Raw genomic sequence first — 56,185 nt, 5'->3', positions numbered from 1 at the left:
CCTGCCGAACAGGCGGGCGTGCAGCCGGGCGACGTGATCCTCAAGTTCAACGGCGAACCCATCAAGCGCTGGTCCGACCTGCCGCGCATCGTGGGTGAAACCAAGCCGGGCACGCGCGCCGACATGGAAGTGTGGCGCAAGGGCAAGAACCTGACGCTGTCGGTCAAGGTGGGCGAGATCCCGACCGAGAAGTCGGCCGCCGCCGCCAAGAAGGGCGCCGCGCCGGTGCCGGAAGTCACCAACGCGCTGGGCCTGGGCGTGATCGACGTGCCCGCCGACGTGCAGAAGAAGCTGCGCATCAAGGGCGGCGTTCAGGTCAAGGTGGCCGAGGGCGCTGCCGCCAAGGCCGGCCTGCAGGAAGGCGACATCGTGTTGGCCCTGAACGACACCGACGTGACCGGCGCCAAGCAGTTTGGCGAACTCGTGGCCAAGTTGGACAAGGGCCGCGCCGCCGGACTGCTGGTCCGCCGCGGCGACCAGACGCAGTGGGTGGCGGTGCCGGCATCCAAGTAGTACGGCGTCCTTGGATGGACGCCGCAGAAAAAAGGCTCAAGACCGGCTAAAATGGCTGGTTGCCGCAAGAGGGGGCGCAGGGCGCCCCCTCGTTTTGCCTGGGCCCGGCCCGTTGGCATCTTCCTCGTCAGCCGTGCGTATTCCGGCGGCGGTGTCTTCCGGCCCAGAGCCGAGTGTTCCGTCCCTTATAACTTCAAGCATGCAGCATATTCGCAACTTCTCCATCATTGCCCACATCGATCATGGCAAATCGACCCTGGCCGATCGCCTGATCCAGCGCTGCGGCGGATTGGCGGATCGCGAGATGTCGGCGCAGGTTCTCGATTCCATGGAAATCGAGCGCGAGCGCGGCATCACCATCAAGGCCCAGACCGCGGCCTTGCACTACAAGGCGCAGGACGGCAAGGTCTACAACCTGAACCTGATCGACACCCCGGGACACGTGGACTTCTCGTACGAAGTCAGCCGTTCCCTGTCGGCCTGCGAAGGCGCGCTGCTGGTGGTCGACGCCTCGCAGGGCGTCGAGGCCCAGACCGTGGCCAACTGCTACACCGCCATCGAGCTGGGCGTGGAAGTGCTGCCCGTGCTGAACAAGATGGACCTGCCGCAGGCCGATCCCGACAGCGCCCGCCAGGAAGTCGAGGACGTGATCGGCATCGACGCCTCGCAGGCGGTGCTGGCCAGCGCCAAGACCGGCATGGGCATCGACGAGATCCTGGAGATGGTCGTTGCCCGCGTACCGCCTCCCAAGGGCGATCCGGACGCGCCGCTGCAGGCGTTGATCATCGATTCGTGGTTCGACAACTACGTGGGCGTGGTGATGCTGGTGCGCATCATCAACGGCGTGCTCAAGCCCAAGGACAAGATTCTGCTGATGGCGTCCGGCGCCACCCACCTGTGCGAGCAGACCGGCGTGTTCACGCCGAAGTCGCAGCAGCGTCCGCACCTGTCGGCGGGCGAGGTGGGCTTCATCATCGCCGGCATCAAGGAGCTGGAAGACGCCAAGGTGGGCGACACCGTCACCCTGGCCAACAAGCCCGCGGCCGCGCCGCTGCCCGGCTTCAAGGAAGTGAAGCCGCAGGTGTTCGCGGGCCTGTACCCCGTGGAAAGCTCCGAGTACGACCAGCTGCGCGACTCGCTCGAAAAGCTCAAGCTGAACGACGCCGCCCTGATGTTCGAGCCGGAAGTGTCGCAGGCCCTGGGCTTCGGCTTCCGTTGCGGCTTCCTGGGCCTCTTGCACATGGAAATCGTGCAGGAACGCCTGGAGCGCGAATTCGACATGGACATCATCACCACCGCGCCGTCGGTGGTGTACGAGGTCGAACAGCGCGACGGTTCCGTGATCACCGTGGAAAGCCCGTCGCGCATGCCGGAAATCGGCAAGATCGCCGACATCCGCGAGCCCATCGTGAAGGTCACGCTGTTCATGCCCCAGGACTACGTGGGTCCGGTCATGACGCTGTGCAACAACAAGCGCGGCGTGCAGGTCAACATGAGCTACCACGGCCGCCAGGTGCACCTGGTGTACGAGATCCCGCTGGCCGAGATCGTGCTGGACTTCTTCGACAAGCTGAAGTCGGTGTCGCGCGGCTACGCCTCGATGGACTACGAGTTCCTGGAGTACCGCTCGGCCGACGTGGTGCGCGTGGACCTGCTGATCAACAACGACCGCGTCGACGCGCTGGCCGTGATCGTTCACCGCAGCAACGCCCGCCACCGCGCGCGTGACGTGGTCACGCGCATGCGCGGGCTGATCCCGCGCCAGATGTTCGACGTGGTCATCCAGGCCGCCATCGGCGCCGAAATCATCGCGCGCGAAAACGTCAAGGCGCTGCGCAAGAACGTGCTGGCCAAGTGCTACGGCGGCGACATCTCGCGCAAGAAGAAGCTGCTGGAAAAGCAGAAGGCCGGCAAGAAGCGCATGAAGCAGGTGGGTAGCGTGGAAATTCCGCAGGAGGCGTTCCTGGCCATCCTGCAAGTGGAAGACAAATAGAACCCAAAGAAGGCGGTTAGCTGATGAGTTGGAACTTTGCCCTGATTCTTTTTGTTTTGCTGGTGGTGACCGGCATTATCTGGGTGCTTGATCTGGCAGTGCTGCGCAAGGGCCGCGAACGCCGGGCCCAGGCGGCAATGGCGCAATACGATACGGCCCTGGTCGGCGACGCCCAGGAAGCCGAGCGGCTGCGCCGCGAGGCGGGCGATGCCGCCCGCCGCGTGCCGTGGTGGATCGAATACGCCGTCAGCTTCTTCCCCGTCATCCTGTTCGTGTTCATGCTGCGCTCGTTCGTGGTGGAGCCCTTCCGCATTCCGTCGGGCTCCATGCTGCCGACGCTGCAATCGGGCGACCTGATCCTCGTGAACAAGTTCAGCTACGGATTGCGCCTGCCGGTCATCGACAAGAAGGTTGTTGACGTGGGCAAGCCGCAGCGCGGCGACGTGTTCGTGTTTCGCTACCCGGTGGATCCGGACGTCGATTACATCAAGCGCGTGGTCGGCCTGCCGGGTGATGAAGTTGCCTACCTGGACAAAAAACTCTACGTGAACGGCGAATTGGTGCCGCATGTGCGGGACGGTGACTATTTTGAACCCGACCGTGTCTCCTATATTGCGCAATATAAGGAGAAGTTGGGCGAAGTTGAGCACAAAATCCTGCTGGATGAAGGAACGCCGCAGGAATATCGGCCGATGCCGCCGTTTCCCTTCCGCGAGAACTGCCAATACAGCCGAAATGGGGTACGCTGCAAAGTACCTGAAGGGCAGTATTTCGCCATGGGCGATAATCGGGATAACAGCGCCGACAGCCGATACTGGGGCTTCGTACCGGAAGCCAATATCGTCGGGCGCGCATTCTTCATCTGGATGAATTTCAGCGATCTCAGCCGCATCGGCCGGTTCAACTGATTATGTCGCTAGCCACGCTAGAAAACCGCCTGGATCACCACTTCAGTGATCCGGCATTGCTCGAACAGGCGCTGACGCATCGCAGCCACGGCGCGCGCCACAACGAACGCCTGGAATTCCTCGGGGATTCCGTGCTGAACTTCGTCGTTGCGGCGATGCTGTTCGAGCGCTATTCCAAAATCGACGAAGGCGACCTGTCGCGCTTGCGGGCCAACCTGGTCAAGCAGGCGTCGCTGGCGGATATCGCCCAGCGGCTGGAACTGTCGCAGTACCTGCGCCTGGGCGAAGGCGAATTGAAGAGCGGCGGTTTCCGTCGTCCTTCGATCCTGGCGGACACGGTCGAGGCCCTGTTCGGCGCCGTGTTCCTGGATGCCGGCTTCGATGCCGCCCGCCGCGTGATCGTGCGCCAGTACCAGCCGGTACTGGCCTCCGTCGATCCCAAGACCCTGGGCAAGGACGCCAAGACCCTGCTGCAGGAATTCCTGCAAGGCCGCAAGATGGCCCTGCCGGTGTACACGGTGGTGGCCACGCACGGCGCGGCCCACAGCCAGCAGTTCGAAGTCGAATGCGCCATCCCGGCGCTGGAGATCAAGGTGATGGCGCCCGGCGCCAGCCGCCGCGCCGCCGAGCAGTCGGCGGCCAAGCTGGCGCTGGAGGCCGCATTGGCCGTCAGCCCGGCGACCAAGGCAGCCCGCAAGTCGGGCAAGGCGCGCAAAACCGCGCAATTGTCGCTGCCGGTGGCAGTGGCTCAAGAGACTAAATGAGCGATACCCCTTTTCGTACCGGCTTCGTCGCCATCGTGGGCCGCCCCAACGTGGGCAAGTCCACCCTGACGAACGCCCTGATCGGTTCCAAGATTTCCATCGTGTCGCGCAAGGCGCAGACCACGCGCCACCGCATTCACGGCGTGCTGACGCGCGAGCACGAACAGTTCGTGTTCGTCGACACCCCCGGCTTCCAGACCCGCCACGGCGGCGCCATGAACCGCATGATGAACCGCGTGGTCACGCAGGCCCTGGCCGACGTGGACGTGGTGGTGCACGTGGTGGAAGCCGGCAAGTGGTCCGAGGGCGATGCCAAGCTGCTGCCGCTGCTGCCCGCTCCGGAACGCACCATCCTGGTCGTGTCCAAGATCGACGCGCTGAAGAATCGCGACGACCTGTTCGCCTTCGTTTCCAAGATCATGGCGCTGCATCCGTTCGGCGCCGTGGTGCCCGTCAGCGCCACCAAGAACCAGCAGCTGGACCAGCTGCTGGAGGAAATCGCGTCGCGCCTGCCGGAAGGCGAGCCGATGTTCGAGGAAGACACGCTGACCGATCGCCCCATGCGCTTCATCGCCGCCGAACTGGTGCGCGAGAAGATCTTCCGCCTGGTCGGCGACGAACTGCCCTACGGCTGTACCGTCGTCATCGAGCAATGGGAAGAGACCAGCAAGGGCGCCAGCATCAACGCCTGCGTGGTGGTCGAACGCGACAGCCACAAGCCCATCCTGTTGGGCACGGGCGGCATGCACATGAAGCGCATCGCCACGGAGGCGCGGCAGGACATCGCCAAGCTGCTGGACAAGCCGGTGCACCTGGAGGTCTACATCAAGGTGCGCAAGGGCTGGTCCGACCGCGAGGGTGCGCTCCGCGATCTGGGCTATGAGTAGACGGGCGCCTCGCGTCCAGGATCGTCCGGGATACATGCTGCACGCCACCGCCTGGCGTGAGACATCCCTCATCGTTCAGACCTTCTCGCGCGATCATGGCTGTGTGGCCATGGTCGCCAAGGGCGCCAAGCGCCCGTATTCCGTCCTGCGTCCCGTGCTGTCCGCGTTCCAGCCGCTGCTGCTGTCGTGGACCGGCAACGGCGAGGTCAAAACCCTGACCCGCGCCGAGATCGTCGGCATCCGTCCGCTGACCGGCACCGCGCTGATGTCGGCCTGGTACATGAACGAGCTGCTGCTGCGGCTGCTGCCGCGGGAAGATGCCCATCCGCTGCTGTTCGACGCCTACGATTTCGCCTTGCAGCAGCTGTCCGGCGGCAGCCGCGCGGCGGGCGCGTTGCGCCGCTTCGAATGGACGCTGCTGCGCGAAACCGGCTATGGCGTGGACGAGGATCCCCCCGATTTCGACGACCCGGCGATCGAGCCGGCCCTGCGCCGCGACCTGCGCGAACGGCTGGCGGAAATCCTGGCCGGCCGTCCCTTGTCGACCCGGCGCGTGTTGATGGACCTGCAGCGCATCTGAGCGCGGCGCGATCCGGCCATGACCTTCACGCTCAAGCAGGTCGAGACCTTCCGCACGGTCTATGAAACGGAAAGCGTGACCGCCGCCGCCAGGCGGCTGGACGTCTCCCCCGCGACCGTCAGCGCCACCTTGGCCGCGCTGGAAGCCAGCATCGAGCTGCGCCTGTTCGAGCGCGTGCGCCAGCGCATGCAACGCACCCCCGAGGCCACGCTGCTGTACGAGGAAATCCGGCGCCTGAACGTGGGGCTGGAAAGCCTGGGGCGCAAGATCCGCGCGATCCGCGGCGCGGCGCAGCCGCGGCTGCGCATCGGCTGCATCCATGCCTATAGCGGCGCCGTCATCAGCGACACGATTGCGCGCTTCCGCGAGCGTTATCCGGACACGGGCTTGTACCTGCAGATCCGGGATTCCAATACCTTGCGCGACATGGTGGTGTCGGGCGAACTCGACCTGGCCGCGGTTGCGGACGAGTCGGAACTGGAAGGATTGCGCGGCCACAGGCTGGCCAGCCTGCGCGCGGTGGCGGTGTTTCCAAAGGGACACCCGCTGGCGCGCCTGGAGCAGGTGCAGTTCTCGCATCTGGCCGACGCGGACGTGATCGCGCTGAACGCCGAGGACGGTTCGCGCAAGCGGCTGGATGCGCTGCTGGCGCAGGCGGGACAGAGCCTGAAGGTGGCCATCGAGACGCCTTATTCCAGCACCGTGTGCCAGCTGGCGCTGGCCGGGCACGGGGTGGGCATCGCCAACCCGGCCACGGCGGTCGGCATGGCGGCGGCGGGCCTGTGCTATCGCCCGCTGGCCGCGCCGGTGCATTTCGAATGCCACATGATCCTGCATGGCAGCCGCCCCTTGTCCGAGGCGGGCAAGTTCTGGGCGACTTGCCTGCGCGGCGCGCTGGCGCCGCTGGTGGATAGCTTCGGCGTCTAATGCGGGCCCGGCCGTTCAGCGCCGCACCTCAGTCGCGAACGCTCCAGCCCTCGGCCGTTCAGCCCCGGCGTCCGTCCGAGGTCACGATCAGCACCACCGACGATTCCGCGTCCAGCAGGCCCGAGCGCCGCAGCCGGGAGACGGCGGCCAGCGCCGCCGCCGCCGACAGCTCGGTGGCCAGCCCGATGCGTTCGAGCCGCTGCTGCGCCTGCGCGGCCGAGGCATCCGATACCTCCACCGGCGAGCCGCCCGAGCGCGACAAGGCTTCCAGCGATTGCAGCGTGCTGGTGCCGCCCGCGATCGAATACTGGTCCGTCACGCCGTCCCAGATCTTGCGCGCATCGCCGGTGGCGCGCGCGCGCGACAGGCGGGCGTAGGGTTCCACCGCGTGAAGACGCGGCATGCGCTCGATGCGGCCGCTGCGCAGCAGGTGCTGCCAGCCCAGGAAGATGCCCCACAGCAGATCGCCGCGCGCGGTGGGCACGACGATGTCGCTGGGCGTGCCGCAGGCGTCCAGGATTTCCTGGGCGATGGGCTTGTAGCCTTCCACGCCATAGGCATGGGTGCCGGTGGGCGGATTCAGATAGTTGGTGCCGGCGAAGGCGCCGTGGTTGCGGCACAGGTCCTCGACGTGGGGCCAGCGGCTCAGGCTGTCCTCGAAGGCGGTCAGCCGGGCGCCGAAGCGCTGCATGGCTTCGCGCTGCAGGGGCGGGCAGTTGCGGGTGATGGCGATGTCGGCCTGCAGCCGCGCGGCGGCGCAATAGGCGGCCAGCGAGACGCCGGCATTGCCGCTGGACGCGGCCGCCACGCGCGTGGCGCCGGCCAGGCGGGCGCGCGACACCAGCTGGGCGGCCATGCGGTCCTTGTGGCTGCCGGTGGGGTTGGCGCTTTCGCACTTCAGCCACAGCTGGCCCACGCCCTCGGCTTGCGCCAAGGCGGGAGCGGCCAGGCAAGGCGTGGCGCCTTCGCCCAGGGTGACCGGGTCCAGCACCGGCAAGGGCATGGGCGCGTCCGCCGCGGACGGCTCGTAAAGACACTCCAGGCTGGCGGGGTGGCCGGCCTCCAGGCAACTGGGGCAGCCTTCGGGGTAGTCGGCGGGCGGCCACAGGCTCGCGCAGCGGATGCAGCGCAGGCCGGACAAGCTAGGGTTCATCTGCATGGGTCAGTACTTTGAAGCAAGAGAGTCCAGGGGGAGGGCGGGGGCGATCTGCAGCAGGCAATCGCCGTCGTCGCTGCGGGCCAGGGCGCGCAGGCAGACGACGGTGCCGGCCTGTGGGCTGATCAGGGGGCGTGGAGACAGGTCGGGGCGGGCGGGTTCGATCAGCTGGCCGACGCGCTGGCGCGCGCCGACCGCCTGGCCCAGTTCGACGGCAGGCACGAACACGCCGGCTTCGCTGGCGCGCAGGGTGGCGGCAGGTGCGTCCAGGTCATAGAGCCGGACCTCGCGATTCTGCGCGGCAGGGCGATCGGGCAGCAGCCCCAGTTCGCCCAGGCAGCCCAGCAGGCCGTCGCGGCAGCGCTCGACCAGCGCCTGGCTGGTCTCCGCGCCGCCGCCGATTTCGGCGCTCAGGCGCAGCACGTCGTGGCGGCTGGCGGCAGCGGGCATGGAACCCGCTTCGCTGCCGCGGAAGTAGACGCAGTCTGGCAGCCCGAAGGCGCGCGCCAGGGCCGGCAGGCGCTCGTCGTAGGCGTCGTCTCCATAACGTGTGATCACCGATGAGGGCAGGTAGCGCAGCGATGCGCCGCCGCTGTGCACGTCCACCAGCGCTTGTATGCGCGGCAGCAGCCGGGCTTCGAGCGCGGCCGCCACGCTTTCCGTGTAGCCGCGCGCGGGGGCGCCAAGAAAGGCGCGGTTGAGATTGCCGCCATCGGAAGGCGACAGGCGCGTGCCGGCCAGCGAGGCCTCGGCGTTCACCGCGGGCAGCAGGTAGACCGTGCCGCGCCGCAGGATGCCGGGCAGATGGCGCCACAGGTCCAGGATGGCGGCCTGGCCTTCCCATTCGTCGCCGTGCACGCCCGCCATCAAAGCGACGGCGGGGCCTGGCCCCGCCTCGATCTTCAGCATCGGAATGGTGACCCGCCGGTACGCCGACGCATTGGTCGCGGCGGCGCAGGAGAAATCCTCGCGACTTACCGTCGCCATGCGCGGACTCCTGCAGGGCGGGTGTTGCGGCTCAATCCAGCGTCGTGCCGGCGGCCTTGATGATGCCTTCCCATTTGGGCAGCTCCTTGCGTATCTGGTTCTGTACGTCCTGCGGCGTTCCACCCAGCGGTTCCTGGGAGCGGCTGCGCAGTTCCTTGCTGATATTGTCCGAGCGCAGCGCCGCGTTCATCGCCGCGTTCAGCCGGGCGATGACTTCGGGCGGCGTGCCGGCGGGCGCGACCAGCGCGCTCCAGGCCGACTGCTCGTAGTCGGGATAGCCTTGCTCCGCCACCGTGGGCACGTCCGGATTGGAGGCGGCGCGCGTCTTGGTGGTGACCGCCAGCGCGCGCAGGCGGCCGTCCTTCAGATTGCCGATCAGCGGCGGCAGGTTCTCCATCATGGAGTCGACGTGGCCGCCCAGCAGGTCGGCCAACTGGGCGGCGGTGGCCTTGTACGGGATCTGGCGCACGGCGGCGCCGGTCTGGGCGATGAAGAGCTTGACGCCAACCTCGCTGGTGGTGCCGGGGTCGGCCGAGGTCATGGTCAGGCGGTCCGGCTGGGCGCGGCTGGCCTCGATGAAACTCTTCAGGTCGCGATAGGGCGAGGCCGCGTTCACCACGATGACGTTGGGCGTTTCGGCCACCAGGCCGATGGGCGTGATGTCGCGGTCCAGGTCATAGAGCTGCTGCTTGAACAGGTAGCGGTGCAGGACCAGGGTGCCGACGTGGGCATAGCCGATGGTGTAGCCGTCGGCCGCTGCGCGCGCCAGGGCCTGGGTGCCGATGCGGCCGCCCGCGCCGACGCGGTTTTCCACCACTACCGGCTGGCCCAGCTGGCGGCTCATTTCCTGGCCGACGAGACGGGCGGTGATGTCGGCGTTGCCGCCGGCCGCGGCGGGCACGATCAGGGTGATGGCGCGTTCGGGGTAGCCCGCCAGCGCGGAGCGCGAGGCCAGGCAAAGCAACAGGGCGGCGGCAAGACAGGCAGTGCGTTTCATGACGATTCCCGAGGCGTTGAGATCTGCGCCATTGTGCGGTGGCGGTCCCGGGAAGACGTTTGTTTCAATGAGATGGATGTTCAAAAAAATCTAAGGCTCATCCGCATTGATCCGATCCGCCTTGCGGCCCAGCCCATAGCCCACCGCGGCGGCGGCCAGGGCGCATGCCGCGCCCAGCACCGCGATCAGCGCCACGCCGTGGCCCAGCATGTCCACGCCGGCCTTGACCCAGCCGCTGGCCGCGTCGCCGGCCCGGTAGACCACGGTGTCGATGACGTTCTTGGTCTTGTACTTGTCCTCGGGCGACACTGCCGTGAACAGCATTTCGCGCCCCGGCCGGATCAACGCGTATTCGCCGACGCGGCGTACGATCATGGCCCCGGCCAGCACGCCGAAGACGGGGAAGGCCGCCAGGGCCAGGAAGGCGGCCGTCATCGTCAGCGGCACGGCGGTCAGCAGGAAGCCCAGCCCCAGGCGCGCCGCGACGCGGCCGGTGATGAAGATCTGCGACAAGAGCGAAAGCGCCTGCACCGCGAAATCCAGCGCGCTGAAGACGCGGATGCGCTGCGCGGTGTCGGGAAAGGCGTGCGCCACCAGCCGCGCCTGCTCCATGTAGAGAAAGGTGTTGAGCGTGGCCAGCAGGATCACCAGCAAGGAAATCCCCATCAGGTAAGGGGACTGGAAGATGCGCGACAGGCCGGCCAGGATCGAGCCTTCGATGGGACGCCGCATATCGTCCGGCGCCACGTCGTCCCGGTGCGCGGCGCGCCAGCGCAGCAGCCAGCGCTTGAGCGGCAGCGTGGCGGCCAGCAGCAGCGCGGACAGCAGCAGCAGGCCCGAGGGCCCCAGGACGCCGGCCAGCAATCCGCCCAGCAAGGGGCCGGACAGCCCGCCGGCGCTGGCGCCTGCCGCGATCAACGCGAACAGGCGCTTGGCCGAATCCATGCGGAACACGTCAGCCATCAGGCTCCAGGCGATGGAGACGACGAACAGGTTGAACACCGACAGCCAGACGTAGAAGGCGCGCGCCGCCCAGACGCTGCCGGGGCGCAGGTAGAGCAGGGCGGCAAAGCCCGCCATGCTGAGGGCGAAGGCGGCGTAGACCCAGGTCACCAGCATCGCGCGGGGCACGCGCGCGGACAGCCAGCCGAACAGCGGCACGACCGCCAGCATGGCGATGAAGGTCGCGGTGAAAAGCCACTGCAGTTGGTCGACGCCGGCCTGTATGCCAATCGTCTCGCGGATGGGGCGCAGCATGAAGTAGCCGCAGAACAGGAAGAAGAAAAAGGCGAAGCCGCAGGCCGCCGGCGCCAGTTCTTCCGGGCGTATGCCCAGCGCCTGCGCGGTCCGGTCCTGCATGCTGCCGCCGGCGGCCGTCATGGCGTCAGTCCAGCAGGGCGGCGATGCGTTCCCGCATGGCATCGTTCGGCATGCGGCCGAAGCCCGCCAGCACGTTGTCCGCCATGTTGGCCGGCTTGGAAGTGGCGGGGATGACCGCGGTGACGGCGGGATGGGCGACGATGAACTTCAGGAAGAGCTGCGCCCAGGATCCGCAATTGATCTCGGCGGCGAATCCGGGCAGCGGCTTGCCCTTGACCTGGCGGAACAGCGCCCCGTCCTGGAAGGGGCGGTTGATCAGCACCGCCACGCCGTTGGCCTGGCAGGCGGGCAACAGCCGCTTTTCCGCGTTGCGGTCGCCGACGGACAGGTTGACCTGCACGAAATCGGGTTTTTCGCTTTCGACCAGCCGGGTCAGTTCGTCATGGGCGTGGTCGGCGTAGTGGGTGATGCCGTAATAGCGGATCACGCCTTGCCGTTGCAGATCGCGCAGCAGCGCCAGCTGGTTGGCGGTGTCGATCAGATTGTGGATCTGGAGCAGGTCGAGCTTGTCGCGGCCCAGCGCCTGCTGCGATTGGCGCACTTGGCGCATGGCCGCTTCATGGCCCTGCGCGCCGATCTTGGTCGCCAGGAAGGTCCTGGGGCGCGGGTTGCCTGCGCGGGCCAGCAGCGCGCCGGTGACCGCTTCGGCCTGCCCATAGCTTGGCGCCGTGTCGATCAGCGTGCCGCCTCTTTGCAGCAGCGTGTTCAGCACTTGCGCCAGCGGCGCCATGGCGGCCTGGTCGGAAGGGGGCACGTTGAAGGTGTCGGCGGTGCCCAGCCCGATGACCGGCAGCGCCTCGCCGGACACGGGTATGGTCCGCGCCAGCATGGGGGCCTCCATGCTGAGGGAGCGAGCCGTCCAGGCGGGACTGGCCAGGGCGGTGGCGGCGGCGGCCTGGAGGAAGCGGCGGCGATCGGGCATGGTGTGGCTCCTTCAGGAAGGGAGGCCCCGGCCGGGCAAAGAAAAAGGGCCTACACGTGAATGTAGGCCCTTTTCAGCGGCTTAGGACCGCTCTGCGATTACTCGCGGTTGCCGCCGAAGATGCCCAGCAGCATCAGCAGGTTCGAGAAGACGTTGTAGACGTCCAGGTAGATGGCCAGCGTGGCGGACACGTAATTGGTTTCGCCGCCGTTGACCACGCGCTGCAGGTCGACCAGCATGAAGGCCGAGAAGATGACGATGGCCAGGACCGAGATGGTCAGCATCAGCGCCGGCAGCTGCAGGAAGATGTTGGCCAGGGCCGCCACCAGGATCACGACCGCGCCGATGAACAGGAATTTCTGCAATCCGGACAGGTCGCGCTTGATGGTGGTGGCCAGCGTGGCCATCGTGCCGAACACGATCGCGGTGCCGCCGAAGGCCGTCATGACCAGCTGCGAGCCGTTGCTCATGCCCATGACGAAGCCCAGCAGGCGCGACAGCATCACGCCCATGAAGAACGTGAAGGCCAGCAGCAGGACCACGCCAAGCGAGCTGTTCTTGTTCTTTTCGATCGCGAACATCAGGCCGAACGCGCCCACCAGGAACACGATGGCGGACAGGCCGGGGCTTGCGCCCATGACGCGGTTGATGCCGGTGTACATGCCGACGGCAGCGCCCAGCACGGTGGGGATCAGCGACAGCGCCAGGAGCCAGTACGTATTGCGCAGGACCTGGTTGCGCGCGACCTCTCCCGGCGCGCCGGCCATCGCGCCGGAACGGTTAAAAGGGGACGGACGATATTCGTTCATGGAGAACTCCTGTGTGCGGCAGAGTAATAGTTGCCTGAGAGACTTAGATGCGAAGGATACCTTACAGTTCCCTTAAGAATCCAGTTCTGCCAAGAATTAGACCAGAGGCGGGACAGAGGTTCCAGAGGGGTCAACCCGGCCTTACATCCCGCAGCACCCGGGCCACGATGCGAGGCAATTCGGCGTCCATGCGGGCCTGGATCTGGTCTATGGCTTCAGCCAGGGCCTCGCGCATGAGCTGCTCGACCTCGGCCTGCAGGCGCGCGCTCAGCACGGTGGCATCCGGGGGCGCGGCCGGGGCGGTCTGGGCCTCGGTCTCCGTCGGGGACGTATCGGCCGGTCCGGCTACCTCGGTCAGCAGCGGAAAGGCCTCGTCGTCATAGGCCGGTCCGGCCTCGCCGGCCAGTTCGGTCAGCAGGGGCGCGTCCAGGCTGTCGTCGGCGGACGGCGCATGGAGCGAGGGTTCGGCCCGCTGGGTCAGGGTGGGGATGCCGGCATCGGCGGGGCGAGAGGGCATGATGGCTCCCGGATTTCGAAGTGGGCGCGCCAGCGCGGGCGTGGCGGTCAGGCGCCCGGCGGCTGGCGGCTGAGGTCGTGGCTTTGCGGGGTGTGGCCCGCGGTCTGGTACGTCCGCCAGCGCTGGCGGGCGGCCTGCTTGTCCTCGGGGTCGTCGGAGACGATTTCGAGCAGGCGCTCGAAGGCGTCGAATCCGGGAGGGCAGTCGCTGTCCAGGTTCAGCAGCCAGGAGGGTTGGGGCTGGTCGCCCCGGCCCGCTGCGGCGGCGGCCTGCTGCGGATCCCCGGCAGTCAGGATCACCGGGGTATCGGCCGCCAGCGGGTCGTTGGCCAGCACGTGCGGCACGAACGACGTATCGTCGAAGGCCCAGAGCATGCGGTCGAACGCGGCCAGGCGGGCACCGTCCTTACAGTACACCACCAGGCGCTGGCCTGCCAGGTAGCGCTTGCGCACCACCTGGCAGGCGGTGCGCAAGCGGTCGGGCGCGCCGAAGGCGAAGTCGATGCGCGTCATACCGGGTTCCGTTGCCGCGGTTTCAAGCCTGGTCCAGCAGGTACTGCATCAGCAGGGGAACGGGGCGGCCAGTCGCGCCCTTGTCCTTGCCGCCGCGCCAGGCGGTGCCGGCGATGTCCAGGTGGGCCCAGCGGTACGAGGAGGTGAAGCGCGACAGGAAGCAGGCCGCGGTGACCGCACCCGCCGGAGGGCCGCCGATGTTGGCGAGGTCGGCGAAATTGGACTTGAGTTGTTCCTGGTAGGCGTCGTCCAGCGGCATGCGCCAGGCGGTGTCCAGGGACTGGCGGCCGGCCGCGGCCAGCGCGTCGGCCAGGGCGTCGTCCTTCGAGAACAGGCCGCTGTTGACATTGCCCAGGGCCACCACGCAGGCGCCGGTCAGGGTGGCGATGTCGATCACGGCGGACGGCTTGAAGCGTTCGGCATAGGTCAGCGCGTCGCACAGCACCAGGCGGCCTTCGGCGTCGGTGTTCAGGATTTCGATGGTCAGGCCGGCCATGCTGGTGACCACATCGCCCGGCTTGTTGGCCTTGCCGCTGGGCAGGTTTTCGCAGGCCGGGATCAGGCCTACCACGTCCAGCGGCAGCTCCAGTTCGGCCAGGGCGCGGAACGAGCCCAGCACGCTGGCGGCACCGCACATGTCGTACTTCATTTCGTCCATGGTGGCGGCGGGCTTGAGCGAGATACCACCGGCATCGAAGGTGATGCCCTTGCCGACCAGCACGATGGGACCTTGCGCGGCCTTGGCGCCCTTCTTGACGGTCTTGGCGCCGGCATGGCGCAGCACGATGAAGCGCAGCGCTTCCTCGGAGCCGCGCGCCACGGACAGGAACGAGCCCATGCCCAGCGCTTCGACCTGCTTGCGTTCCAGCACTTCGACCTTCAGCGACTTGAACTCGCGGGCCAGGCGCTTGGCCGTTTCGCCCAGGTAGGTCGGCGTGCAGATATTGCCGGGCAGGTTGCCCAGGGTGCGGGTCAGGTCCATGCCGTTGGCGATGGCGCCGCCTTCGCGCAGGCCCTTCTGAGCCTGGGCCGCGTCGGCGCGTTCGACGACCTGGACGATCTTCTTGAGCTTGGGACGAGCGTCGCGATCGGGTTTACCGAAGCTGGCGTCGTAGTGATAGGTGGCGTTGCCGGCCGCGATGGCGGCGCTGCGGGCGCGCGCGATGATGGCCACGTCGGCGATCGGGTTGGCAGCCAGCGTGGACACGCCTTCGGTCAGCTGGGCCGACACGCAGGCCGAGGCGAAGGCCTGTTCGGCCGAGGCGTGGGCGCGGGCCGAATACTCTTCCTGCTTGCCCAGGCCGACCAGCACCACGCGCTGCGCGGACACGCCGGGCAGGTTGCGCAGGATCAGCGTGGAACCGGCGCGGCCGCGGAACTCGGTCTTGACCACGGCGCGCACGGCGCCATTGGAGGCGCGGTCGATGAGGTCGGCGGCGGGGCTCAACACGCCTTCCGCGTACACCCCGACGGCCAGGGCGGCGGTTTTGACTTGGTGCAGGGAAGCGGTGGTCTGTGTGCTAAATTCCATGAGGGTTTCCCGTGTGCGTCTGTGTAGAATGCGGTCGATTATCCCGCATATTCTCCCATGTCTCTATTTAAACGCTCTGTCGTCAGCGAGATCACCAGTCACGCTGGCGTTGTCTTTTCCACGTTGCTCGTCGTATGGCTCAGCGTGCTGCTCGTGCGCCTGCTCGGCGAAGCCGCGGGCGGCAACATCGGGGCCGACGTTGTCATGGTGCTGGCCGCGCTGTCGACCATCACCGCCTTGCCGACCATACTCGCGGTATCGATCTTCATCGCGGTCTTGACCACCGTCACGCGCAATTACCGTGAATCCGAAATGGTCGTATGGTTCGCCAGCGGCCTGTCGCTGGCTGACTGGCTCAGGCCGGTGCTGCGCGTTGCCATTCCCGTGGCGCTGGCGGTGGCGGGGCTGACGCTGGTGGCGGCGCCCTGGGCGTACCGCCAGATCGGCGAATACCACGAACGCTTCGAGCAGCGCTCGGACCTGTCCAAGGTCACGGCCGGCCAGTTCGCGGAGTCCTCCGGCGGCAGCCGCGTGTTCTTCGCCGAAGACCCGCTGCAGCCCAGCGACGAACTGGGCAATGTGTTCGCCCGCGAAACCGGTCCCGAATGGTTGAGCGTGCTGACCGCCAGCAAGGCGCATAGCGAAACGTTGCCCAACGGCGACCGCTTCCTGGTGCTGGGCGAGGGCCACCGCTATGACCTCAAGCCCGGTGGACTCGAAATCCGGCTGGTGCATTTCGACAAGTATGGCCTGCGCCTGGAAAGCAAGTCGGGCAGCGATCCCGTGGCGGAAGCCCGCGCCAAGGCCGAACGCTCTGCCAAGGCGCGCACCACCTCGCAGCTGATCGCGGACAACACCGACAACAGCTGGTCGCAAGTGATGTGGCGGGTTTCGCTGCCGCTGGCCGCGCTGAACCTGGCGCTGTTGGCGATTCCGCTGGGCGCCGTCAATCCGCGTTTGGGCCGTTCGGGCGACCTGCTCATCGCCGCCCTGGTGGGCCTGCTCTACATGAACCTGATGAACCTGTCGCGCGCCTGGATCTCCAACGGCAAGCTCAGCTTCGGTGTGGGCGTCTGGGCGATCCACGGCCTGGTCGCGCTGCTGACGGCCTTCCTCCTGATGCGGCGCCTGCGCGTGAAGGCGCCCAAGAACAGCGCCTGACGCCAGCAGATTCTTCTACGCCGCGCGGCCCGCCTTGAGCGGGCCGCGGCGTTTCAGGGCAGGTAAGTCATCGTGCCGCGCTTGCCGGCCAGCAGGTCGGCGTTCTTCAGCACCGACTTGCGGATGAACTCCCACAAGGCCGTGACCCGCTTCAGTTTGCGCAGGTCTTCGTGGCAGTACATCCAGAACGAGCGCGTGATCTCCACCTCGTTCTCCAGCACGGGCGTCAACCGGGGATCCTGCGCGGCGATGAAGCAGGGCAGGATCGCCAGCGACTGGCCCTGCAACGCGGCGTGGTACTGCGCGACCACGCTGGTGCTGCGTAGTACCACCTTGCTGGCGGGCAGCAGGTCTTCCAGGTAGCGCAGGCGCTCGCTGAACAGCAGTTCGTCCACATAGCCGATGAAGGTGTGGCCGGCCAGGTCCGAGCGTTCCTTGATCGGCGGGTGGCTGGCCAAGTAGCCGGGCGTGCCGTACAGCCGCAGCGTGTAGTCGCACAGCTTGCTGCACACGTACGGGCCGCGCTGGGGACGCTCGATGGTGATGGCCAGGTCGGCTTCGCGCTTGGACAGGCTGACGAAGCGCGGCACCGGCAGAATGTCCAGCGTAATGTGCGGATAGCGGCGCTGGAAGTCCGCCGCCAATGGCGTCAGCACGTAGCTGCCGAAGCCCTCGGTGGCGCCGATGCGCAGGTGGCCCGACAGCGCCTGGCCGATGCCCGAGAGGTTTTCACGGGCCGAGTGCACGGTGCTTTCCATCTGCTCCGCGTGCACGAACAGGCGCTGGCCATCTTCCGTCAGCATGAAACCCGCGCCGCGCGACTTCTCGAACAGCAAGGTATCCAGCTCGGCTTCCAGCGCGCGGATGCGGCGCGACACCGTGGTGTGTTCGACCCCGAGCTTGCGCGCGGCGGCGCTGACCCGCTGGGTGCGGGCCACTTCCAGGAAATATCTCAGGCTGTCCCAATCAAGCACGATCCGGCTCTCCAGGCGCCGCCGCGCGAGGCTGGGCGGGCCAAATTCTAGTTGTGCATGAATGCACAAGGAATGTGCATTTCTAGTGTTGCTTGTTGATTTTCACACATCTACACTGGGTCGGCGGGCTTGGGGCCTGTAGCCAGGCTCTCCGGGGCCGAAGCCCCGGGACCGCAGGCCGCGAAGACGGCGCCATAACGCATAAAACTCAGGAGACAAATCCATGAAATTGCACGCACGCGGGCTGGCCGTAGGCTTGTGTCTGGGCGCCGCCCTGGTGGTCCAGGCCCAGGCGGCGGAGAAGCCGCCAGTGAAGATCGGCATTCTGACGGACATGTCGGGTACCTACGCCGGCATGGGTGGGCCAGGCTCGGTGGCGGCGGCGCAATTGGCAATCGACGATTGCCTGGCCGCGGAGTGCAAGGGCATGAAGATCGACCTGGTGTCCGCGGACAACCAGAACAAGGCGGACGTGGGCGCGGCCAAGGCGCGCGAATGGTTCGACCGCGATGGCGTGACCGCCATCGCCGACCTGACCAACTCCGCGGTTGCGCTGGCCGTGCAAGGCATCGCGCGTGAAAAGAACAAGGTCGTGATGTTCTCCGGTCCCGCCACCACGGCGCTGACCAACAAGGAATGCTCGCCGGTGGGCTTCCACTGGATGTTCGATACCTATTCGCAATCGGCGGGCGGCGCCAAGGCCACGGTGAAGGCGGGCGGCAAGTCCTGGTACTTCATCACCGTCGACTATGCCTTCGGGCACTCGCTGGAAGCCGACACCGCCAAGGCGGTGCAGGCCCTGGGCGGCACCGTGGCCGGCAGCGTGCGCCATCCCTTGAATGCGCCGGACTTCGCCTCCTATCTGCTGCAGGCGCAGGCCTCCAAGGCCCAGGTCGTGGCGCTGGCCAACGGCGGCCAGGACACCGTCAACGCGGTCAAGCAGGCGCGCGAATTCGGCATCGTGGCCGGCGGCCAGCGCCTGGTGTCGCTGCTGATCTTCCTGTCGGACCTGCGCGCGCTGGGGCTGGACAGCGCCCAGGGCCTGTCCTACGTGGACGGCTTCTACTGGGATTACGACGACGCTACTCGCCAGTGGTCGACGCGTTTCGAGAAGGCTTTCCGCGGCCTCAAGCCCACCATGACCCAGGCTGGCGTGTATTCCAGCGTGCGGCATTACCTGCGCGCGGTCGCGGCCTCCGGCAGCACCGACGGCAAGGTGGTGGCCGACAAGATGCGCGCGCTGCCCATCGAGGATCCGATCATGCGCAACGCCTCGATCCGTCCCGACGGCCGCGTGATCCACGACATGTACCTGTATGAAGTGAAGAAGCCGTCCGAGTCCAAGGGCGGCTGGGATTATTCCAAGCTGGTCGCCACCATTCCGGCCGCCGAGGCGTTCCAGCCCCTGGCCGATTCGACCTGCCCGCTGGTCAAGCAGTAAACCCGGGGGCGCCGGCAGGCCCTTGCCGTCGGCGCGTCCCGCAGATCCATGAACGCGGATTCCGTCCGCATCGACTATGCAGTGTGAGGAGCATCAAATGAGTGAAGTCCCCCGCGTTCCGCTATTGATCGGCGGCAAGCTCGTGCAGTCCAAAACCACCGAATGGCGGGACGTGATCAACCCCGCCAACCAGGAGGTCGTCGCCAAGGTGCCCTTCGCCACGCGCGAGGAACTGGACCTGGCCGTCTCCAATGCCAAGGAGGCTTTCAAGACCTGGCGCAACAGCGGGCAGGGCGCCCGCATGCGCGTCATGCTGAAGTTCCAGGAGCTGCTGCGCGCCAACACCGCCAAGCTGGCTGAAATGATCACCCGCGAGCACGGCAAGACCCTGCCGGACGCCGAGGGCGAAGTCGGCCGCGGCCTGGAAGTGGTGGAGCACGCCTGCTCGATCGCCAACCTGCAATTGGGCGAGTACGCCGAGAACGCCGCTTCCGGCATCGACGTCTACACGCTGATCCAGCCGCTGGGCGTGTGCGCGGGTATCACCGCGTTCAACTTCCCGGTCATGCTGCCTTGCTTCATGTTCCCGATCGCCGTGGCCTGCGGCAATACCTTCGTGCTCAAGCCTTCCGAGCAGGATCCGACCTCCTCGCTGTTCCTGGCGCAGCTGGCGCTGGAAGCCGGCCTGCCGCCTGGCGTGCTGAACGTGGTGCACGGCGGTCCGGACACGGCCAATGGCCTGTGCGAGCATCCCGACATCAAGGCGGTCTCGTTCATCGGTTCGACCCGCGTCGGCACCGAGATCTACAACCGCGCCTCCGCCGCCGGCAAGCGCTGCCAGTCGATGATGGGCGCCAAGAACCACTGCGTGATCCTGCCGGACGCCGATCCGGACGTCGCGCTGAATCAGCTGGTGGGTGCCGCCTTCGGCGCGGCCGGCCAGCGCTGCATGGCCTCGTCCGTGGCCGTGCTGGTGGGCGAAGCCCGCAACTGGCTGCCTGACTTCGTCGAGCGTTCCAAGAAGCTCAAGGTCAATTCCGGCATGGACCGCGAAGCGGATCTGGGTCCCCTGGTGTCGCCCAACGCCAAGAAGCGCGTTGAAAGCCTGATCCAGAAGGGCGTGGACGAAGGCGCCAAGCTGCTGCTGGACGGCCGCAGCCTCAAGGTCGCCGGCTTCGAGCAGGGCAACTTCGTGGGCCCGACGATTTTCGACGGCGTCACCGAAAACATGACGATCTACACCGAGGAAATCTTCGGCCCGGTGCTGTGCGTGGTGGGCGTGGAAACGCTGGAAGACGCGGTGGCGTTCATCAACCGCAACCCCAACGGCAACGGCGTGGCGCTGTTCACCCAGGACGGCGGCGCAGCGCGCTACTTCCAGAACAACATCGACGTCGGCCAGGTCGGCATCAACGTGCCGATTCCCGTGCCGGTGGCCTGGTTCAGCTTCACCGGTTCGCGCGGTTCCAAGCTGGGCGACCTGGGCCCCAACGGCAAGCAGGCGGTGCAGTTCTGGACGCAGACCAAGACGGTTACCGCGCGCTGGTCGGCTCATGCCAAGAGCGTGAACACCACGATCTCGATGCGCTGAACCGGGGACGCCTTGCGCGTAAGCTTATATAAATAAGTTATATGGCAAGGCGTCCTTATTACTTATAATTGGCCCGTCTATCAGGGGCCAATTCATGAACCTGCAGCAATTTCGTTTTGTGCGTGAAACCATCCGGCGCGACTTCAACCTCACCGAAGCCGCCCGGATGCTCTACACCTCCCAGCCGGGGGTTTCCAAGGCGATCATCGAGTTCGAAGACGAACTGGGCATCAAGATCTTCGAACGGCACGGCAAGCGCATCAAGGGGCTGACCAAGCCCGGCCTGGCGGTGTCGCAGGTGATCGACCGCATCATGCGCGAAGTGGACAACCTGAAGAAGGTCAGCGACGAGTTCGCGCGCCGGGACGAAGGCGGCCTCGTCATCGCCTGCACCCACACCCAGGCGCGTTATCTGCTGCCGCGAGTCATTCCCGCGTTCCGCAAGCAATTCCCCAAGGTGCACCTGTCGCTGGCCGAAGGCAGCCCCGCCCAGCTCGCCGAGATGGTGCTGCATGAGCAGGCCGACCTCGCCCTGGCGACCGAATCGCTGGCCCTGACGCCCGGCCTCGCGACGCTGCCGGTGTATGCCTGGGAGCACACCGTGGTGGTGCGCCCGGACCATCCCCTGGCCGAACTGACCTCCAGCGCAGCCAAGCGCCTGTCGCTGGCGCAACTGGCCGAATACCCCATCGTGACCTACGACCGCGCTTTCACGGGCCGCAGCACGATAGACGAAATTTTCGCCAACCAGGGCATCCACCCGGACATCGTGCTGGAAGCCATCGACGCCGACGTGATCAAGACCTATGTCGACGTGGGCCTTGGCATAGGCATCATCGCCGGCGTGGCCTATGACCCGCGGCGCGACGGCAATCTGGTCGGCCTGCCCGTGGGCCATCTGTTCGGCACGCATACGACCCGCGTGGGCGTGAAGGCGGGGGTGTTCCTGCGCGACTACGTGTACACCTTCCTGGAAATGCTGGCGCCTTCGCTGACGCGCGCGGTGGTGACCGAGGCGGTGCAGGGCACGCCGAAGTAGGCCAAGCATTGCTCCAATACAAGAGGCGCGGCGCCAGCAGGCGACGCGCATTTTTTCCTGGCGAAATGCGGTCGCCGCTATCTCATCCCATGGCCTCATAAAAACAATTAAATAAGAACAGATCTCATTTATGTTGACTAAAAAATAGGAATCATTATCATTACATCCAGTCTCAACGACCCAGTGAGGTTCATCATGACGGCAGGATTAAGTGCAGTGGTAGTGGGCGCCGACCGCCTCGGCAACATTCCGGATCTGCTCAAAGGGCACAATATTTCGATCACGCACCACATCAGCGGGCGCGATCCTTCGCACCAGAAGAAGACGCTGCAGCTGCCTTCCGGCACCCAACTGGTCATCTTGCTGACCGACTTCCTGGGGCACAACGTCATGAAAACCTTCCGCAACGCCGCGCAACGCGGCGGCATCCGGGTCGTCGCTTGTCGCCGTTCGGTATGCAGCATGCAGCAAGCCCTGCAGCAATGCGGCCTGTGCCCGCGAGCGGGCTCGGTGCACTGACACCGCGCTCTGCCGCCACCTGACAAAGAACCTGGGGAGGCCGACACGGCCTGCGGCCATCAAGCCGCGAAGAGAAATGAAAAACGCCGCCGGACTGGAAAGTCCGGCGGCGTTTTGGCTTGTTGAGGGGAGAGCCTGACGGCTATCCTGGACAGTATCAGTTGGAGGCGCGGGCGGACGCCATCAGATTGTTGTCGATGCGGCGCGCGCCGTTGTAGCGCTTGGACCAGTAGGCCATGGTCATGTTTTCGACACGGACCACGCCGCCGGCGCTGGGGGAGTGCACGAAGCGGTCGTCGCCCAGGTAGATGCCCACGTGCGAGTAGCGGCGGCCCAGCGTATTGAAGAAGACCAGATCGCCGGCCTTCAGCTCGTTCTTGTTGATGGACGTGCCCAGTTGGGCCATTTCAGCGGCGTTGCGGGGCAGCTTCAGGCCCAGCGAACGTTCGGCCGTATAGGTGACAAGGCCGCTGCAATCGAATCCGGTATCGGGAGAGTTGCCGCCGAAGCGGTAGCGGATGCCCAGATGGTTCAGGGCTTCGCTGACCAGGGCGTTGTCGCTGTTGACGCCCGAATGGGTTTTCTGGCGTTCGCGCTTGAACTTCTGGCTTACCAGTACGCCGATGGGATCATCGGAGGTGGCTACCCATTCCGTTTCGTAAGGATCGATCTCGGACGTATGGGCGGTTGACTTTTGATTTGTAGCGGCACAACCTGCCAAACCCACCACGCATGCAACCAACGCCAGCAAGCGCAGACCGCGATTTGCTTGGCCGGAGGATGAAATCAGTCTCGCGTGGTTGGAGTGTCGATGCATTCGCCTGGGGGTGATTTGCAGATAACGGCAAAAAACACGGAATTCGCCGTGAATGTGGCCGAGATGTCAGCAAAATCAACATTTTTCTACAACTTCGCGGGGATTCTACCAAACTTTTAAGACCAGTTCGTTACGAGACTGGCGTAAATGTCCATGCAGCGTGGACGTTTGGCAGAACTTTTTGACTTGCGGCAAGCCTCGTGCAAGGTTTGCCTACCAGAATGACCAAAAGATTCGAGAAGAAATCAATCAGCCTTAAGGCGTAAGAAAGATAACAGGAGACATAAATGCAAAAAACCCGGGATTTCCATTACCGCTCGATTCATGATCGCGATGCGTTCTGGCGGGAAGAGGCCGGCCGCATTCATTGGGAAACGCCTTTCGATTCCGTGCTGGACTTCTCCCGGCCGCCGTTCGCCAAGTGGTTCACGGGCGGCCGTACCAATCTTTGCTACAACGCCGTCGACCGCTGGCTGCCTACCCAGGCCGACGCGCAGGCGCTGATCTGGGTGTCCACCGAGGTGGAGCGCGAGCGCGTCTATACCCGCCAGGACGTCTACGAGGAGGTCAACGCCGCCGCCGCCATGCTGAAGGAGCTGGGCGTGGAGCGCGGCGACCGGGTCCTGCTCTATATGCCGATGGTGCCGGAAGCCGTGTTCACCATGCTGGCCTGTGCCCGGATCGGCGCGGTGCATTCAGTGGTGTTCGGCGGCTTCGCCTCGGTCAACCTGGCGCAGCGCATCGACGATGCCGCGCCCAAGGTGGTGGTCTGCACCGACGGCGGCTCCCGCGGCGGCAAGGTGGTGCCCTACAAGCCGCTGCTGGACCGGGCGCTGACGTTGGCCAAGACGCCGCCGGCCTCGGTGGTGGTGTTCGACCGCGGCCTGGCGCCGTTCGAGCCCGTGGCTGGCCGCGACCTGGATTACGCGACCTTGCGCGAGCGCCATCTCGGCGCGCGGGTGCCGGTGGAATGGCTGGAATCGTCCGAGCCCAGCTATATCCTGTACACCTCCGGCACCACCGGCAAGCCCAAGGGCGTGCAGCGCGATACCGGTGGCTACGCGGTGGCGCTGGCCTCGTCCATGGAATATCTCTTCAACGGGCGCGCTGGCGATACCTTCTTCTGCACCAGCGACATCGGCTGGGTGGTGGGCCATTCCTACATCATCTACGGCCCGCTGATCGGCGGGCAGGCGACGGTGCTGTATGAAGGCACGCCGGTGCGTCCGGACGGCGCCATCCTGTGGAAGCTGGTGGAGCAGTTCGGCGTCAATACCTTGTTTTCCGCGCCGACCGCGGTGCGCGTGCTCAAGCGCCAGGATCCGGAGCTGCTCAGGCGCCACGACCTGTCCACGCTGCGCGCCGTCTACCTGGCGGGCGAGCCTCTGGACGAGCCGACGGCGCAATGGATTTCCGGCGGCCTGGGCAAGCCCATCATCGACAATTACTGGCAGACGGAGTCGGGCTGGCCGATTCTGTCGGCCCAACCCGGGGTGGAAAACGTGCCCACGCGCTTCGGCAGCCCCTCGTTCCCGGTGTATGGCTTCGACGCGCGCATCGTCAGCGAATCCACCGGCGAAGACCTGGGACCGGACCAGAAAGGCGTGGTGGCCATCGTGCCGCCGCTGCCGCCGGGCGCCATGTCCACCATCTGGGGCGACGACGAGCGTTTCGTGCAGACCTACTTCACCTCCATTCCCGGCCGCCAGGTGTACTCGACGTTCGATTGGGGGTTGGTGGACGCCGATGGCTACTGGTTCATCCTGGGCCGTACTGACGACGTGATCAACGTGGCGGGCCATCGTCTGGGCACGCGCGAGATCGAGGAATCCGTCAACAGCCACAGCGAAATCGCCGAGTGCGCGGTGGTTGGCGTGGCCGACTCGCTCAAGGGCCAGGTCGCCATGGCGTTCGCAGTGCTCAAGAACCCCGTGGGCGCCGAAACCGAAGAGGGGGCAAAGCGCCTGGAAGGCGATATCATGCGGCTGGTGGAAGATCAGCTGGGAGCGGTGGCGAGGCCCGCCCGGATCCGGTTCGTGGGCGCCCTGCCCAAGACCCGTTCTGGCAAGGTCCTGCGCCGCGCGATCGTCGCGGTATGCGAAGGACGCGATCCCGGGGACCTGACCACCATAGAAGATCCAACCGCCCTGGAACAAATAAAGGAGTCGCTGCAATGAATACCAAGCCCGTGCTGAGCGCCGAGGACGTCAAGAAGATCCTGGCCGCGGCCGAAGCACACGCCCTGCAGAACAAGTGGGCGGTCGCCATCGCCGTCGTCGATGATGGCGGACACCTGATGGGCATGCTGCGCCTGGACGGCGTGGCTCCGATTTCTTCGTATCTTGCGCCGGCCAAGGCCAATACCGCGGCCATGGGCCGCCGCGAATCGCGCATCTACGAAGAGATCATCAACAATGGGCGCTATTCCTTCCTGTCGGCGCCGCACCTCGAAGGCATGCTGGAAGGCGGTGTGCCCATCGTCGTCGATGGCCAGATCGTGGGTGCGGTCGGCGTGTCGGGGGTGAAGTCGAGCGAAGACGCGCTGATCGCGCAAGCGGGCATCGCCGCGCTCGGCCTATGAGCCACGGCGAGCCATCGGAAGCGCCGGCTGGCGCTTCCGGGCAGAACGCCGGAGCAGGGGGCGACAGCCCCCTGAATCCAGGTGTGGCCAAACGCGAAGTCTGGGCCTGGGCCATGTACGACTTCGCCAACTCCGGCTACACCACCGTGATCCTCACTGCGGTGTTCAGCACTTATTTCGTCGGCGTGGTCGGCGGGCGCGCGCCCTGGGCCACGCTGGCCTGGACGGCGGCCTTGTCGCTGTCCTACCTGCTCATCATGCTGACCATGCCCACCTTGGGCGCGCGCGCCGATGCGCGCGCCGGCAAGCGCCGTCTGCTCTACACGAGCACGGCGGGCTGCGTGGCCGCCACGCTGGTGCTGACGCAGGCAGGGCCGGGCGACGTGTGGCTGGCGCTGGCCGCCATCGTCGTGTCCAACTACTGCTATTGCGTGGGCGAATCCGTGGTCGCGGCCTTCCTGCCCGAACTCGCCCGGCCCAGCGCGCTGGGCCGCGTTTCGGGCTGGGGCTGGAGCTTCGGCTATTGCGGCGGCATGCTCACGCTGGGCCTGTCGCTGGTGGTCGTGACGCTGGCCGAGGGGCGTGGCGAGACGGCCGAGCATTTCGTGCCCTGGGTCATCGTGGTCACGTGTTCGGTGTTCGCGCTGGCGGCGCTGCCTTCCTTCTTCATGCTGCGCGAACGCGCGAAGCCGCAGGCCGGCAAGCAGGAACCGCTGCACATGTTCAAGCGGCTGGCCTATGCCTGGCGCGAAACCGGACAGCACTTTCCTGAATTCCGCCGCCTGCTCATGTGCATCGCCTGCTACCAGGCCGGGATCTCGGTGGTGATCACGCTGGCGGCCGTCTATGCCTCCGAAGTCATGGGCTTCACCACGCCGCAGATCATGCTGCTGGTGTTCACCGTGAACATCGGTGCGGCGGCCGGCGCGTTTTCCTTTGGCTACGTGCAGGACCGCATCGGCCACAAGCCGGCGCTGGCCCTGACGCTGTGCGGCTGGATTGCGATGGTGCTGGTGGCCTACGCGGCCGTGACGGCGCCGGTCTTCTGGGTGGCGGCCACGCTGGCGGGGCTGTGCATGGGCACCACGCAGAGCGCGGGCCGCGCCATGACCGGCGCGCTTGCGCCCGCCGGGCGCCTGGCCGAGTTCTTCTCCTTGTGGACCTTCGCGGTCCAGCTGGCCGCGGTGATCGGGCCGCTGACCTATGGCCTGGTGACCTGGGCCACGCACGGCAACCACCGCCTTGCGATTCTCGTGACCGGCCTGTTCTTCGTGGGCGGCCTCATCCTTTTGTCGCGCGTGGACATGAAGCGCGGGCTGGCGCGTCGCACCGCTTGATGCCCGCGGTTCGCGTAGTCCATGCCGGCTGCTATCCTTATGGACTGTCCGGTGCCGCCGCTTTCGCAGCGGCGGCATGCATTGCCCGGCACCGTTCTTGCGCACGCGCGGACTCCGGCCCGCATTTTGCGTAAGGTGCCCGTAAGAGCGTGGCGATACGGTTGCGGTTGGGTAATGGAACAAGCGGCACAAACAACAGAATTACCGATTGGAGACAAAGATCATGTCGAACGCTATTGAATCCGTACTGGTGGAAACCCGCGTGTTCCCGCCGCCCGAGCGTGCCGCTGCCGGCGCCGCGATTCCCAGCATGGAGGCCTACAACGCGCTGTGCGCGCAGGTCGAGAACGATTTCGACGGATTCTGGGCCGGGCAGGCGCGCGACAACCTGCAATGGACCAAGCCGTTCACGCAGGTCCTGGACGAATCGGATGCGCCGTTCTACCGCTGGTTCGGCGACGGCGAGCTGAACGTGTCGGCCAACTGTCTGGACGTGCACCTCACCAACGGCAACGCCGACAAGACCGCCATCATCTTCGAAAGCGACGATGGCAAGGTCAACAAGGTCAGCTACCGCGAACTGCTGGCGCGCGTCTGCCGCTTCGCCAATGGCTTGAAGGCGCTGGGCTACAAGAAGGGCGATCGCGCCATCATCTACATGCCCATGTCGATCGAAGCCGTGGTCGCCATGCAGGCCTGCGCGCGCCTGGGCGTGACGCACTCGGTGGTGTTCGGCGGCTTCTCGGCCAAGAGCCTGCAGGAACGTATCGTGGACGTGGGCGCGTCGCTGGTCATCACCGCCGACGAACAGGTGCGCGGCGGCAAGACCATTCCGCTCAAGCCCGCCGTGGAAGAAGCCTTCACCTTGGGCGGCTGCGAGGCCGTGACCAAGGTCATCGTGTACCGCCGCACCGGCGGCAAGGTTCAGTGGAACGAAAGCCGCGACCTCTGGATGCACGACGTCGAGGCCGGCCAGCCCGACACCTGCGAACCGGTGCCGGTCAACGCCGAACACCCGCTCTTCATCCTCTATACCTCCGGCTCCACCGGCAAGCCCAAGGGCGTGCAGCACTCGTCGGCAGGCTATCTGCTGTGGGCGCTGCTGACGGTGAAGTGGACCTTCGACGCCCGCAAGGACGACGTCTACTGGTGCACGGCCGACGTGGGCTGGGTCACTGGGCACACCTACATCACCTACGGCCCGCTGGCTGCGGGCCTGACGCAGATCGTGTTCGAAGGCGTGCCGACCTATCCCAACGCCGGCCGCTTCTGGGACATGATCGCGCGCCACAAGGTCACCACCTTCTACACCGCGCCCACCGCGATCCGTTCGCTGATCAAGGCCGCCGAGGCCGCGCCCGAGGCGCATCCGCAGAACTACGACCTGGACAGCCTGCGCATCATCGGCACGGTGGGCGAGCCCATCAACCCCGAAGCCTGGATGTGGTACCACAAGAACGTGGGCCGCGAGCGCTGCCCCATCGTGGATACCTGGTGGCAGACCGAGACCGGCGGCCACATGATCACGCCGCTGCCGGGCGCCACGCCGACCAAGCCTGGCTCCTGCACCTTGCCGCTGCCGGGCATCGCCGCGGCCATCGTCGATGAGACCGGGGGCGACGTCGAGAAAGGCAACGGCGGCTTCCTGGTCATCAAGCGTCCGTGGCCCGCCATGATCCGCAATATCTGGGGCGACCCGGAGCGTTTCAAGAAGAGCTACTTCCCGTCCGAACTGCGCGGCTACTACCTGGCAGGCGACGGCGCGCAGCGCGATGCGGACGGCTATTTCTGGATCATGGGCCGCATCGACGACGTGCTGAACGTGTCGGGTCACCGCTTGGGCACGATGGAGGTCGAATCGGCCCTGGTGGCGCACGAAATGGTGGCGGAAGCCGCCGTGGTGGGCCGTCCGGACGACACCACCGGCGAGGCCGTGGTGGCCTTCGTGGTGCTCAAGCGTTCGCGTCCCGAAGGCGACGAGGCACAGGCCATCGCCAAGGTGCTGCGCGACTGGGTGGCCAAGGAAATCGGCCCCATCGCCAAGCCCAAGGACATCCGCTTCGGCGACAACCTGCCCAAGACGCGCTCGGGCAAGATCATGCGCCGCCTGTTGCGCGTGGTCGCCAAGGGCGAGGAAATCACGCAGGACGTTTCCACGCTGGAGAACCCCGCCATCCTGGACCAGCTGTCCAAGTCCCTGTGATCGTTCCCGTCCGCGCCATGGACGGGAACGGCCCGCCCGAGACTGCCAGGAGCAGCAAGGCGGGCGCATAATGTCATACGCCCGTACCGGAACCGCCGGTACGGGCGTATTTGCTTTTTCGCGTCCAGAATTTTCCACGGAGCCGTGCCAGTGAGCCGCAGCAGTTTCGATCGAGCAGGGCTAGCCCTGATGTTCAGCACCATCCTGGTCTGGGCGGGCAGCTGGATCGCGATGAAACTGATCGTTCCCTACATCGGCCCGTTCGACTTTGTCGCGCTGCGCTACATATCGGGCGGCCTGGTGCTGTTCGTGCTGGCCCTGGCCTTGCGGCGTCCGCTGGCGATGCCCCCCTGGAAGCTGACCCTGCTGATCGGCCTGACGCAGACGGCCGGGTTCCAGGGCTTCGTGCAGACGGCGCTGGTGACGGGCGGCGTGGGCAAGGTTTCGCTCATGGCCTACACCATGCCGTTCTGGGTGATCCTGTTCGCCTGGGGACTGTTGGGCGAGCGCCCCACGGCGCGGCATGGGCTGGGCATTGCGCTGGCCGCCATCGGCCTGGTCTGCTTCGTGGAACCCTGGAACGGCCTGGGCGACATCCGTCCGGTGCTGCTGGGGCTGGGCAGCGGGCTGTCGTGGGGCGTGGGCACCGTGCTGTCCAAGCGCATGTTCGAGCGCCACAAGCCGGACGTGATGACATTCACCGCGTGGCAGATGTTGCTGGGGGGGCTGGTCATGGCGCCGTTGGCCTTTCTGGTGCCGCAGATGCCGGCGCAATGGGGCTGGCAGCTCTGGACCGGCATGGCCTATATCGTGCTGATCGCGACGGCCGCGGGCTGGCTGCTGTGGCTGCTGGTGGTGCGGCTGGTGCCGGCTTCCATCGCGGGCCTGTCCAGCCTGGGCGTGCCCGTCGTGGCCATGCTGTTCGCCTGGGCGCTGCTGTCCGAGCAACCCAGTCCGGCCGAATTGGGCGGCATGGCGCTGATCCTGGCCGGCATCTGGGTGGTGAGCCGCGCCGCGCCGGCGCCGCGCGCCGAGTAGCCTTATTCAGAAATTCGTTTCCATCCTGGGATTTTTCATGATCGATCTGCGTAGCGACACAGTCACCCGGCCGTCGGCGGCCATGCTGCAGGCAATGGTATCCGCGCCCTTGGGCGATGACGTGATGGGCGACGACCCGACCGTGATCCGCCTGCAGGAGGCGGTCGCCGAGCGCACGGGCAAGCAAGCCGGCCTGTTCTTTCCGTCGGGCACGCAAAGCAATCTGGGGGCGCTGATGGCCCATTGCGAGCGCGGCGACGAGTACCTGGTGGGCCAGCTGGCGCACACCTACAAGTACGAAGGCGGCGGGGCGGCGGTGCTGGGCAGCATCCAGCCGCAACCCATCGAGCATGCCGACGATGGTTCCCTGCCGCTGGAAAAGCTGGCCGCGGCGCTCAAGCCCGCAGGCGACGCGCATTTCGCCCGCACCCGCCTGCTGGCGCTGGAAAACACCTTCCACGGCAAGCTGATCCCGGCAGCCTACGTGCAGGCCGCGACCGCGTGGGCGCGCCAGCATGGGCTTGCCACGCATCTGGACGGCGCCCGCGTGTTCAACGCGGCCGTCGCCAGCGGCAAGCCGGTGGCTGAGCTGTGCGAGCCCTTCGATACGGTGTCCATCTGCTTTTCGAAGGGCCTGGGCGCGCCCGTTGGGTCGGTGCTGGTCGGCAGCGCCGAACTCATCGCCCGCGCCCGCCGCTGGCGCAAGATGCTGGGCGGAGGCTTGCGCCAGGCTGGCGTGCTGGCCGCCGCCTGCCTGTACGCGCTGGAGCACAACGTGGAGCGCCTGGCCGAGGACCACGAGAACGCGCGACTGCTGGCGCAGGGGCTGCGCGCCATTGCGGGCGTCAAGGTGCTGAGCCAGGACACCAATATGGTGTTCGCCGAATTCGAGCCCGAGCGCTGCGATGAGCTCACCGCCAAACTGGCCGGCGACGGCATCCAGATGCGGGCCGTCTACGGCGGCCCGACCCGCCTGGTCACGCACCTGGACGTGTCCGCCGCGGACGTGCGGCAGGTGGTCCAGGCGGTGGCGCGGCACCTGGCGTAGGCAGGACTGGCGCTCAGGCGCCCGCGCGCAGCACGTCCGACAGGACGGAGAACAATTCGTCGATCTGCGCGCGCTCGATGATGAGCGGCGGCGACAGCAGCATGGTGTCGCCCGCCGAACGGATCAGGCAGCCGCGCTCCAGGCACGCCTGGTGCACGGCATAGGCCCGCTGGCCCGGCTTGCCTTCCAGCGGCTCCAACTCGATGGCGGCCAGCAGGCCGATGTTGCGGATGTCCACCACGTGCGGCAGCCCCTTCAGGCTGTGCGCGGCGTCCTCCCAATAACGCCAGAGCTCGCGGCTGCGCTGGAACAGGCCTTCGCGGCGGCAGATGTCCAGGGTCGCGAGACCGGCGGCGCAGGCTACCGGATGGCCGGAATAGGTATAGCCGTGGGACAGCTCGATGGCGCTGTCCGGCCCCTGCATGAAGGCGTCGTAGACGTGTTGCTGCACCAGCGTGGCGCCCATCGGGATGGCGCCGTTGGTCAGTCCCTTGGCGCTGGTGATGATGTCCGGCGTCACGCCGAAATGCGCCGACGCGAAGGCGCCGTCGATGCGGCCGAAGGCGCAGATCACTTCGTCGAAGATCAGCAGGATGCTGTGGGCGTCGCAGATCTCGCGCAATTTCTGCAGATAGCCCTTGGGCGGCACCAGCACGCCGGTGGAACCCGCCACCGGCTCGACGATGACGGCGGCGATGGTGGAGGCGTCATGCAGCGCCACGATGCGCTCCAGCGTGTCGGCCAGGTGCGCGCCCCAGTCCGGCTGGCCGCGGGCATAGGCCATCTGGCTGCGGTCATAGGTGTGTGGCAGATGGTCGACGTAGGGCAGCAGATTGCCGAAGGGCTTGCGGTGGCCGGCGATGCCGGAGACCGACAGGCCGCCGAAGCCCACGCCATGGTACGAACGCTCGCGCCCGATCAGGCGCACGCGCTGGCCCTGTCCGCGCGCGCGGTGATAGCCCAGCGCGATCTTCAGCGCGGTATCCACCGCTTCCGAACCCGAGTTCGAGAAAAACACGTTCGAGAATCCCGCGGGCGCCTCCTGGCGCAAGGCCTCGGCCAGCTCGAACGCCAGCGGGTGGCTCATCTGGAACGAAGGCGCGTAGTCCAGCTCGTGGGCGGTTCGGGCGATGGCATCGACGATTTCGGGCCGGCGGTGTCCGGCGTTCACGCACCACAGGCCCGCGATGCCATCCAGCACGCGCCGGCCATCCGGACGGATGTAGTGCATGCCCTCGGCCGCGCTGAACAGCACGGGCGCGCGCTTGTAGCGCCGGTTGGCGGTGAAGGGCATCCAATAGGCTTCGGCGTTGAGGGCGGGGGTGGGGTGAGACGCTGAGGAAGACATGGGAGATCCGGCTTGGAAAGATTCGGGCTTTCTATTTTGTATTAATCAAATGATAAATACAATACAAGACTGGCCGAGGCCGGTCCGCAGGCGTCGCCCCTTGAGGGGGCGCGCGCAGCGGGTAGGGGGGGGGCTCCCCTCTCAGGACACTTGCAACGAGGTTTTCAAATGCCGGCGCATGAGCTGCGAAGCCCATTCCTGGTCGCCGGCTTCGAGCGCGTCGATGATCTGCAGGTGCTCGCTGCTGGAATTGACGAAGCGCGCGTCGCGATGGAACGCGGCGTGTTCTTCCAGCCGGCGCAGCTGGTTCTGCTGTTGCACTGCTTGAAGGATGTAGCGGTTGCCAGAGAAGCGGGCCAGCATCTCGTGGAACGAGGCGTTCAGATTGAAGAATTCCGTGGCCGAGATCTCGGCGTCGCTGCGCGCGGCAAGCGCCTCGTGCGCCGCGCGCATGCGCGCCAGCGCCTGGCGGTCCAGGCGGAACGTGGGCTCCAGCAGGCCGGCGCACTCGACCGTCATGCGGAAGCGGTAGCTCTCGTTGAGCGCGTCGCGGTTCTCCAGCGACGGCACGAACTGCCAGCCATGGCCCTTGCGCTTTTCGATCAGGCCGTCCGCGGAGAGTTGCAGCAGGGTCTTGGCCAGCACGCTGCGCGGCGCCGGATAGCGCTGCTGCAGGTCGCGTTCGGTGAAGGTTTCCGGCAGCGCGCGCGAGGCGCGGTCGTCGATCAGCCTGCGGTACAGCTCGTCCTGCGTGGGGCCGGCGCCTTCGATGGCGGGCGGCGCCGCGGCGGCATGGGCCGCCACGGTGTAGCCGCTGTTGGGGCGGTGCGTGATGAGGCCTTGCGCGGCCAGCAGCCGGAGCGCGCCGCGCACCGGCGTGCGCGAGACCTCGTAGCTTGCCGCCAGCGTTTCTTCCGACAGATGGTCGCCGGGCGCATGGCGCCGGGCCACGATGTCTTCCGCGATATGGCGCGCCAGGTCGACTTGCAGCGGCGTGGGACGGGCGGGGGCGGGGTTGGACATGGGCTTGCGGCTAGGGCGTAGGAGTGGGAATGGTACCGGAGAGCCGCCGGGCGCGGAGGTCGCCATTCGCGCCTGGGGGAAACCCTTGTATTGAACTTTTTCATATATTAGTACAAAATTTGCCGGTCTGATTGAATCATGCCGGAGCCTTGAGCCGTGACTTTGCCTACCCCCTTTCCCCTGGTCGACGTACAGGGCAGCCCCTACGAGCGGGGCCGCCAGCATGGCGCCGCCGTCCCCGAGCGCGTGGCGCGCAGCGTGGCCCTATACCGCGGGCAACTGGAACGCCGCGGCGTGGGCGCCGACCGCCTGAAGCAGCTGGCGGCGGCCATGGTGCCGGTGGTGGGCGACTACGACGCGGCCTATCTGGAAGAGTTGCGCGGCATCGCCGACGGATCGGGCCAGGCGCTGGAAGACGTGGTGGTCATCAACTGCCGCACCGAAATGATGTTCGGCCATGCCGAACTGGGCCGCGCCCGCAAGGGGCTGGACGATGGCTGCACCGGCCTGGTCGTCCTGCCCGAGGCCGCCGCCGGCGGCAAGCTCATGCATGCGCACAACTGGGACTGGCGCGAGGAATGCGTGGACACCGGCATCGTGCTGCGCATGCGCCGCGAAGACGGCCCCGACCTGCTGATGTTCACCGAGGCGGGCAGCCTGGCGCGCCACGGCTTCAACAGCGCCGGCGTTTCGCTGTCCGGCAACTTCCTGTCCTGCGAGCACGATTACCAGCGCCCCGCCGAGGTGCCGCTGGTGCTGGTGCGGCGCAAGATGCTGGAAGCCTCCAACATCTGCAACGCCATGAAGGTGCTGTGGGCCTCGCGGCGCTTCTGCTCCAACAACCTGATGCTGGCGCAGGCGCAGGGCGAGGCGGTCGACCTGGAATGCTCGCCCGACGAAATCTTCTGGATCACCCCGGAGGACGGCTTGCTGGTCCACGCCAACCATTGGATCAGCCAGCCCGCGCGCGCCAAGCTGTTCGACAAGGGCCTGGCGGCCAATCCCGATTCGATCTACCGGCAGCGCCGCGTGCAGGACATGCTGGCACGCGCCGCCGGCGGCATCGACTGGGACGTGGTCAAGCGCATCCTGGCCGATGACTTCGCCGCACCCGACGGCGTGCTGCGTTCGCCCAAGCCGGCCAGCTTCGACAGCATTTCGGCCACGGTGGCCACCACCTTGATGGAGCCTGCAAGCGGCGTGATGTGGATCGCCCGCAAGCCCTACGAAGGACGCAATTTCGCGGAGTACCGGCTGTTCTGAGCCGGCCCCCAGACCCGTACGCGGCGAGCGCCGCACCTGGAGTGATCCCTATGAATTCGCATGGTTCGCGCGTCAAGCACACGCTGTTGTTGTCCGCCGCGCTGGCCGGCGCCATGGCCGCCGTGCCCGCCGCGGCATGGGCGCAGGCCGCCGTACCCGAAATCCGCTACGCCGAAGGTTCGGGCACGCCGACCACGCTGCCGGGCGGACGGTCCCGCAACACCTCCACCGACAACGTGCTCGCGCACGTGGTGGAGTCCCTGGTGGCGCTGCGCGCCGACATGAGCGTGGCCCCGATGCTGGCCGACAGCTGGACGCTGTCCGACGACAAGCGCGCCTACACGTTCAAGCTGCGCCAGGGCATCACTTTCCACGACGGCACGCCCATGACCTCGGCCGACGTCAAGTGGACCTACGACTATCTCAATGGCGCCCAGTCCGAGTATTCCTGCAAGAACCTCTACGACGGCAGCAAGGGCGCCAAGGTCGTGGCGGTCGAGACGCCCGATCCCGCCACGGTGGTGTTCCGGTTGGACCAGCCCTACGCGCTGTTCCTGGACCAGATGGCCAGCGTCCAGTGCCCGATGCCGGTGCTGAGCGCCAAGAGCGTCGATGCCGACGGCAAGTGGACCAAGCCCATAGGCACCGGCCCCTACGTCCTGGCCGAATGGAAGAAGGAACAGTACGTGCTGCTGACGCCCTACGCGGGCTACAAGCCGCGCGAGGAAGCGCCTAGCGGCATGGCCGGCAAGAAGACCGCGCAGGCCAACGTGCGCTTTGTGGTGATTCCGGACGCCGCCGCGCAGAAGGCGGCGCTGATGGCGGGGCAGGTCGACGCCTACAACGCCGACGAGGACAATCTGCCGGTCAAGGACCCGCGCTGGAACATCGTCACCGAACAGGGGCTGGACACCGTCAACCTGCTGATGCAGACGCGCGCGCCCTTGCTGTCGGACGTCAACATGCGCCGCGCCATCGCGCTGGCGCTGGATTTTCCCGGCATCGCCAAGGCCCTGAACAATGGCCAGGCGGACTACAACCCGTCCCTGGTGCCAGCAGCCAGCGTCTACTACTCCGAGGCCGACCGCGCGGGCTACGAGAAGAACCTGAAGGAGGTCAAGCGTCTGCTCGACGCCGCGGGCTATCGCGGCGAACCCCTGAAGCTGCAGGCCAACAAGCGCTATCCCTATCTGTACCGCGTTGCGGTGGTGACGCAGCAGTTGCTGGGCAAGGCCGGCATCAAGGCCGAGCTGGACATGCTGGAATGGGGCACCCAGGTGACCAACTTCCGCGAAGGCAAGTTCCAGCTGATGGCTTTCGCCTACTCGGCGCGCACCGAGCCGGCGCTGATGTTCCGCGACGTGATCGGCGACAAGTCCAAGACGCCGATGGCTCAATGGGAAAGCCCCGAGGCCGCGGCCATTCTTGAAAGCATAGAAGCCGAGTCCGATCCCGCCGCGCGCAAGCAGGCCTTCGACAAGCTGCATGCGCTGATGCTGCGCGACACGCCGCTGCTGATGTACTACAACAAGCCGGGCTATGTGGTCGTCTCCAGCAAGCTGCAAGGCTTCACGGGCTGGCCGCTGCGCAAGCCGCGCTTCTTCAACGTGACCAAGAACTGAGGCGCCGTGCTGGGCTATCTACTCAAGCGCATCGCGGCGTCGGTGCCCACCGTGATCGTGGTCACGGTGCTCGTGTTCGCGCTGATACGCGCGATTCCCGGAGACCCGGCGTCATTGATGCTGGGCGATATCGACAATCCGGCCCTGCTGGCGGAAATGCGCCACGCCCTGGGGCTGGACCGTCCCGTAGGCGAGCAGTTCCTGATCTGGGTCGGCAATGCGTTGCACGGCGACCTCGGCATGTCGATCGCGCGCCGCGAGCCGGTGATGCATCTGGTGCTGACGCACTTCGCGGTGACGGCCCAGGTGGTGCTAACCGCCACGCTGCTGGCCTGCCTGGTGGCGATACCGGCCGGCATGGTTGCCGCCTGGCGCCAGAACCGCCGCGCCGATACCGCCATCGTGTCGACCTCGATCCTGTTCGTATCCATGCCCAGCTTCTGGGTGGGCATCCTGCTGATCTGGCTGTTCGGCGTCAAGCTGAACTGGCTGCCGGTGTATGGCTTCGAATCGATCGCCCAGGGCGGCCTGGGCGCGGCGCGCTACCTGGTGCTGCCGGTCTGCGCCATCGTATTGACGGAGATCGCCGCGATCACGCGCATGATGCGGGCCAGCACCATCGAGACTTTGCGGCTGGAATACGTGGCCCATGCCCGCGCCAAGGGGCTGCCGGAAAAGCGCGTCATGCTGCGCCACGTGCTGCCGAATTCCTTCGGCCCGACCTTGACGGTGATCGGCCTGATGCTGGGCCATCTGCTTTCGGGCGCCGCCGTGATCGAGACCGTGTTCACGTTGCCCGGCATCGGCCGCTTGCTGGTGGAAAGCATCTATGCGCGCGACTACCCGGTGGTGCAGGGCTGCCTGCTGTTCATCGCGCTCTTGTACGTGGCGGTCAATCTGGTGGTGGATCTGCTGTATCCGCTGTTCGACCCGCGCGTGAAGCTTCAATAGGATCATCATGGGCTTTAAACATACCAATGCCGTCCTGGGCGGCGCGCTGGTCGGGGGCGTGGTGCTGCTGGCCCTGGTCGGGCTGGTCTATACGCCGCACGATCCGCTGGAAGGCGATCTGCTGGCGCGCTTTTCGCCGCCGTCGGCCGAGTACTGGCTGGGCACCGATGAGTTCGGCCGCGACGTGTTGTCGCGGCTGATGGCCGGCGCCGGGGTCAGCGTGGCCGTCAGTGTGTTCTCCGTGCTGCTGGCGCTATTGCTGGGCACGACGATAGGCGTCACGGCCGGCTATGCGGGCGGCTGGGTCGACCGCGGTATCACCGTGCTGGTGGAATCGCTGATGGCGTTTCCGGGCCTGCTGCTCGCGCTCGGGATCATGACGGTGCTGGGACCGTCCAAGTGGGGCGTGGTGCTGGCGCTGGGCCTGGCGTATTCGCCGTCCGTCTCGCGCATCGCGCGCGGCGCGGCGCTGTCGCTGCGCCAGCGCGATTTCGTCATCGCCTCGCGCGCCACCGGCCACGGCGGCCTGTGGACCGTGTTCCGCCACGTGCTGCCCAATTGCCTGCCGCCGCTGCTGATCTTCGCGACCTCCATCTTCGGTTCCGCCCTGTTGGCGGAAAGCGCGCTGAGCTTCCTTGGCCTGGGCGTGCCGCCGCCGCTGGCCACCTGGGGCGGCATGCTGTCCGAAAGCCGCAACGCCATGGACCAGGCGATCTGGCTGGCCGTGTTCCCGGGCGCCATGATTTCGCTGAGCCTGCTGGGCATCAACCTGCTGGGCGACGCGGTGCGCGACCTGCTGGATCCGCGCATGCGCGGGGTGATGGCATGAGCGCAGCGCAACCCTTGTTGTCCGTGCGCGACCTGGAGATCCGTTTTCCGGGCAAGCGCGATGCCGCGCCCGTGGTGAACCGGGTGTCGTTCGATCTGCATGCCGGCGAGTCGCTGTCCATCGTCGGGGAATCCGGCAGCGGCAAGACGCTCATCGGCAAGACGCTGCTGGGCCTGCTGCCGGATTCGGCGCGCATCAGCGGCGGACAGGCGCTGTTCGAGGGCCAGGACCTGCTGCGGCAGACGCCGCGCGACTGGCTGGCGAAGCGCGGCACCGGCATCGGCATGGTGTTCCAGGAGCCAATGGTGTCGCTGAATCCTGCGTTCCGTGTCGGCGAGCAATTGATCGAGGCGCTGGTGCTGCGGCGGGGCATGACGCGCCGCGCAGCCTGGGACGAGGCCGTGCGGATGCTGGAACGGGTGCGCGTGCGCGACGCGCGCGACTGCATGAAGCGCTATCCGCACGAGTTCTCGGGTGGCATGCGCCAGCGCATCCTGCTGGCGGGCGTGATGCTGCTCAAGCCGCGCCTGCTGATCGCCGACGAGCCCACCACGGCGCTGGACTGCGTGGTGCAGAAGGAGGTGCTGGACCTGATGTGCGAGCTGACGCGCGAGCAGGACACGGCGCTGATCTTCATCAGCCACAACCTGGCGCTGGTGGCTGCCTACACGCAGCGCGTGCTGGTCATGTGCCGCGGGCGGGCGGTCGAGACCGGGCCGGTGGCGGAGGTGCTGTCGCGGCCGGCGGACCCGTATACGCTCAGCCTGCTGGATGCGCTGCCCAAGCGCGGGCCGGCCCGCGCGGCTGTGGACCGTCCGCCCATCCTGCAGGTCGACGGCCTGGCGATCGACTACTCGGTGCGGGAAGGCTGGTTCAGCAAGCGCGCCGTGCGGGCGGTGCACCAGGCGACGTTCGCGGTGGCTCCCGGTGAAACGCTGGCCATCGTCGGCGAGTCGGGCAGCGGCAAGACCACCGTCATGATGTCCATCCTGGGCCTGGTGCCGCAGGCCCAGGGGCGGATCGAGCTGGACGGCCAAGCCTTGCCCGCGGGCGGCTCGGGCCAGGCCTGGCAGGCGGCCCGCCGGCGCGTGCAGATGGTGTTCCAGGATCCCTATTCCTCGCTGGACCCGCGCATGACCATCGGCGACCTGGTGGGCGAGGGGCTGCGGCTGGAAGCCGGCATGACGCCCGAGATCCGGCGCCAGCGCGTGGCGGAGGCCTTGCGCGACGTGGGCCTGGGCGACGGCTACGCCGAGCGCTATGCGCACGAATTGTCGGGCGGCCAGCGCCAGCGTGTCGCCATCGCGCGGGCGCTGGTGCTGCGGCCCGAGGTCATCATCGCCGACGAGCCGGTATCCGCGCTGGACGTCACGGTGCAGAAACAGGTGCTGGAGACGCTGATGTCGCTGCAGCGGTCCCATGGCTTCGCTTGCCTGCTGATCTCGCACGACCTGGGCGTGGTCGAGCAGATCGCCGACCGCGTGGTGGTGATGCTGCGCGGCCATATCGTCGAAGAAGGCACGCGCGACGAAGTGTTCGACCGGCCCACGCATCCCTACACGCGCCGCCTGTTGCAGGCGGTGCCTGAGCTGCGCGGCAATCCGGCCGAGGGCTTTCGCGTCGAGGTGCGCGATCTGCCGGCAGGGCAGGGGCGCGATGAAGCCGACTACTTCGACCCGTCGGCCGCGCTGGGCGCGCCCGCGATGGCGGCGGTGCTGGAATCCGGCGCCACCCACCGGGTGGCGCTGGCGGCGGCCGCTGCCGGGGCCTGAGGCGAGGGTCTCAGCCGTGCCGGTCGCGGCTGTCGGCCGGCGTCGCGTCGCGCTCATGCATGCCGTAGTCGCGCAGCACCTGCGCCACGCGCAGGCGGTAGTTGGCGAAGACGCCGCCGCGCCCCGCTTCCTGGGCGCGGCGATGCGATTCCAGCGTGCGCCAGCGCTTGACCGCGTCCTCGTCCCGCCAGAACGACAACGACAGCAGCTTGCCCGGCGAGGACAGGCTCTGGAAGCGTTCCACCGAGATGAAGCCGTCCATGGCTTTCAGTTCGTCGATCAGGCTGGCGGCGATATCCAGATAGGGGTCGGGATTGCCGTGGGCGGGCTCGACTTCAAAAATCACTGCGATCATGCTGCTTGCTCCTCGGGAAAATCGAACTGGGGTATGCGTGCGTTGGGCAGGGGCCGGTAACGGAAGCGGGCCGCCAGCGCGGCGGCGGGCAGGCCCGCGCGCAGCAGGCGGACCAGCGCGCCCGCCGCATGCTGACGGGCGGGCAGTCGGCCGGGGCAGGCATGGCCGAACGCGCCGAAAGTCCAATGCGCCTGCGGCTGCAGCGTGGCCGCGGCGGCCAGCACCAGCAGTACGGTCTGGCCCGCCGCGATGTGCTGGCCGCGGACCTCGATGTCGGCGGCGAGGAAGCGGCGGGTGTTGTGCAGCGGCGGATCGCAGCGCTCCACGTCGTCCAGCAGCGCCAGGGCCGCATCGTCCCCGAGGTCGGCGGATACGCCGCGCCGTCCGGCCAGGATGATCGCGTTGCCCAGCAGGCCCGCGCCCGCCTCGCAGGACTGGAACAGCAGGCCGGCCAGGTTCGCCGCCAATAGCGCGGGCGAGATGCCGGCTTTCTCGCTGTCCTCGCGCAATCGGCGCAGGGCCGGCGCGGCGTCCGGGGCTTGCAGATGGGATTCCAGGCGCGATTGCAGGCGTTGCGCCGCGGCGTGTCCGGCGGCGATGCGATCCGCCGCGGCCGTGGCCGGCAGGGCGGACAGGAAGGCCGCGATGTCCGCCGCGCAATCCGCATACGCTTCTTGCGGCAGGCCCAGGAAGGCGGCCTGCGCATGCACCGGCGCCGCGCCCAGGTAGCGGTCGACGGCGGCGGCGTTCAACGCGCCCAGGTCCGGCCAGGAGGGCGGACCCGCCTGGGTGACCTGGTCACGGAGATAGGCGGTCAGCAGCGTCTTCAGCTGCGCATGCGTCGCGCTGTCGTTCATGCGTACGAAGCGGCCGAACAGCTCGCCGGCGGGGCCGGGGCATAGGTGCGTGGGCACCGGTTCCGCCGGAGGCCGCACGCGCGCCGCGGGATGGCGCATTACGGCCGCTATCGCATCCGGATGGCTGGCGACCCACAGGTCCAGCGCCGCGTCGCGGTAGAGCGGCCTGTCGCGCGCCAGCGCGGCGTAGTAGGGGTAGGGGTCGGGATGGGTGACCGCCTGCAAGGGATGTTCGGGAGGCATGGCATGGACCGGTGGTGGTTCTGGCCGCCAGTATCGGCCAGCTTTGCCACCCACGATTCGATGCTTGGCGAACTATGCCTGCGGCGCTTCCTGCTTGCCGGCAGCCGCCAGCAGCGCGGCATAGCCTTGCCGCGAGTCCGGCCATTGCAGGGTAAAGCCGCTGGCGCGCAGGCGGGCGTTGCTGAGCTTCTTGCTGCCGACATTGGGTGGCGCCGCAGCCTCGCGTGGCGCGGGAGCGCCGATCATCCTGGCCAGATCGGCGTAGAGCTCGTGCAGGGGCAGGGGCGTGTCGTCGCAGCCTATGTAGACAGGCTCGGCCTGGGGCAGCAGCGCCAGGTGGACCACGGCCGCCGCCGCGTCATCGATGTGGATGCGGTTGGCCCAATGTTCGGGCGAGGTCGGCGCGCCGGCCGCGCCCTGGCGCAGGCGTTCGATCAGCTGCAGGCGGCCGGGACCGTACAGGCCAGCCAGCCGCAAGGCGGTCGAGTGCAGGCCGCGAGCCGCCAGCGCGGCTTCGGCCTCGAGCAGGATGCGGCCATTGCTGCCCAGCGGCGCGGGCGGCGTGTCTTCGTCGACCCAGCCGCCCTGGTGCTCGCCGTACACCGCGCTGGACGAGACGAACACGATGCGCTTGAGCCGCGAGGCGTCCAGCGCGTCCAGCACGTGCTTCAGGCCGTCCACGAAGACCGCGCGGTACGCGGCGGCTTCGCGCGCGCCGGGCGCGGGCAGGTGGATGAGGCGCGTGACGCCGTGGGGCAGGGCGGGCAGCCCGTCGGCGCTGGAGATGTCGCCCCGCAGCCACTGGATGCCGTCGGCGGCCTCGGCAGGCGGATTGCGCCGCAGCGCAAGGACTTCGTCGCCGCGCGCCAGGAAGCGCCGGGCCACACGCTGGCCCAGGTCGCCGCAGCCGATGAGGAGTACGCGTTCGGTCATGGAGGATGGTCCTGCAGGTCGGAAAAAAAGGCGCCCCGCGGGGCGCCTTTGGTGGCCGGGCGCGGGCGTCCGGTGGATTACATGCCGCTGTAGACGGGGCCTTCGCCGCCTTGCGGGGCCACCCAGACGATGTTCTGGGTCGGGTCCTTGATGTCGCAGGTCTTGCAGTGCACGCAGTTCTGCGCGTTGATCTGCAAGCGGTCCTCGCCGTGGTCGTCCTTCACGAATTCGTACACGCCCGCGGGGCAGTAGCGCGATTCCGGGCCGCCGTACTTTGCCAGGTTGACCTTCACTGGCACCGACGGATCCTTCAGCGTCAGGTGGACCGGCTCGTTCTCGTCATGGTTGGTGTTCGAGATGAACACCGAGCTGAGCTTGTCGAAGGTGAGCTTGCCGTCGGGCTTGGGGTAGTCGATGCGCGCGCATTGCGATGCGGGTTGCAGACAGGCGTGATCGGGCTTGTTGTGGCGCAGGGTCCAGGGCATCTTGCCCTTGAGCAGCAGCTGTTCGACGCCGGTCATCACGGTTGCGATGGTGCGGCCCTTCTTGAACCACTGCTTGAAATTGCGCGCCTTGTTCAGTTCCTCGTGCAGCCAGGAGGACTCGAAGGCCTTGGGGTAGGCGGCCAGCTCGTCCTGGCGGCGGTCGGCGACCAGCGCGTCGAACGCGGCTTCGGCGGCCAGCTTGCCGGACTTGATGGCGGCGTGGCTGCCCTTGATGCGCGAGGCGTTGAGGAAGCCGGCTTCGCAGCCGACCAGCACGCCGCCCGGGAAGGTCAGCTTGGGCAGGGCCAGCAGGCCGCCGGCGGTAATGGCGCGCGCGCCGTAGGCGATGCGCTTGCCGCCTTCAAAGGTGCCGCGGATGGCCGGATGGGTCTTGTAGCGCTGGAATTCGTCGAACGGCGACAGCCAGGGGTTGGCGTAGTCCAGGCCCACGATCATGCCCACCGCCACCAGGTTGTTGTCCAGGTGATAGAGGAACGAGCCGCCGTAGGTGTCGGCGTCCAGCGGCCAGCCGGCGGTGTGGATCACCAGGCCCGGCTTGGACTGGGCCGGATCGACCTCCCACATTTCCTTGATGCCGATGCCGTAGGACTGCGGATTGCGGCCGTCGTCCAGCTTGTAGCGTTCGATCAGCTGGCGGCCCAGCTGGCCGCGCGCGCCTTCGGCGAACACGGTGTAGCGCGCATGCAGTTCCATGCCGGGCTGGTAATGATCGGTATGCGAGCCGTCGCGGGCCACGCCCATGTCGCCCGTGGCCACGCCGCGGACGGCGCCGTTCTCGTCGTACAGCAGTTCCACGGCCGCGAAACCCGGGAAAATGTCCACGCCCAGCGCTTCGGCCTGTTCGCCCATCCACTTCACGACGTCGCCCAGACGGACGATGTAGTTGCCTTCGTTGTGGAAACAGGGCGGCAGCAGCCAGTTGGGCGTGGTGCGTGCGCCGGTCTGGGACAGGAACATGAACTTGTCCTGCGTCACGGGCACGTTCAGCGGCGCGCCTTTTTCCTTCCAGTCGGGGATGAGCTCGGTCAGCGCCAGCGGGTCCATGACGGCGCCGGACAGGATGTGCGCACCCAGTTCCGCGCCCTTCTCAAGTACGCAGACGCCGATTTCCTGATTCTTCTCAGCGGCTAGCTGCTTGAGACGGATTGCAGTGGCCAGGCCGGCGGGTCCACCGCCAACCACGACCACGTCATATTCCATCGACTCGCGTTCAGACATTTGCAAAGCTCCCCGAATGTGTTCCATATTTGGCTGGAAGTATTATCGGCGATTGTATTGCAGGCGGAGGTCCTGTATGCCTTCGTATTTCTTTTAGCCATCAGGAGTAATTGGTGAACCCGGACAAAACATCGGCGCGCATCCTGGCCGTGGGAGACATCCATCAAGTCGAATTGCCGCTGCGTTGGGGCGATTCGGACGCCCTGAACCATCTGAACAACGCGATGTACTTCCGCCTCATGGAAGAGGCCCGGATACAGATACTCTATGGCGCGGGCTTCGCGCTGCCCGCGGACCAGGGGCTCATCCTGGCGCATGCGTCCTGCGATTTCCTGCGGCCCCTGACCTATCCGGCCAATGTGCGCGTGACCCACAAGCTCATGCGCATCGGCCGTTCCAGCGTGGAATTCGAACTGCTGCTTGAAAAGGTCGGCGACGAGGGTGGTCCGTATGCCCGCGCGCGCAACGTGCTAGTCTGGATGGACTACGTGGCCAATGCGTCCGCCCCGTGGCCGCAAGAAGTGATGGCCAAGCTGGGCGCCATGTTCAAGCCCGCGGCCTGACGCGGCGCTGCGGACGGCCCGGCCAAAATAGCGCGTGCTTTGGCCCGGCATGCCGGTAAAATCAAGCGCAAAATTAAAAAAGCAATAAGGGCGCGCCACCCTCGGCGCCAGCCGCCAGCAAGCGCCGCAAGGCGCTGCTGGAACGGCGCCGGCAGCCGCGCCCTCTTCAGTTAGACCTTAACTAGGAGTTGGAGCGATGGACAAGGTTTTTGCAAGCGCACAGGAGGCGCTGGCAGGCATCGTCAAGGACGGCCAGATGATCGCCGTGGGCGGTTTCGGCCTTTGCGGCATTCCCGAAGCCCTGATCGCGGCATTGCGCGATTCGGGCGTCAAGGATCTCACTTGCATCAGCAACAATGCGGGCGTCGACGGCTTCGGCTTGGGCCAGCTGCTCAATACGCGCCAGGTTCGCAAGATGATCGCGTCCTACGTGGGCGAGAACAAGGAATTCGAACGCCAGTTCCTGTCCGGCGAACTCGAGCTCGAGTTCACGCCGCAGGGCACGCTGGCCGAGAAGCTGCGCGCCGGCGGCGCCGGCATCCCGGCGTTCTTCACGCGCACCGGCGTGGGCACCATCGTGGCCGACGGCAAGGAAATCCGCGAATTCGACGGCCAGCAGTACGTGATGGAGCGTTCACTGGTGCCCGACGTGTCGCTGGTCAAGGCGCATATCGCCGACCGCAGCGGCAACCTGGTGTTCCGCAAGACCGCCCGCAACTTCAATCCGAACGTCGCCATGGCGGGCAAGTTCACGGTGGTCGAAGTCGAGGAAATCGTTGATACTGGCAGCCTGGATCCCGATCAGATCCATCTGCCCGGCATCTATGTGCAACGGATCGTGCTGAACGCCACGCCCGAAAAGCGCATCGAACAACGCACCACTCGCCCGGCCTAAGGAGAACAGACATGGCATGGTCCCGCGATGAAATGGCGGCGCGCGCCGCGCGCGAGCTGCAAGACGGTTTTTACGTGAACCTGGGCATCGGCTTGCCGACCCTGGTGGCCAACCACGTGCCCAAGGGCATGGAAGTGTGGCTGCAATCCGAGAACGGCCTGCTGGGCATCGGCCCGTTCCCCACCGACGATGAAGTCGACGCCGACCTCATCAACGCCGGCAAGCAGACAGTCACGACGCTGCCCGGTTCCTCCATCTTCTCGTCGGCGGATTCGTTCGCGATGATCCGCGGCGGCAAGATCAACCTCGCCATTCTCGGCGCCATGCAGGTGTCCGAAAAGGGCGACCTGGCCAACTGGATGATCCCGGGCAAGATGGTCAAGGGCATGGGCGGCGCGATGGACCTGGTGGCGGGTGTGGGCCGCGTCGTGGTCCTGATGGAACACGTGGCCAAGAAGAAGGACGGCACCGAGGACATCAAGCTGCTGGCCGAGTGCAATCTGCCGCTGACCGGCGTGGGCGTGGTCGACCTGATCATCACCGACCTGGGCGTGATGGAAGTCACCGAAAGCGGCCTCAAGCTGCTGGAAACGGCGCCGGGCGTGACGGTGGACGAGATCAAGTCCAAGACCCAGGCCAAGCTGGACGTGTCGGCGGTCAAGTAATCCGCGCGGCTCCGTCCAAGAAAAACGCCCCTTGAAAGGGGCGTTTTTTTATGCGGTCTCGTTGAGCCGCATCCCCACATGCGGGATGCCGTCCTCGATGTATTCCTCGGTGACCTGCACGAAGCCGTGCCCGCCGTAGTAATTGCGCAGGCGGGCCTGGGCGCCCAGGTACATGGCGCGTCCGGGCCAGCGCAGGCGCACTTCCTGCATCGCGTGGCGGATCAGTTCGTGGCCCAGGCCCTGGCCGCGCGTCCAGGGCGCGGTGATGACGCGTCCGATCTCTATCTGGCCGTCCTTCAGCGACGGATCCAGGATGCGGCAGTAGGCCGCCAGCTTGCCGTCCTGCCAGGCCATCAGGTGGGACGTCTGTCCGACCAGGTCCTTGCCGTCCATGTCCTGGAAGATGCAATTCTGTTCAATAACAAAGACTTCCGTGCGCAACCGCAGGATCGCGTAGATCTCGGTCACGGTCAGTTCCTGGTGCGGCTTGCAGATCCAATCGGGCATGGCGTCAATCCGGTATAGCGGGAAGAGGGCGCCCCTCGCCGGTCTGGCGTAAGGGCGGTCTTAGCGTAACTCAAACCGACCCCGTTTATTTGTTGCATTGTTACATGTAATCACGGGTATACCCTTAGTATGAAAATCTATTTTCTTATCTAAAATTTGTTTGTAAACAGATTTACATAAACCCTCGCTATACCTCCGCGCTCCCTCCCCATTCGATGAACAAGGCCGCACTTACGATCGCTGATCGGATCGCCCGGGCTCAGCCCGCGCTGAGCCGGACCCAGCACAAGATGGCCGAGTACGTGCTGGCGCACCAATTCCGCGTCGCCACCATGACCATCGACGAGTTCGCGGCGGCGGTGGGGGTGTCGGTGGCCACGGCCAACCGCTTTGCGCGGGCCCTGGACCTGCCGGGCTATCCGCAATTCCGCGCCGAACTGGCGCGCGGCTTCGAGGCCGCGCTGGAGCCCGTGGAAAAGCTGCGCACCGAACTGGCGCACTCGGCCAGCGCGGTGCAGATCTTCGCCGCCACGTTGGAAGAAGACATCCGCAACGCGCAGCGCAACCTGCAGTCGCTGGACGCCGCCGCTTGCGAGCAGGCGGTGGACGCCATCCTGGCCGCCGAGCGCGTCTTCATCATCGGTTTCGGCGCCAGCGGTTTCCTCGCCGGCCTGCTGCAGCGCGGCCTGTGCATGCACCTGCATTCCGTCGAGTCGCTGGCCGGTCCCGGCGGCGTCTCGCACGCCGCGCGCCAGATGGCGCGCATGACGGCCAAGGACCTGGTGATCGCCATCGGCTTTCCGCGCTACCTGGCCGACACTGTGACGCTGGCCGGCGCGGCCAAGCAGGCCGGCGTGCCCGTCCTGGTGCTGACCGACAAGCCCACGTCGCCGCTTGCGCCCACGGCTTCCGTGATGCTGTACGCGTTTTCCGCGCGCCAGCTGATTCCCAATTCCGAAACCGCCGCCCTGGGGCTGATCGAAGCCCTGTCGGCCGCGGTGGCCTATCGGGCCAAGAATTCCGTCGCGGCCGCCGCTGGGGTGACCCAGTCCGTCATGCCGTGGCTCATCCATGGAGTAGGTAAACGATGATTCAACCCGTGATCGCGATTCACGGCGGCGCCGGCGCTATGTCCCGCGCGGCCATGTCGCCCGAGAAAGAGCAGGAGTACCTGAGCGCGCTGGAGTCCATCCTGACCGCCGGCCAGGCCGTGCTGGCCAAGGGCGGCAGCGCCCTGGACGCCGTGACGGAAGCCGTCCGCCTGCTGGAAGACTGTCCGCTGTTCAACGCCGGCCACGGCGCCGTGTTCACCAGCGCCGCCACCCATGAGCTGGACGCCGCCATCATGGACGGCGCCACGCTGCGCTCGGGCGCGATTGCCGGCGTGCACCGCGTGCGCAACCCGATCTTCGCCGCGCGCAAGGTCATGGAAAACAGCAAGCACGTGTTCTTCGTGGGCGAGGGCGCCGAAGCCTTTGCCAAGGAAGAGGGCGTCGAACTGGTCGATTCTTCCTACTTCTCCACCGAAGCCCGCCGCGAGCAGCTGCTGCGCGTGCAGCGCGAAACGCCGGAAGCGGCGGTGCTGGACCACGACGGCCAGGCCATGGTCGCGCGCGGCCAGCCGGCGCCGGCCGATCCGCTGGATTCGGACAAGAAGTTCGGCACGGTGGGCGCGGTGGCGGTGGATGCCCAGGGCAACCTGGCGGCGGCCACCTCGACCGGCGGCATCACCAACAAGCAGGTCGGCCGCGTGGGCGACGCGCCGCTGATCGGCGCCGGCACCTATGCCAGCAACAAGACCTGCGCGGTGTCCACCACGGGCACCGGCGAGATGTTCATCCGCATGGTCGCCGCCTACGACGTGGCCGCGCAGATGGAATATTGCGGCGCGTCGCTGGAAGCGGCGGCCGACCGCGTCGTGCATGAAAAGCTGCCCACTATCGATGGCAAGGGCGGCCTGGTGGCCGTCGACGCCCAGGGCAATGTGGCCTTGCCGTTCAACACGGAAGGCATGTATCGGGGTTACGCCCGCGTCGGCGAGAAGCCTGTCACCGCTATCTACCGATAAGCGGCGGCGGGTTCGTTTTTTCAGTATTTGGGGAATCAAAAGAGATGGTTGATCGCGCAAACAGCCTGGCGCTGCCGGAAAACCGCGTGGTCCAGGTCGACGACCTGACGGTGCGCTTCGTGGGATCGGAGCGCACGGTCGAAGCCGTGCGCAATCTGTCGTTCCATGTGGACCGGGGCGAGACCCTGGCCATCGTGGGCGAATCGGGTTCGGGCAAATCGGTGACGTCCCTGGCGCTCATGCGTCTGGTGGAACATGGCGGCGGGCGCATCGCCCAGGGCAGCATGGCCCTGCGGCGCCGCAACGGCTCCGTGATCGACCTGGTCGGATCCAGCCAGCGCGTCATGCGCAATGTGCGCGGCGCGGACATGGCCATGATCTTCCAGGAGCCGATGACCTCCTTGAACCCGGTCTTCACCGCCGGCGACCAGATCGCCGAATCGATCCGCCAGCACCAGGGCAAGGACGCCGCGGCCGCTCGCGCCGAGGCGCTGCGCATGCTGGAGCAGGTGCGCATTCCGGAAGCCAAGTCGGTGCTGGACCGCTACCCGCACCAGCTGTCCGGCGGCATGCGCCAGCGCGTGATGATCGCGATGGCGCTGGCCTGCAAGCCGGCGCTGCTGATCGCCGACGAACCCACCACCGCGCTGGACGTCACGATCCAGGCGCAGATCCTGCAACTGATCCGTCAGCTGCAGGAAGAAATGCACATGGGCGTGGTGTTCATCACCCACGACATGGGCGTGGTCGCCGAAGTGGCGGACCGCGTGCTGGTCATGTACCGCGGCGACAAGGTCGAGGAAGGCCCGTCGCAGCAGGTGTTCGCCGCGCCCCAGCACCGCTACACCAAGGCGCTGCTGTCGGCGGTGCCGAAGCTGGGCGCCATGCAGGGCACCGACCTGCCCGCGCGCTTCCCGCTGCTGCAGGCCGAAGGCCAGGCCCAGCCCGAACCTCAAGCCGTACAGGCCAGCGCGCAGCCCGCGCCGGACGCCAAGCGCGAACCCATCCTGAGCGTGCGCAAGCTGGTCACCCGCTTCGACCTGCGCGGCGGCATCATGAGCCGTGTGCAGCGCCGCGTGCACGCGGTGGAGCAGGTCAGCTTCGACCTGTACCCCGGCGAAACGCTGTCGCTGGTGGGCGAATCCGGTTGCGGCAAGTCCACCACCGGCCGTTCGCTGCTGCGCCTGGTCGACAGCCAGGGCGGCGAGATCCGCTTCGGCGGGCGCGACATCGTGCGCCTGAAGAACAATGAGCTGCAATCCCTGCGCCGCGACATCCAGTTCGTGTTCCAGGATCCGTTCGCCTCGCTCGACCCGCGCGTGACCGTCGGCTTCTCCATCATGGAGCCGCTGCTGGTGCACGGCGTGGCCAAGGGCCGCGACGCCGAACGCCGCGTGGCCGAGTTGCTGGAACGCGTGGGCCTGCCTGCGGAAATGGCCCAGCGCTATCCGCACGAGTTCTCGGGCGGCCAGCGCCAGCGCATCTGCATCGCGCGCGCCCTGGCCCTGAACCCCAAGGTCGTGATCGCCGACGAATCCGTGTCGGCGCTGGACGTGTCGATCCAGGCTCAGATCGTGAACCTGCTGATCGACCTGCAGCGCGACATGGGCATTTCCTTCCTGTTCATTTCGCATGACATGGCCGTGGTCGAGCGCGTCAGCCACCGCGTGGCCGTGATGTACCTGGGCCAGATCGTCGAGATCGGCCCGCGCCGCGCCATTTTCGAGAATCCGCAGCACCCTTACACCAAGAAGCTGATGTCGGCCGTGCCGATCGCCGATCCGGCGCGCCGCCACATGAAGCGCACGCTGTTGTCCGACGAAATCCCCAGCCCCATCCGCAAGCTCGGCGACGAGCCCGTGGTGCAACCGCTGGTGCAGGTCGGAACGGATCACTTCGTCGCCCGGCATCCGGTCGGCGGAGCGTATTGAGTCAGTTGTCGTACTTGTTTTTCTTCCACCAAACCCCCTAATTCCTTCATGGAACCAGGAGTTGCAATGATGAAAGTTCTGCGCCCCACCAAACTGATGGCCGCCGCCGCGCTGGCCTTCGGCGTGATCGCGTCGCCGCTGGCGCATGCCGCCAAGGACGTGACGTTCGCCGTCTCCATCGCGCTGGAAACGCTCGATCCGTACAACACCAACAGCACGCTGAACCAGGCTGCCGGCAAGGCCTACTACGAAGGCCTGTTCGAGTTCGACAAGGACCTGAAGGTCCAGAAGGTCCTGGCCACCGACTACACCGTCAGCGAAGACGGCCTGGTCTACACCTTCAAGCTGCGTCCCGGCGTGAAGTTCCACGACGGCACCGATTTCAACGCCGAAGCCGTCAAGATCAACTTCGACCGTCCGGCCAACCCGGATAACCGCCTGTCGCGCTACATCCAGTTCAGCGTCATCGAAAAGACCGAAGTGGTCGACCCGATGACCGTCAAGATCACGCTGAAGAAGCCGTTCTCGGCCTTCATCAACGCGCTGGCCCACCCGGCGGCCATGATGATCTCGCCTGCCGCCCTGGCCAAGTACGGCAAGGAAATCGGCTTCCACCCCGTGGGCACCGGTCCCTTCGAATTCGTCGAATGGAAGCCGGCCGAATACCTGAAGGTCAAGAAGTTCGACGGCTACTGGAAGAAGGGCTACCCCAAGGTCGACACCCTGACCTTCCGTACCGTGACGGACAACAACACTCGCGCCGCCGTGGTGCAGACGGGTGAAGCGCAATTTGCCTTCCCGGTGCCGTTCGAGCAGGCCGCGGTCCTGAAGAAGAACGACAAGCTGGACGTGGTCGATCACCAGAACTCGATCATGGCGCGCTACCTGTCGATGAACGTGCAGCAAAAGCCGTTCGACAACGTCAAGGTGCGCGAGGCCATCAACTACGCCATCAACAAGGAAGCGCTGGCCAAGGTCGCTTTCTCGGGCTACGCCACCGTCGTCGACGGCGTCGTGCCGCAAGGCGTGGACTTTGCCTACAAGACCGGCCCGTGGCCGTACGACCTGAAGAAGGCCAAGGCCCTGCTGGCCGAAGCCGGCTACCCCAACGGCTTCGAAAGCCAGCTGTGGTCCGCCTATAACGACGGCACCTCGGTGAAGGTGGTCCAGTTCCTGCAGCAGCAACTGGCGCAAGTCGGCATCAAGGTGTCGGTCGAAGTGCTGGAATCGGGCCAGCGCGTGCAGCGCGTGCAGCAGGTGCAAAAGCCTGAAGACGCCAAGGTCCGCATGTACTACGCCGGCTGGTCGTCCTCGACCGGCGAAGCCGACTGGGGCCTGCGTCCGCTGCTGACCACCGCCGCGTTCCCGCCGGTGCTGAACAACGTGTCGTACTACTCGAACAAGTCGGTGGACGACGGCATCCAGCAAGCCCTGGCCACGACCGACCGCGCCAAGAAGACCGAGATCTACAAGAACGTTCAGGAAACCATCTGGAAGGACGCCCCGTGGGCCTTCCTGGTGACCCAGAACAACCTGTACGTCAAGTCGAAGAACCTGTCGGGCGTGTACGTTGAGCCGGACACCTCGTTCTGGTTCGGCGACATCGATCTGAAGCAGTAATACTGGCAGTAACTCTCGGGGCCTTCGCGCCCCTGTAAGGCCACATACGGCGGGGGCGCGGTGTCCCCGCCGATGTTGCAGGAATTTCAATGCTGACCTACATCGTCAAACGTCTTCTGGGCATGATCCCCACGCTGCTGCTGGTAGCGGTGGTCGTGTTCCTGTTTGTGCACATGCTTCCGGGCGACCCGGCGCGACTGGCCGCGGGCCAGGAGGCCGACCAGCAAACCGTCGAACTCGTGCGCAAGGAACTTGGGCTGGATCTGCCCCTGCCGCAGCAGTTCGTGCGCTACTTCAGCCACATGCTGCAAGGCGACCTGGGTACCTCTCTGCGTACCAAGCGCCCCGTCTCGACCGAAATCGCCGACCGCTTCATGCCCACCCTGTGGCTCACGATAGCCAGCATGGTGTGGTCAGTGACCTTCGGCATGATCATCGGGATCGTGTCGGCCGTATGGCGCAATCGCTGGCCCGACCGTCTCGGCATGACGCTGGCGGTGTCCGGCATCTCGTTCCCCGCGTTCGCGCTGGGCATGATGCTGATGCAGGTCTTCTCCGTGAACCTGGGGTGGCTGCCCACCGTGGGCGCCTCGACCTGGCAGCACTACATACTTCCGTCCATCACGCTGGGCGCCGCCGTGGCCGCCGTGATGGCGCGTTTCACCCGGGCTTCCTTCGTGGAAGTCATCCAGGAAGACTTCGTGCGGACGGCCCGCGCCAAGGGCCTGACCGAGCGCCGCGTCGTGATCAAGCACGCGCTGCGCAACGCGCTGATTCCTGTCGTCACCATGATGGGCCTGCAGTTCGGCTTCCTGCTGGGCGGCTCCATCGTGGTCGAAACGGTCTTCAACTGGCCCGGCCTCGGCCGCCTGCTGGTGGACGCCGTGACCCAGCGCGACTATCCGGTGATCCAGGGCCTGGTGCTGCTGTTCTCGCTGGAATTCATCCTGATCAACCTGATTGTCGACGTGCTCTACGGCGTCATCAATCCCAGCATCCGTTACAAGTGAGGCGGCCATGAGCAATACGACACCCGCCACGACCATCGCCGCCGCTCCCAAGAACGACGTGCGCACCCCCGCCACCGAGTTCTGGCGCAAGTTCAAGAAGCAGAAGCTCGCCGTCGGCGCGGGCATCTTCGTCCTGCTGCTGGTCATCATCGCGATCTTCGCGCCCTGGATCGTGCCGTTCGATCCGGAGAACTTCTTCGACTACGACGCCCTGAACGCGGGGCCTTCCATGACCCATTGGCTGGGCGTGGATTCGCTGGGCCGCGACATCTTCAGCCGCATCATCATGGGCGCGCGCATCTCGCTGGCCGCCGGCTTCCTGTCGGTCGCCATGGGCGCCATCGTCGGCACCTTCATGGGCCTGATGGCGGGCTACTACGAAGGCTGGTGGGAGCGCATCACCATGCGCATCTCCGACGTGCTGCTGGCGTTCCCCGGCATGCTGCTGGCCATCGGCGTGGTCGCCATCCTGGGTTCCAGCATGGTCAACGTGATCGTGGCCGTGGCCGTGTTCAGCGTGCCGGCGTTCGCCCGCCTGGTGCGCGGCAACACCCTGTCGATCAAGCAGATGACCTATGTCGAAGCGGTCAAGAGTGTGGGCGCGTCGGACTGGACCATCATCATGCGCCACATCCTGCCGGGCACGATCTCCCCGATCGTGGTGTACGGCACGATGCGCATCGGCACCTCCATCATCACCGCGGCCAGCCTGTCGTTCCTGGGCATGGGCGCTTCGCCTCCCACGCCGGAGTGGGGCGCGATGCTGAACGAGGCGCGCGCCGACATGGTGATCGCTCCGCACGTGGCCATCTTCCCGGCGCTGGCGATCTTCCTGACGGTGCTGGCGTTCAACCTGCTGGGCGACGGCCTGCGCGACGCGCTCGATCCCAAGATCGACCGCAAGTAATCCTGCCGCCGGACCTCACGACGAGGGCCGGCGTGGAGGGCGATTTTTCCGCCGCCGCCTCCGTCCGTTACGCGCATCGCGATGCGCGTGCCGCGGACCCAGGGCGGCGGCGTTTTGCATTCTGGAGCGTGGCGACACGTAGCGAACATGGACAAACAAGCGCAGGACTTTCCCCGCATCGGCGTGCTGCCGTCGGGCCCGCTGGATTCGATCTGCGACGTGGGCGAGATCACCGTCGGCCATAGCACGCTGGCGGACGGCCCGCTGCAGACTGGCGTGACCGTGGTGCGCCCGCATGCCGGCGATCCCTACCTGGACAAGGTGCCGGCCGCCGCTACCGTGCTGAACGGCTTCGGCAAGAGCACGGGCCTGGTCCAGGTGCAGGAGCTGGGCGTGCTGGAAACGCCCATCGCGCTGACCAATACCTTTGGCGTGGGTACCGTGGCCAATGCCCAGATCCGCGCCGCCTGCGTGGCCAACCCCGGCATCGGCCGCGGGCTGGCCACCGTCAATCCGCTGGTGTTCGAGTGCAACGACGGCTTTCTGAACGACATCCAGGCGCTGGCGGTGCAGGAATCGCACTACGCCGAGGCGCTGGCTGCCACGGATAAGCCGTTCGAGCAGGGCGCCGTGGGCGCCGGCCGCGGCATGTCCTGCTTTTCGTTCAAGGGCGGCATCGGTTCGGCCTCGCGATTGGCCAGCGTGCAGCCCGACCAGCAGTACACGGTCGGCGCGCTGGTGCTGGCCAACTTCGGCCGCCTGCCCAACCTGACCGTGGCGGGCCGCCCCTTCGGCCGCCGTCTGGCGCAGCAGCTGGACCGCGGCCTGGCACTGGCGGGCGAGAACGCCGCCATCGTGCCCGAGAAGGGTTCCATCATCCTGCTGCTGGCCACCGACGCGCCGCTGGACTCGCGCCAGTTGCGCCGCCTGTCGCTGCGCGCAGGGGCGGGCCTGGCCCGCACGGGTTCCGTGTTCGGCCACGGCAGCGGCGATATCGCGCTGGCCTTTTCCACCGCCTACACGGTGCCGCAGCTGCCGGAGCAGCCCATGCCGGCGCTGGCGATGCTGCACGAGACCCGCATCGACGCCCTGTTCGAGGCGGCCGCCGAGGCCAGCGAACAGGCCATCATTTCCGCGCTGTGGCACGCCGATGGCGTGACGGGGCGCGCCGGCAACCACCGCTCCTCCATCCGCGACGCCGCGCCGCAGTGGCGCCAGTGGCTGTCCGATACCGCATTCTGATGTCCTCCAAGGCTGATCCCATGAAGATCCTGATTTCCACCGATATCGAAGGCGTCGCCGGCGTCTTCCATTCCGAACAAGTCCGCGCCGGCAACGGCGAGTACGAGCGCGCCCGCGCCTGGATGACCGCCGAGGCCAACGCGGCCGTGCAAGGCGCGATCGCCGGCGGCGCCGAAGAGATCCTGGTCAACGACTCGCACGGCGGCTTTCGCAACCTGCTGCCCGACGGCCTGGACGAGCGCGCCCGCCTGGTGCTGGGCAAGCCGCGCTACCTGGGCATGATGGGCGGCCTGGAAGAGGGCTGCGACGCCGTCTTCATGATCGGCTACCACTCGCGTTCGCAGGGCCGCGGCATCCTGGCCCACACCATCAACAGCTTCGCCTTCGCCCGCGTGTTCATCAACGGCATGGAGCTGGGCGAGGCCGGTCTGTACGGCGCGCTGGCCGGCGAGATGGGCGTGCCCGTCATCCTGGGCACCGGCGACGATGCCTTCATCGCGGAAACGCGCGATACCTTCCCCGGCGCCGAATGGGTCCAGACCAAGGTGGCCCACGGGCAGGGCAGCGGCGTGACGCTGTCGCCGGCCGCCTCGCGCCGCGCGATCGCCGCCGCCGCGGAAACCGCGGTGCGGAACTTGAAGAAGGGTACGGCAGTTCCTTTCCGCATCCCCGCCCCTATAGAATGCCGCTTGCAGACGCAGAGCTCGGCCCTGGCCGACCTGTTC

The 56,185-nt window shown here is 66.7% G+C and carries 52 protein-coding genes (2 of these 52 only partly in view); 34 read left to right on the top strand and 18 right to left on the bottom strand.

Features of this window, described 5'->3' with window-relative positions; all coding sequences use genetic code 11:
- The 7 genes from HWY37_RS10305 to HWY37_RS10275 all read left to right on the top strand — a co-directional run.
- Positions 1-513, top strand: the final stretch of a protein-coding gene (locus HWY37_RS10305) for a DegQ family serine endoprotease (RefSeq protein WP_176088578.1). It extends 975 nt beyond the left edge of the window; 513 of the gene's 1,488 nt are visible here — the last part of the coding sequence; its start codon lies off the left edge, out of view; the stop codon is at positions 511-513.
- Between the two features lie 199 nt (positions 514-712).
- Positions 713-2,506 (top strand): translation elongation factor 4, encoded by a 1,794-nt coding sequence (gene lepA / locus HWY37_RS10300; protein ID WP_175209281.1) that lies wholly within the window; start codon positions 713-715, stop codon positions 2,504-2,506.
- A 23-nt stretch (positions 2,507-2,529) separates the two neighbouring features.
- Positions 2,530-3,414, top strand: coding sequence for a signal peptidase I (gene lepB, locus HWY37_RS10295; RefSeq protein WP_175209282.1), 885 nt, complete (start codon positions 2,530-2,532; stop codon positions 3,412-3,414).
- A 2-nt stretch (positions 3,415-3,416) separates the two neighbouring features.
- A complete protein-coding gene (rnc, locus tag HWY37_RS10290) occupies positions 3,417-4,178 on the top strand; it encodes a ribonuclease III (protein WP_175209283.1) in 762 nt (253 codons plus the stop codon).
- Positions 4,175-5,065 (top strand): GTPase Era, encoded by an 891-nt coding sequence (era, locus tag HWY37_RS10285; protein WP_175209284.1) that lies wholly within the window; start codon positions 4,175-4,177, stop codon positions 5,063-5,065. The genes rnc and era overlap by 4 nt, the downstream gene beginning before the upstream one ends.
- Positions 5,058-5,645 (top strand): DNA repair protein RecO, encoded by a 588-nt coding sequence (recO, locus tag HWY37_RS10280; protein WP_176088577.1) that lies wholly within the window; start codon positions 5,058-5,060, stop codon positions 5,643-5,645. Before era ends, recO begins: the two co-directional genes overlap by 8 nt.
- A gap of 18 nt (positions 5,646-5,663) precedes the next feature.
- On the top strand, positions 5,664-6,572 hold the full coding sequence (locus HWY37_RS10275; RefSeq protein ID WP_175209286.1) for a LysR family transcriptional regulator: 909 nt from the start codon (positions 5,664-5,666) through the stop codon (positions 6,570-6,572).
- A gap of 58 nt (positions 6,573-6,630) precedes the next feature.
- Here the strand turns inward: HWY37_RS10275 and HWY37_RS10270 are convergent, their stop codons facing one another.
- The 9 genes from HWY37_RS10270 to HWY37_RS10230 form a co-directional block, all read right to left on the bottom strand.
- Positions 6,631-7,731, bottom strand: a complete 1,101-nt coding sequence (locus tag HWY37_RS10270; RefSeq protein WP_175209287.1) for a pyridoxal-phosphate dependent enzyme — start codon at positions 7,729-7,731, stop codon at positions 6,631-6,633.
- 3 nt (positions 7,732-7,734) lie between these two features.
- The gene (locus HWY37_RS10265) at positions 7,735-8,715 is read right to left on the bottom strand and encodes a M14 family metallopeptidase (protein WP_176088576.1); all 981 of its coding nucleotides are present in this window, start codon (positions 8,713-8,715) and stop codon (positions 7,735-7,737) included.
- A 31-nt stretch (positions 8,716-8,746) separates the two neighbouring features.
- Entirely contained in the window at positions 8,747-9,712 is a 966-nt protein-coding gene (locus tag HWY37_RS10260) for a Bug family tripartite tricarboxylate transporter substrate binding protein (RefSeq protein ID WP_175209289.1), read from the bottom strand.
- Between the two features lie 90 nt (positions 9,713-9,802).
- Entirely contained in the window at positions 9,803-11,092 is a 1,290-nt protein-coding gene (locus HWY37_RS10255) for an NTP/NDP exchange transporter (RefSeq protein ID WP_176088575.1), read from the bottom strand.
- Positions 11,093-11,096: 4 nt separating this feature from the next.
- Positions 11,097-12,014 carry an aldo/keto reductase gene (locus HWY37_RS10250; RefSeq protein ID WP_176088574.1) on the bottom strand — a complete coding sequence of 306 codons (918 nt, stop codon included), beginning with the start codon at positions 12,012-12,014 and terminating at the stop codon, positions 11,097-11,099.
- Positions 12,015-12,112: 98 nt separating this feature from the next.
- Positions 12,113-12,823 (bottom strand): Bax inhibitor-1/YccA family protein, encoded by a 711-nt coding sequence (locus tag HWY37_RS10245; RefSeq protein ID WP_175209292.1) that lies wholly within the window; start codon positions 12,821-12,823, stop codon positions 12,113-12,115.
- A 130-nt stretch (positions 12,824-12,953) separates the two neighbouring features.
- On the bottom strand, positions 12,954-13,340 hold the full coding sequence (locus HWY37_RS10240; RefSeq protein ID WP_175209293.1) for a hypothetical protein: 387 nt from the start codon (positions 13,338-13,340) through the stop codon (positions 12,954-12,956).
- A 47-nt stretch (positions 13,341-13,387) separates the two neighbouring features.
- A complete protein-coding gene (locus tag HWY37_RS10235) occupies positions 13,388-13,852 on the bottom strand; it encodes a DNA polymerase III subunit chi (RefSeq protein ID WP_175209294.1) in 465 nt (154 codons plus the stop codon).
- 22 nt (positions 13,853-13,874) lie between these two features.
- Positions 13,875-15,383: a leucyl aminopeptidase gene (locus tag HWY37_RS10230; protein WP_176088573.1), complete on the bottom strand. Its 1,509-nt coding sequence runs from the start codon at positions 15,381-15,383 to the stop codon at positions 13,875-13,877.
- Positions 15,384-15,440: 57 nt separating this feature from the next.
- Here HWY37_RS10230 and lptF point away from each other — a divergent pair, with 57 nt between their 5' ends.
- On the top strand, positions 15,441-16,544 hold the full coding sequence (lptF, locus tag HWY37_RS10225) for an LPS export ABC transporter permease LptF (RefSeq protein WP_176088572.1): 1,104 nt from the start codon (positions 15,441-15,443) through the stop codon (positions 16,542-16,544).
- A gap of 53 nt (positions 16,545-16,597) precedes the next feature.
- Here lptF and HWY37_RS10220 read toward each other — a convergent pair whose 3' ends face one another.
- On the bottom strand, positions 16,598-17,518 hold the full coding sequence (locus HWY37_RS10220; RefSeq protein ID WP_176088571.1) for a LysR family transcriptional regulator: 921 nt from the start codon (positions 17,516-17,518) through the stop codon (positions 16,598-16,600).
- Between the two features lie 223 nt (positions 17,519-17,741).
- On the opposite strand from HWY37_RS10220, the gene HWY37_RS10215 reads away from it, so the two are divergent.
- From HWY37_RS10215 to HWY37_RS10200, 4 genes are all read left to right on the top strand, one after another.
- A complete protein-coding gene (locus HWY37_RS10215; RefSeq protein ID WP_176088570.1) occupies positions 17,742-18,959 on the top strand; it encodes an ABC transporter substrate-binding protein in 1,218 nt (405 codons plus the stop codon).
- 97 nt (positions 18,960-19,056) lie between these two features.
- Positions 19,057-20,550, top strand: a complete 1,494-nt coding sequence (locus HWY37_RS10210) for a CoA-acylating methylmalonate-semialdehyde dehydrogenase (protein ID WP_176088569.1) — start codon at positions 19,057-19,059, stop codon at positions 20,548-20,550.
- A gap of 94 nt (positions 20,551-20,644) precedes the next feature.
- The gene (locus tag HWY37_RS10205; protein WP_042792410.1) at positions 20,645-21,589 is read left to right on the top strand and encodes a CysB family HTH-type transcriptional regulator; all 945 of its coding nucleotides are present in this window, start codon (positions 20,645-20,647) and stop codon (positions 21,587-21,589) included.
- Positions 21,590-21,784: 195 nt separating this feature from the next.
- The gene (locus HWY37_RS10200) at positions 21,785-22,108 is read left to right on the top strand and encodes a DUF2325 domain-containing protein (protein WP_042796837.1); all 324 of its coding nucleotides are present in this window, start codon (positions 21,785-21,787) and stop codon (positions 22,106-22,108) included.
- 157 nt (positions 22,109-22,265) lie between these two features.
- On the opposite strand, the gene HWY37_RS10195 is transcribed toward HWY37_RS10200, so the two are convergent.
- Complete coding sequence (locus HWY37_RS10195) at positions 22,266-22,925, bottom strand: C40 family peptidase (RefSeq protein WP_175209300.1); 660 nt, start codon at positions 22,923-22,925, stop codon at positions 22,266-22,268.
- 287 nt (positions 22,926-23,212) lie between these two features.
- On the opposite strand from HWY37_RS10195, the gene HWY37_RS10190 reads away from it, so the two are divergent.
- The 6 genes from HWY37_RS10190 to ltaE all read left to right on the top strand — a co-directional run bounded on the left by HWY37_RS10190 (position 23,213) and on the right by ltaE (position 31,132).
- Complete coding sequence (locus tag HWY37_RS10190) at positions 23,213-25,102, top strand: propionate--CoA ligase (protein ID WP_176088568.1); 1,890 nt, start codon at positions 23,213-23,215, stop codon at positions 25,100-25,102.
- On the top strand, positions 25,099-25,506 hold the full coding sequence (locus HWY37_RS10185) for a GlcG/HbpS family heme-binding protein (protein WP_175209302.1): 408 nt from the start codon (positions 25,099-25,101) through the stop codon (positions 25,504-25,506). Before HWY37_RS10190 ends, HWY37_RS10185 begins: the two co-directional genes overlap by 4 nt.
- Positions 25,503-26,843, top strand: a complete 1,341-nt coding sequence (locus HWY37_RS10180; RefSeq protein WP_176088567.1) for an MFS transporter — start codon at positions 25,503-25,505, stop codon at positions 26,841-26,843. Before HWY37_RS10185 ends, HWY37_RS10180 begins: the two co-directional genes overlap by 4 nt.
- 223 nt (positions 26,844-27,066) lie before the next feature.
- On the top strand, positions 27,067-29,046 hold the full coding sequence (gene acs, locus HWY37_RS10175) for an acetate--CoA ligase (RefSeq protein ID WP_176088566.1): 1,980 nt from the start codon (positions 27,067-27,069) through the stop codon (positions 29,044-29,046).
- A gap of 150 nt (positions 29,047-29,196) precedes the next feature.
- Entirely contained in the window at positions 29,197-30,084 is an 888-nt protein-coding gene (locus tag HWY37_RS10170) for a DMT family transporter (RefSeq protein ID WP_175209305.1), read from the top strand.
- 37 nt (positions 30,085-30,121) lie between these two features.
- On the top strand, positions 30,122-31,132 hold the full coding sequence (gene ltaE / locus HWY37_RS10165) for a low-specificity L-threonine aldolase (RefSeq protein WP_175209306.1): 1,011 nt from the start codon (positions 30,122-30,124) through the stop codon (positions 31,130-31,132).
- 13 nt (positions 31,133-31,145) lie between these two features.
- On the opposite strand, the gene aptA is transcribed toward ltaE, so the two are convergent.
- A complete protein-coding gene (aptA, locus tag HWY37_RS10160; RefSeq protein WP_175209307.1) occupies positions 31,146-32,480 on the bottom strand; it encodes an omega-aminotransferase AptA in 1,335 nt (444 codons plus the stop codon).
- Positions 32,481-32,621: 141 nt separating this feature from the next.
- Positions 32,622-33,503: a GntR family transcriptional regulator gene (locus HWY37_RS10155; RefSeq protein ID WP_175209308.1), complete on the bottom strand. Its 882-nt coding sequence runs from the start codon at positions 33,501-33,503 to the stop codon at positions 32,622-32,624.
- 156 nt (positions 33,504-33,659) lie between these two features.
- Here HWY37_RS10155 and HWY37_RS10150 point away from each other — a divergent pair, with 156 nt between their 5' ends.
- The 5 genes from HWY37_RS10150 to HWY37_RS10130 are packed head-to-tail and all read left to right on the top strand — an operon-like array spanning position 33,660 to position 39,940.
- Positions 33,660-34,766 carry a C45 family autoproteolytic acyltransferase/hydrolase gene (locus tag HWY37_RS10150; RefSeq protein WP_175209309.1) on the top strand — a complete coding sequence of 369 codons (1,107 nt, stop codon included), beginning with the start codon at positions 33,660-33,662 and terminating at the stop codon, positions 34,764-34,766.
- Positions 34,767-34,816: 50 nt separating this feature from the next.
- The gene (locus HWY37_RS10145; protein WP_175209310.1) at positions 34,817-36,388 is read left to right on the top strand and encodes an ABC transporter substrate-binding protein; all 1,572 of its coding nucleotides are present in this window, start codon (positions 34,817-34,819) and stop codon (positions 36,386-36,388) included.
- A 6-nt stretch (positions 36,389-36,394) separates the two neighbouring features.
- Positions 36,395-37,339, top strand: a complete 945-nt coding sequence (locus HWY37_RS10140) for an ABC transporter permease (protein WP_175209311.1) — start codon at positions 36,395-36,397, stop codon at positions 37,337-37,339.
- A gap of 7 nt (positions 37,340-37,346) precedes the next feature.
- On the top strand, positions 37,347-38,168 hold the full coding sequence (locus tag HWY37_RS10135) for an ABC transporter permease (RefSeq protein WP_054450682.1): 822 nt from the start codon (positions 37,347-37,349) through the stop codon (positions 38,166-38,168).
- The gene (locus tag HWY37_RS10130; RefSeq protein ID WP_176088565.1) at positions 38,165-39,940 is read left to right on the top strand and encodes an ABC transporter ATP-binding protein; all 1,776 of its coding nucleotides are present in this window, start codon (positions 38,165-38,167) and stop codon (positions 39,938-39,940) included. Before HWY37_RS10135 ends, HWY37_RS10130 begins: the two co-directional genes overlap by 4 nt.
- Positions 39,941-39,950: 10 nt before the next feature.
- Here HWY37_RS10130 and HWY37_RS10125 read toward each other — a convergent pair whose 3' ends face one another.
- From HWY37_RS10125 to HWY37_RS10110, 4 genes are all read right to left on the bottom strand, one after another.
- A complete protein-coding gene (locus tag HWY37_RS10125) occupies positions 39,951-40,295 on the bottom strand; it encodes an antibiotic biosynthesis monooxygenase family protein (protein ID WP_175209313.1) in 345 nt (114 codons plus the stop codon).
- Positions 40,292-41,395 (bottom strand): cytochrome P450 family protein, encoded by a 1,104-nt coding sequence (locus tag HWY37_RS10120; RefSeq protein ID WP_176088564.1) that lies wholly within the window; start codon positions 41,393-41,395, stop codon positions 40,292-40,294. Before HWY37_RS10120 ends, HWY37_RS10125 begins: the two co-directional genes overlap by 4 nt.
- Before the next feature lie 72 nt (positions 41,396-41,467).
- Positions 41,468-42,328 carry an NAD-dependent epimerase/dehydratase family protein gene (locus tag HWY37_RS10115; protein WP_175206299.1) on the bottom strand — a complete coding sequence of 287 codons (861 nt, stop codon included), beginning with the start codon at positions 42,326-42,328 and terminating at the stop codon, positions 41,468-41,470.
- Positions 42,329-42,405: 77 nt separating this feature from the next.
- Positions 42,406-44,052 (bottom strand): electron transfer flavoprotein-ubiquinone oxidoreductase, encoded by a 1,647-nt coding sequence (locus HWY37_RS10110; protein ID WP_175206300.1) that lies wholly within the window; start codon positions 44,050-44,052, stop codon positions 42,406-42,408.
- A 113-nt stretch (positions 44,053-44,165) separates the two neighbouring features.
- On the opposite strand from HWY37_RS10110, the gene HWY37_RS10105 reads away from it, so the two are divergent.
- From HWY37_RS10105 to HWY37_RS10095, 3 genes are all read left to right on the top strand, one after another.
- Positions 44,166-44,615 (top strand): acyl-CoA thioesterase, encoded by a 450-nt coding sequence (locus HWY37_RS10105; protein WP_175206301.1) that lies wholly within the window; start codon positions 44,166-44,168, stop codon positions 44,613-44,615.
- A 196-nt stretch (positions 44,616-44,811) separates the two neighbouring features.
- Entirely contained in the window at positions 44,812-45,510 is a 699-nt protein-coding gene (locus HWY37_RS10100) for a CoA transferase subunit A (protein WP_013392274.1), read from the top strand.
- A gap of 11 nt (positions 45,511-45,521) precedes the next feature.
- Positions 45,522-46,175 (top strand): CoA transferase subunit B, encoded by a 654-nt coding sequence (locus HWY37_RS10095; RefSeq protein ID WP_175206302.1) that lies wholly within the window; start codon positions 45,522-45,524, stop codon positions 46,173-46,175.
- A gap of 48 nt (positions 46,176-46,223) precedes the next feature.
- On the opposite strand, the gene HWY37_RS10090 is transcribed toward HWY37_RS10095, so the two are convergent.
- Positions 46,224-46,682: a GNAT family N-acetyltransferase gene (locus HWY37_RS10090; protein ID WP_175206303.1), complete on the bottom strand. Its 459-nt coding sequence runs from the start codon at positions 46,680-46,682 to the stop codon at positions 46,224-46,226.
- 215 nt (positions 46,683-46,897) lie between these two features.
- Here HWY37_RS10090 and HWY37_RS10085 point away from each other — a divergent pair, with 215 nt between their 5' ends.
- The 8 genes from HWY37_RS10085 to HWY37_RS10050 form a co-directional block, all read left to right on the top strand.
- Positions 46,898-47,773: a MurR/RpiR family transcriptional regulator gene (locus HWY37_RS10085; RefSeq protein ID WP_175206304.1), complete on the top strand. Its 876-nt coding sequence runs from the start codon at positions 46,898-46,900 to the stop codon at positions 47,771-47,773.
- Entirely contained in the window at positions 47,770-48,750 is a 981-nt protein-coding gene (locus HWY37_RS10080) for an isoaspartyl peptidase/L-asparaginase family protein (protein ID WP_175206305.1), read from the top strand. Before HWY37_RS10085 ends, HWY37_RS10080 begins: the two co-directional genes overlap by 4 nt.
- A 44-nt stretch (positions 48,751-48,794) precedes the next feature.
- Positions 48,795-50,681, top strand: coding sequence for a dipeptide ABC transporter ATP-binding protein (locus HWY37_RS10075; RefSeq protein ID WP_176088563.1), 1,887 nt, complete (start codon positions 48,795-48,797; stop codon positions 50,679-50,681).
- Positions 50,682-50,747: 66 nt separating this feature from the next.
- A complete protein-coding gene (gene gsiB, locus HWY37_RS10070; RefSeq protein ID WP_175206307.1) occupies positions 50,748-52,301 on the top strand; it encodes a glutathione ABC transporter substrate-binding protein GsiB in 1,554 nt (517 codons plus the stop codon).
- A gap of 89 nt (positions 52,302-52,390) precedes the next feature.
- A complete protein-coding gene (gene gsiC / locus HWY37_RS10065; protein WP_175206308.1) occupies positions 52,391-53,311 on the top strand; it encodes a glutathione ABC transporter permease GsiC in 921 nt (306 codons plus the stop codon).
- 7 nt (positions 53,312-53,318) lie between these two features.
- Complete coding sequence (gene gsiD, locus HWY37_RS10060) at positions 53,319-54,218, top strand: glutathione ABC transporter permease GsiD (RefSeq protein ID WP_175206309.1); 900 nt, start codon at positions 53,319-53,321, stop codon at positions 54,216-54,218.
- 81 nt (positions 54,219-54,299) lie between these two features.
- Entirely contained in the window at positions 54,300-55,460 is a 1,161-nt protein-coding gene (locus tag HWY37_RS10055; protein WP_425485015.1) for a DmpA family aminopeptidase, read from the top strand.
- Between the two features lie 20 nt (positions 55,461-55,480).
- A protein-coding gene (locus tag HWY37_RS10050) for a M55 family metallopeptidase (protein WP_176088561.1) crosses the window boundary here: on the top strand, positions 55,481-56,185 show its 5' portion. Its footprint extends 120 nt past the window's final position; the window shows 705 of its 825 coding nt (coding positions 1-705); its start codon is at positions 55,481-55,483; the stop codon falls past the right edge of the window.

It is taken from the genome of Achromobacter anxifer, from assembly GCF_903652925.1.
GTDB lineage: Bacteria > Pseudomonadota > Gammaproteobacteria > Burkholderiales > Burkholderiaceae_B > Achromobacter > Achromobacter anxifer.
This window is presented reverse-complemented; position numbering and strand designations above follow the sequence as displayed.

What these genes read in the sequence shown, in the direction of transcription:
- lepA (WP_175209281.1), top strand. Translation starts at nt 713, where the DNA reads ATGCAGCATATTCGCAACTTCTCCATCATTGCCCACATCGATCATGGC.
- lepB (WP_175209282.1), top strand. Translation starts at nt 2,530, where the DNA reads ATGAGTTGGAACTTTGCCCTGATTCTTTTTGTTTTGCTGGTGGTGACC.
- rnc (WP_175209283.1), top strand. Translation starts at nt 3,417, where the DNA reads ATGTCGCTAGCCACGCTAGAAAACCGCCTGGATCACCACTTCAGTGAT.
- era (WP_175209284.1), top strand. Translation starts at nt 4,175, where the DNA reads ATGAGCGATACCCCTTTTCGTACCGGCTTCGTCGCCATCGTGGGCCGC.
- recO (WP_176088577.1), top strand. Translation starts at nt 5,058, where the DNA reads ATGAGTAGACGGGCGCCTCGCGTCCAGGATCGTCCGGGATACATGCTG.
- HWY37_RS10275 (WP_175209286.1), top strand. Translation starts at nt 5,664, where the DNA reads ATGACCTTCACGCTCAAGCAGGTCGAGACCTTCCGCACGGTCTATGAA.
- HWY37_RS10270 (WP_175209287.1), bottom strand. Translation starts at nt 7,731, where the DNA reads ATGCAGATGAACCCTAGCTTGTCCGGCCTGCGCTGCATCCGCTGCGCG.
- HWY37_RS10265 (WP_176088576.1), bottom strand. Translation starts at nt 8,715, where the DNA reads ATGGCGACGGTAAGTCGCGAGGATTTCTCCTGCGCCGCCGCGACCAAT.
- HWY37_RS10260 (WP_175209289.1), bottom strand. Translation starts at nt 9,712, where the DNA reads ATGAAACGCACTGCCTGTCTTGCCGCCGCCCTGTTGCTTTGCCTGGCC.
- HWY37_RS10255 (WP_176088575.1), bottom strand. Translation starts at nt 11,092, where the DNA reads ATGACGGCCGCCGGCGGCAGCATGCAGGACCGGACCGCGCAGGCGCTG.
- HWY37_RS10250 (WP_176088574.1), bottom strand. Translation starts at nt 12,014, where the DNA reads ATGCCCGATCGCCGCCGCTTCCTCCAGGCCGCCGCCGCCACCGCCCTG.
- HWY37_RS10245 (WP_175209292.1), bottom strand. Translation starts at nt 12,823, where the DNA reads ATGAACGAATATCGTCCGTCCCCTTTTAACCGTTCCGGCGCGATGGCC.
- HWY37_RS10240 (WP_175209293.1), bottom strand. Translation starts at nt 13,340, where the DNA reads ATGCCCTCTCGCCCCGCCGATGCCGGCATCCCCACCCTGACCCAGCGG.
- HWY37_RS10235 (WP_175209294.1), bottom strand. Translation starts at nt 13,852, where the DNA reads ATGACGCGCATCGACTTCGCCTTCGGCGCGCCCGACCGCTTGCGCACC.
- HWY37_RS10230 (WP_176088573.1), bottom strand. Translation starts at nt 15,383, where the DNA reads ATGGAATTTAGCACACAGACCACCGCTTCCCTGCACCAAGTCAAAACC.
- lptF (WP_176088572.1), top strand. Translation starts at nt 15,441, where the DNA reads ATGTCTCTATTTAAACGCTCTGTCGTCAGCGAGATCACCAGTCACGCT.
- HWY37_RS10215 (WP_176088570.1), top strand. Translation starts at nt 17,742, where the DNA reads ATGAAATTGCACGCACGCGGGCTGGCCGTAGGCTTGTGTCTGGGCGCC.
- HWY37_RS10210 (WP_176088569.1), top strand. Translation starts at nt 19,057, where the DNA reads ATGAGTGAAGTCCCCCGCGTTCCGCTATTGATCGGCGGCAAGCTCGTG.
- HWY37_RS10205 (WP_042792410.1), top strand. Translation starts at nt 20,645, where the DNA reads ATGAACCTGCAGCAATTTCGTTTTGTGCGTGAAACCATCCGGCGCGAC.
- HWY37_RS10200 (WP_042796837.1), top strand. Translation starts at nt 21,785, where the DNA reads ATGACGGCAGGATTAAGTGCAGTGGTAGTGGGCGCCGACCGCCTCGGC.
- HWY37_RS10195 (WP_175209300.1), bottom strand. Translation starts at nt 22,925, where the DNA reads ATGCATCGACACTCCAACCACGCGAGACTGATTTCATCCTCCGGCCAA.
- HWY37_RS10190 (WP_176088568.1), top strand. Translation starts at nt 23,213, where the DNA reads ATGCAAAAAACCCGGGATTTCCATTACCGCTCGATTCATGATCGCGAT.
- HWY37_RS10185 (WP_175209302.1), top strand. Translation starts at nt 25,099, where the DNA reads ATGAATACCAAGCCCGTGCTGAGCGCCGAGGACGTCAAGAAGATCCTG.
- HWY37_RS10180 (WP_176088567.1), top strand. Translation starts at nt 25,503, where the DNA reads ATGAGCCACGGCGAGCCATCGGAAGCGCCGGCTGGCGCTTCCGGGCAG.
- acs (WP_176088566.1), top strand. Translation starts at nt 27,067, where the DNA reads ATGTCGAACGCTATTGAATCCGTACTGGTGGAAACCCGCGTGTTCCCG.
- ltaE (WP_175209306.1), top strand. Translation starts at nt 30,122, where the DNA reads ATGATCGATCTGCGTAGCGACACAGTCACCCGGCCGTCGGCGGCCATG.
- aptA (WP_175209307.1), bottom strand. Translation starts at nt 32,480, where the DNA reads ATGTCTTCCTCAGCGTCTCACCCCACCCCCGCCCTCAACGCCGAAGCC.
- HWY37_RS10155 (WP_175209308.1), bottom strand. Translation starts at nt 33,503, where the DNA reads ATGTCCAACCCCGCCCCCGCCCGTCCCACGCCGCTGCAAGTCGACCTG.
- HWY37_RS10145 (WP_175209310.1), top strand. Translation starts at nt 34,817, where the DNA reads ATGAATTCGCATGGTTCGCGCGTCAAGCACACGCTGTTGTTGTCCGCC.
- HWY37_RS10135 (WP_054450682.1), top strand. Translation starts at nt 37,347, where the DNA reads ATGGGCTTTAAACATACCAATGCCGTCCTGGGCGGCGCGCTGGTCGGG.
- HWY37_RS10130 (WP_176088565.1), top strand. Translation starts at nt 38,165, where the DNA reads ATGAGCGCAGCGCAACCCTTGTTGTCCGTGCGCGACCTGGAGATCCGT.
- HWY37_RS10125 (WP_175209313.1), bottom strand. Translation starts at nt 40,295, where the DNA reads ATGATCGCAGTGATTTTTGAAGTCGAGCCCGCCCACGGCAATCCCGAC.
- HWY37_RS10120 (WP_176088564.1), bottom strand. Translation starts at nt 41,395, where the DNA reads ATGCCTCCCGAACATCCCTTGCAGGCGGTCACCCATCCCGACCCCTAC.
- HWY37_RS10115 (WP_175206299.1), bottom strand. Translation starts at nt 42,328, where the DNA reads ATGACCGAACGCGTACTCCTCATCGGCTGCGGCGACCTGGGCCAGCGT.
- HWY37_RS10110 (WP_175206300.1), bottom strand. Translation starts at nt 44,052, where the DNA reads ATGTCTGAACGCGAGTCGATGGAATATGACGTGGTCGTGGTTGGCGGT.
- HWY37_RS10100 (WP_013392274.1), top strand. Translation starts at nt 44,812, where the DNA reads ATGGACAAGGTTTTTGCAAGCGCACAGGAGGCGCTGGCAGGCATCGTC.
- HWY37_RS10095 (WP_175206302.1), top strand. Translation starts at nt 45,522, where the DNA reads ATGGCATGGTCCCGCGATGAAATGGCGGCGCGCGCCGCGCGCGAGCTG.
- HWY37_RS10090 (WP_175206303.1), bottom strand. Translation starts at nt 46,682, where the DNA reads ATGCCCGATTGGATCTGCAAGCCGCACCAGGAACTGACCGTGACCGAG.
- HWY37_RS10085 (WP_175206304.1), top strand. Translation starts at nt 46,898, where the DNA reads ATGAACAAGGCCGCACTTACGATCGCTGATCGGATCGCCCGGGCTCAG.
- HWY37_RS10080 (WP_175206305.1), top strand. Translation starts at nt 47,770, where the DNA reads ATGATTCAACCCGTGATCGCGATTCACGGCGGCGCCGGCGCTATGTCC.
- HWY37_RS10075 (WP_176088563.1), top strand. Translation starts at nt 48,795, where the DNA reads ATGGTTGATCGCGCAAACAGCCTGGCGCTGCCGGAAAACCGCGTGGTC.
- gsiB (WP_175206307.1), top strand. Translation starts at nt 50,748, where the DNA reads ATGATGAAAGTTCTGCGCCCCACCAAACTGATGGCCGCCGCCGCGCTG.
- gsiC (WP_175206308.1), top strand. Translation starts at nt 52,391, where the DNA reads ATGCTGACCTACATCGTCAAACGTCTTCTGGGCATGATCCCCACGCTG.
- gsiD (WP_175206309.1), top strand. Translation starts at nt 53,319, where the DNA reads ATGAGCAATACGACACCCGCCACGACCATCGCCGCCGCTCCCAAGAAC.
- HWY37_RS10055 (WP_425485015.1), top strand. Translation starts at nt 54,300, where the DNA reads ATGCGCGTGCCGCGGACCCAGGGCGGCGGCGTTTTGCATTCTGGAGCG.